The sequence below is a fragment of the Pseudomonas sp. SIMBA_068 genome (genome assembly GCF_046534705.1).
Classification (GTDB): Bacteria; Pseudomonadota; Gammaproteobacteria; order Pseudomonadales; family Pseudomonadaceae; genus Aquipseudomonas; species Aquipseudomonas putida.
Map to the genome: position 1 here is coordinate 1 of NZ_JAWRYI010000008.1, position 56,827 is coordinate 56,827.

The window sequence follows — 56,827 nt, forward strand, 5'->3', positions numbered from 1 at the left end:
GGCGCAGCGGACGGGACTCGAACCCGCGACCCCCGGCGTGACAGGCCGGTATTCTAACCGACTGAACTACCGCTGCGCAGTGCGTTCCTCTCTGGCTATCGGCTTCTTGCGAAACTTTTGCACCAGGAACTTCTCAGGAAGTGGTGGGTGATGACGGGATCGAACCGCCGACCCTCTGCTTGTAAGGCAGATGCTCTCCCGGCTGAGCTAATCACCCTCGCTGTGTTGCTTGTTGCGTTTGCTTCTCTGAGGCCGCGAAATTTACGCAGGTGGCGAAGCTAAGTCAATAGCCCCATTGAATTTTTTTCAAAAAAAGCAAAAACAGAAAAGGGACCTTTCGGTCCCCTTCCCTTACAGCGCCGAGCTCAGGTGTAGATCATCTTGCGGGTCATGCCGCCATCGACCACAAACTCCTGACCGGTGACAAACGCCGCCTGGCGCGACAACAGCCAGGCAACCATCGCCGCCACATCTTCTACGGTGCCTACCCTGCCCGTCGGGTGTTGGGCATGGTCGGCCTCGGTCAGCGGCTCGGCACGGCGCTGCGACGGGTCACGGGCATCGATCCAGCCCGGGCTCACTGCATTGACACGAATCTCCGGGCCCAGGCTCATGGCCAGGGCATGGGTCAAGGCCACCAGGCCGCCCTTGCTCGCTGCGTAGGCCTCGGTGTCGGGCTCGGACTGCTGCGCCCGGGTAGAAGTGAGGTTGACGATGGCCCCGTTGTGCGCACGCAGGTACGGCGCACAATGCTTGGCCAGCAGCATCGGGCCATTGAGGTTAACCGCCAACACCCGGTTCCACTGTGCCAGGCTCAGGCTTTCCAGCGTCTGGTTGTGCGGGTTGGCGATGGCCGCATTGCACACCAGCGCGTCCAGCCGACCGAACTGCCCAAGCACTTCGGACACCCCGGCAATGACCTGGGCCTCGTCGGCGACGTCCATGGTGATGAACCAGGCATTGTCGCCCAAGGCCTTGGCCACTTTGCCGCCACGCTGACGGTCCAGGTCGCTCAGCACCACCTGCCAGCCTTCACAGATCAGCCATGCGGCAATGCCCAGGCCGATGCCGCGCGCGGCACCGGTGACCAAGGCTACCCGGCCATTCTGGCCCGGGGTACTGCCGCGGATTTCGATCACAGTGCGGCCAGCCCGCGTGCAAGGTCAGCCTGCAGGTCGGCCACATCTTCCAGGCCTACGGCAACGCGGATCAGGCTGTCGCGGATACCGGCGGCTTCACGCTCCTGCGCCGACAGGCGGCCGTGGGAGGTGGTAGCCGGGTGGGCGATGGTGGTCTTGCTGTCACCCAGGTTGGTGGTGATGGAAATTACCCGGGTGGCGTCGATGAAGCGCCAGGCGCCCTCTTTACCGCCCTTGACCTCGAAGCTCACCACCGCACCAAAGCCACTCATCTGGCGCTTGGCCAGTTCGTGCTGCGGGTGGCTGGGCAGGCCGGCGTAATGCACCTTCTCCACGCCGTCCTGCTGCTCCAGCCATTCGGCCAGGGCCTGGGCGCTTTCGCAGTGCGCACGCATGCGCAGGCGCAAGGTTTCCAGGCCCTTGGTGAAGATCCAGGCATTGAACGGGCTGAGCGTCGGGCCTGCGGTACGCAGGAAGCCCACCACTTCTTTCATCTGCTCGGCACGGCCGGCAACCACGCCCCCCATGCAACGGCCCTGGCCGTCGATGAACTTGGTGGCCGAGTGGAACACGATGTCGGCACCCAGCTTCAGTGGCTGCTGCAGCGCCGGGGTGCTGAAGCAGTTGTCCACCACCAGCATGGCACCGCGCGCATGGGCGATTTCACTGAGCGCGGTGATATCGACCAGCTCGGCCAGCGGGTTGGACGGCGACTCGACGATCAGCAGCTTGGTATTGGCCTTGATGGCCTTTTCCCAGCCGCCGAGGTCGACCAGTGGCACGTAGTCCACCTGCACGCCAAAACGCTTGAAGTACTTCTCGAACAGGCTGATGGTCGAGCCGAACACGCTCTGCGACACCAGCACGTGGTCACCGGCACTGCACAGCGACATCACCACGGCCAGGATCGCCGCCATGCCGGTAGATGTACCCACGGCCTGCTCGGCGCCCTCCATGGCCGCCAGGCGCTCCTCGAAGGCACGCACCGACGGGTTGGTGTAACGGGAATAGACGTTGCCCGGCGTTTCACCGGCAAAGCGCGCGGCCGCGTCGGCGGCCGTGCGGAACACGTAGCTGGAGGTCAGGAACAGCGCTTCGCTGTGCTCGCCCTCGGGTGTACGGTGTTGACCGGCGCGCACCGCCAGGGTGTCGAAACCGACACCCTCGAGGTCGCTGTCCAGTCGCCCGGCATCCCATTGATCTGTCATGCCGTCGCTCCCTGAATCAGTTGTTGTAGAGGTCGATGATCGCGCTGACGGCCTGGTTCTTGACCTTGGCCAGGTCATTACGGGCCTGCTCGATACGCTCGAGGTAGGCATCGTCGATATCGCCGGTGACGTACTCACCGTTGAACACCGCGCAATCGAAGTGGTCGATCTTGATCTTGCCGCCACCGACCGAGTCGATCAGGTCTGGCAGGTCCTGATAGATCAGCCAGTCGGCGCCAATCAACTCGGCCACTTGTTCGGTGGTACGGTTGTGGGCGATCAGTTCGTGAACACTCGGCATGTCGATGCCGTAGACGTTGGGGTAGCGTACTGCTGGGGCCGCGGAGCAGAAGTAGACATTCTTGGCACCGGCTTCGCGGGCCATCTGGATGATCTGCTTGCAGGTGGTGCCGCGTACGATCGAGTCGTCCACCAGCATCACGTTCTTGCCGCGGAATTCCAGTTCGATGGCGTTGAGCTTCTGGCGTACCGATTTCTTGCGCGCGGCCTGGCCGGGCATGATGAAGGTACGGCCGATGTAGCGGTTCTTGACGAAGCCTTCGCGGAACTTGACGCCCAGGCGGTTGGCCAGCTCCAGCGCGGCAGTGCGGCTGGTGTCCGGGATCGGGATGACCACGTCGATGTCATGCTCCGGGCGTTCGCGCATGATCTTGTCGGCCAGTTTCTCACCCATGCGCAGACGGGCCTTGTACACCGAAATACCGTCGATGATCGAGTCCGGGCGCGCCAGGTAGACGTGCTCGAAAATGCACGGCTGCAGTTTTGGCGATTCGGCGCACTGCTTGGTGAACAGCTGGCCTTCTTCGGTGATGTACACCGCTTCGCCCGGCGCCAGGTCGCGGATCAGGGTGAAGCCGAGCACGTCCAGGGCCACGCTTTCCGAGGCGATCATGTATTCCACGCCTTCGTCGGTGTGGCGCTGGCCGAACACCACCGGGCGGATGCCGTGGGGGTCGCGGAAACCGACGATGCCGTAACCGGTGACCATCGCCACCACGGCGTAACCGCCTACGCAGCGGCTGTGCACGTGGGAAACAGCAGCGAACACGTCTTCTTCGGTCGGCTGCAGCTTGCCGCGCACCGCCAGCTCATGGGCGAACACGTTCAGCAGCACTTCCGAGTCGGAGTTGGTGTTGACGTGGCGCAGGTCGGACTCGTAGATCTCCTTGGCCAACTGCTCGACGTTGGTCAGGTTGCCGTTGTGGGCCAGGGTGATGCCATATGGCGAGTTGACGTAGAACGGCTGGGCCTCGGCCGAGGTCGAGCTGCCCGCAGTCGGGTAGCGCACGTGGCCAATGCCCATGCTGCCTACCAGGCGCTGCATGTGGCGCTGCTGGAAGACGTCGCGCACCAGGCCATTATCCTTGCGCAGGAACAACCGGCCGTCATGGCTGGTCACGATACCGGCAGCGTCCTGGCCGCGGTGCTGGAGGACCGTAAGCGCGTCATACAGCGCCTGATTGACGTTCGACTTACCGACGATACCGACGATGCCACACATGCGACGCAACCCCTACTTTGACGAAACTTGAGTGAATAGCGCTCAGGGCCGGGACGGACCGAGCAACTGTTCCTTGAACGGAAGATCAGCCGGAGCGCTGATCAACCCACTGGGCGACCACTGGCCGGTGAAACCCAAAATCAGGTTTTTCGACCAGTCGGCGACCAAGAGAAATTGTGGTATCAGGCGTGATTCCTGCCACCAGGTGTCTTGTTGAACAGGCCCCAGGCTGATCAGGCCGATGGCCACCACTACCAGCAAGGCCCCGCGCGCGGCGCCGAAGGCCATGCCCAGGAAACGATCAGTACCGGACAGCCCGGTCACACGGATCAGCTCACCGACGAGGAAGTTGACCATGGCCCCCACCAGCAAGGTGGCGACGAAAAGAATGGCGCAGCCGGCGATGACGCGCATCGATGGCGTCTGGATGTAGCTCTCAAGATACACCGAGAGCGAACCGCCGAACATCCAGGCAACCGCACCGGCAATGATCCAGATGAGCAAGGACAAGGCTTCCTTGACGAAGCCGCGCTTGAGACTGATCAGTGTGGAGACGGCGATGATCGCGATGATCGCCCAATCAACCAAGGTAAATGCCACGGTGCTGCCTGCAGACGTTTGAGGCGGCGCATTTTACCAGAGCGATGCGCTGGGAGTAAGCGGAATGTCAGGCGGAATGGTGTTGGCTTCATCGCGGCAAGCCAGCCCCCACAGGGAGAGCTCAGCCCTTGAGGTCCGTGCGATCGGGGTGGGAACTGGCTGGCCGGCGATGGGCGGCAAAGCCGCCCTGGTGATTTTCAGCTGCGCTCTGGCTGGAAACGCACCACAAAGCCCTTGAGGCTGTTCTGGCGGTTGATGGCGTCGCGCGTGCGCTCGGCTTCGGCCCGCTCGATCAGCGGCCCGACATACACCCGGTTCATCCCGCCCGCCGAGCGGATATAGGCGTTGTAGCCCTGACTGCGCAGCGTTTGCTGCAGCTTCTCGGCACCGGCTCGGTTGGACAGGCTGGCCAACTGGATGGACCAGCTGACAGGCAAGCCATTGACGTCGATCTTCGAGGGGGCAGCTGGCTTGGCCACTGCCGTGGCAGGTGCCGGGGTGGCCGCCGGCCTGGGCTCGACCTTGGGTGCCGGGACCTGCGGTTTGGCCGGCTGAACCTGCGCCTGGGTCTGCGGCGATGGCGTGATTGGCTGGCTGGGCGTAGCGGCCGGCGCAGTGGACTCGTCGACCACCACCGGTGGCTGCTGCGGCTCTTCAGGAATGACCTGCGGCTCCGGCACGGCGACCGGATCCACTTTCACTTCCGGCAGGCTTGGCATGGCCGGTGCCTGCGGGGCTTCGACGTGCACCTGGCGCATCTCGTCCTCGCGGGTGAACAGCATCGGCAGGAAAATAACCGCCAGCGCCACCAGCACCAGCGCACCCACCATGCGCTGTTTCATCCCTTTATCCAGCACTGCCATCTACTCCACCCTCCTGGGCGTGCCGCTCCAGCCACTCCAGCGCCTGGGCAACACAGAAAAACGAACCGAACAGCAAGATCTGATCATCCGCCGTCGCCTGCGCGCATTGCCCTTCAAGGGCGGCATCGACGCTGACATAAGACTTCACCGCAGCACCGAGGTTCGTCAAGGCCGTAGCCAGTTCCGCAGCCGGGCGGCTGCGGGGGGTATCCAGGGGCGCCACGGCCCAGTCGTCGACCAGGCCCTGCAGCGGCGCGACAACGCCGTCCAGGTCCTTGTCTCCGAGCAGGCCGAACACCGCCAGGCGACGCCCTTTGAGCGGCCGGGCCGCCAGGCGCCGGGCCAGGTACTCCGCTGCATGGGGGTTGTGCCCCACATCCAGCAGCAGCTCCACCGGCTTGCCCTGCCAGTTCAGCAGGCGGCGGTCGAGGCGGCCGGTGATGCGGGTATCCAGCAGTGCCTGGCGCACCTGCGCGGCATCCCACGGCAGCCCCATCAGCAGGTAAGCCTGCAGGGCCAGCGTGGCGTTTTCCATGGGCAGGTCAAGCAAAGGCAGGTCACGCAGCTCTACCTGCGCACCATCAGCCGCCGTACCGCGCCAGCTCCAGTTGCCATCGGCACTGGCCAGATCGAAGTCACGACCGCGCAGGAACAGCGGCGCTGCCAGTTCGGCGGCCTTGTCCAGCAACGGCTTCGGCGGGTCCAGGTCACCGCACAGGGCCGGCTTGCCCGCGCGGAAAATGCCGGCCTTCTCGAAGGCCACAAGCTCGCGAGTATCGCCCAGGTAATCAACATGGTCGACGCCGATACTGGTCACCAGAGCCAGGTCGGCATCCACCACGTTCACGGTGTCCAGGCGGCCACCAAGGCCAACTTCCAGCACCACGGCATCCAGCTGCGACTGGTAGAACAACCAGAACGCGGCCAGCGTGCCCATCTCGAAGTAGGTCAGGGAAATTTCGCCCCGCGCCGCCTCGACGGCGGCAAAGGCTTCGCACAGGCGCTCATCACTGGCCTCTAGGCCATCGATCACCACCCGCTCGTTGTAACGCAACAGGTGCGGCGAGCTGTAAACGCCGACCTTGAGCCCCTGGGCGCGCAGCAGCGAGGCCACGAAGGCGCAGGTCGAGCCCTTGCCGTTGGTGCCGGTCACCGTCACCACGCGGGGCGCCAGCTTGCCCAGCCCCAGCCGGGCAAGCACCTTCTGCGACCGCTCCAGGCCCATGTCGATGGCCGAAGGGTGCAACTGCTCGAGGTAGGCGAGCCATTCGCCCAGGGATCGTTGTTTCATCACGCGACGGCAGCCGCCTCACGCGCTTGCTCCGGGGTTTCCTGGCCGGTCATCTGCGCCAGCAGGCGGGCCAGGCGCGGGCGCAGTTCGCCACGGGAGATGATCAGGTCGATAGCACCGTGCTCCAGCAGGAACTCGCTGCGCTGGAAGCCTTCTGGCAGCTTCTCGCGTACGGTCTGCTCGATCACACGTGGGCCAGCGAAGCCGATCAGGGCCTTTGGCTCACCGACGATGACGTCGCCGAGCATCGCCAGGCTGGCGGAAACGCCGCCGTACACCGGGTCGGTCAGCACCGAGATGAACGGGATGCCTTCTTCGCGCAGGCGCGCCAGCACGGCCGAGGTCTTGGCCATCTGCATCAGCGAGATCAGCGCTTCCTGCATGCGCGCACCGCCCGAAGCGGAGAAGCAGACCATTGGGCAGCGGTGTTCCAGGGCGTAGTTGGCCGCACGCACGAAGCGCTCGCCGACGATGGCCCCCATGGAGCCGCCCATGAACGAGAATTCGAAGGCGCTGACCACGATCGGCATGCCCATCAGGGTGCCACTCATGGAGATCAGCGCGTCTTTTTCGCCGGTCTGCTTCTGGGCGCCGGTCAGGCGGTCCTTGTACTTCTTGCCGTCACGGAACTTCAGGCGGTCGACCGGCTCCAGGTCGGCACCCAGTTCGGCACGGCCTTCCGCGTCGAGGAAGATATCGATGCGCGCACGTGCGCCGATGCGCATGTGGTGGTTGCACTTGGGGCAGACATCCAGGGTCTTTTCCAGCTCCGGACGATACAGCACGGCCTCGCAGGACGGGCACTTGTGCCACAGGCCCTCAGGCACCGAGCTCTTCTTCACCTCGGAACGCATGATCGAAGGGATCAGTTTGTCGACTAACCAGTTGCTCATGCTTTCTTTCTCCAGTATTGGCAAGCGGGGGTCGGCTTCACCGGCCCTGCCCTGCCCTTGAGCTCAAAATCTTTTATGAAACGATGATGGACCGGCCGCCGGGGCTTCCAGCGTGCCACTCCACCGCTAATGTGTTGTTGTGCCGCCACCGGCGGCTGCCCCGCGGGGCTGCGAAAGCTATGGACGATGGCGCGCAGCCAGCCGTCACATCTGCCATCACGCCTGTTTCACCGCCTGCATGAAGGCCTCGATTTTCGCCGCGTCCTTGATGCCCTTGGCCTGCTCCACACCACCGCTGACATCCACCGCATAAGGCCGCACCTGGGCGATGGCCTGGCCGACGTTATCGGCCGACAACCCGCCCGCCAGGATGATGGGCTTGCTCAGGTGTGCCGGCACCAGTGACCAGTCGAACGCTTCACCGGTTCCCCCGGGTACGCCTGCGACGTAGGTGTCCAGCAATATGCCGCGGCCCCCTGCGTAAAGCTGGCAGGCCGCTTCCAGGTCATCGCCCGGGCGCACACGCAGGGCCTTTATCCAGGGGCGGTGGTAGCCTTCGCAGTCTTGCGGGGTTTCATCGCCGTGGAACTGTAGCAGGTCCAGCGGAACCACTTCGAGGATCTCGTTCAGCTCGCAACGCGAAGCGTTGACGAACAGCCCGACCGTGGTCACGAACGGTGGCAACTCGGCAATGATCGCCCGTGCCTGGCGCACGTCAACGGCTCGCGGGCTCTTGGCATAGAAGACAAAGCCGATGGCATCGGCACCCGCTTCGGCAGCGGCCAGTGCGTCTTCGATACGGGTAATCCCGCAGATCTTGCTGCGAACATTGCTCATGGACAGCGAACCCTGATTGTTACGGTGAAAGGCCGGATGTTAGCAAATGGCTTTTCGTCCGTCAGTCTGCCAACGCTTCGTAGCCGGTCAAAAAGTGTGGGCCGATGTAACGCTGGGGCAGCACATATTCCTCGGGGTACTCCACCTTGACCAGGTAAAGCCCGTACGGATGGGCGGTGACCCCGGCTTCACGGCGGTCGCGCCCTTCCAGCACTTCACGCGCCCAGGTGACCGGGCGCTCGCCGGCGCCGATGGCTGTCAGCACACCGACAATGTTACGCACCATGTGGTGCAGGAAGGCGGTGGCGCGCACGTCCAGCACGATCATCTGGCCATGGCGGGTAACGCGCAGGTGGTAGATGTGCTTGATCGGCGACTTGGCTTGGCACTGGCTGGCGCGGAAGGCGCTGAAATCGTGGGTGCCAAGCAGGAACTGCGCCGCTTCGGCCATGCGCTCGACATCCAGCGGGCGGTGGTTCCAAGTCACTTCCTCGGCCAGGTGCGCCGGGCGGATCGGGTCGTTGTAGATGACGTAGCGGTAGCGCCGCGCACACGCCTTGAAGCGGGCATGGAAGTCGGCCGGCATCGGCCGCGACCAGACCACGCTGATGTCGTGCGGCAGGTTGAAATTGGTGCCCAAGGTCCAGGCGCGCTCGTCGCGTACGGCGCGGGTATCGAAATGCACGATCTGGCCGCAGCCATGCACGCCGGCATCGGTACGCCCGGCGCAGATCACCGAAATCGGTTCGTTGGCGACCTTGGACAACGCTTGTTCAAGCGCTTGCTGGACACTGGGCACTCCACTGGCCTGACGCTGCCAGCCGCGATAGCGGGCGCCCTTGTATTCCACGCCCAGGGCGATTCGGGAGTAGCCTTCGGCCGCGGATTCGGCGGCAGCGGTGTCGATGATGTCCAAGCGCATGAAACCTGTGGGGTGTACGGAATGGCGGGGATTATAACGACAACGGCAGCCTTGTAGGGCTGCCATTGGAGGTGTGTAGCGCTTGCGGGCGTCTTCGCGGGCGCGCCCGCTCCCACAGGTTACTCACAAGGACGAAGACTTGTGGAGACCCTATGGGAGCGGGCAAGCCCGCGAAGAGGCCTGCCCTGCTTGCATCAGACCAGGCGAGAGAGCATGTCCTCGGCTTCCTGGCGCTGGGTGTCGTCGCCGTCCTTGACCACTTCATCAAGGATATCGCGCGCGCCCTGGTTGTCGCCCATGTCGATGTAGGCGCGGGCCAAGTCGAGCTTGGTGGCTACTTCGTCACTGCCGGAGAAGAAGTCGAAGTCCAGGTCGTCCAAGGGCTCGGGCTCAGGCTGCGCAACCGCGTCCTCGCTGGTGAAGTGCGGCTCCAGCGATGGCGATTCGAGGCTCTGCGACAGCTTGTCCAGCTCGGCGTTGACGTCGTCCAGCTCCGAGGCAAAGCTTTTGGCGGCCGGCGAATCGTCGTCCAGCGACAGCGACAGGTCGAAGTCCGACGGCATGTCGAACTCGGAAACCGGGTCAAACTCCGGCACGCTGTCGAAGGCAGCCAGTTCAGCGGCGATGTCCACGGGGACCTCTTCCACCGCTTGCGGGGCGGCCGGGGCAACCGGCTCAGTGACATCGAGGTCGAAATCGGACAGGTCCACGGCAGGCTGTGGCTCTGCCTGGGCCAGCATGGCCTCGAAATCAGCGTCGGCGTCGGCTTGCAGTTCGGCATCCACGGCAAACGGCTGCTCTTCTGGCTGAGCCTCTTCCAGCGCTGGCTCATCCAGCACAGGCTCGGCAATTACCAGCTCGTCGGGTACAGGTTCCTGTGCCGCCGGCTCGTCCAGCAACGGCGCTGCCAGCGGATCTTCCTCCGGCAGGTCTTCACCCAGGCTCAGGTCAAAGTCGCTGTCCAGGTCCGGTTCACCCAGACCCGGTGCATCAAGGGTTGGCACTTCTTCGAAGGCGTCCAGCTCGGCTTCAGGCTCTGCTTGCGCCAAAACCTCCGGCTCAGCGTCTGCCTCTGGCGCGAACTCAGGCACCTCGTCAGGCACCACATCGGCAACCACCGGCGCCTCAGGCTCGTCGTGCAGCAGCTCCTGCACGTACTGCTCATCCATTTCGGCAGCCAGTGCCGCCGCACCCAGGCCGGCCGCGGCCAGGCCAAGCATGGCCGGGTAGCGCTCTTTCAGGTCGGCAACCTGGGCAGTGTTCTGCTCGCTGGCCGGCAGCTTGCGCTCCTGTTCGGCGAACGCGCTCTGGTCACCCTGGCGGGCGTACACATCCATCAGTTTCAGGCGCAGGTCGTCACGCTCTGGCGCGGCGGCCACAGCGGGCTCCAGCAGTTCGGTGGCGCGATTCAGGCGGCCTTCGGCCAGGCATTCATGGACTTCCGCCAGCAGCGCGGCGTGCGGGTCGGCGTGCGGCTCAGGCTCAAGGTCTGCCTCGGCGACTGGCGCTGCCACTTTTTCCGCAGCAACGGCAGCGGCAGCCGAAGCTGCGACCACAGCGGGGGACAAGGTCACGCTCGGCTCCGAGACTTCGACGCCGTCGAGGCTCTCGGTATCAGTGTCAAAACCTGGGGCTTGCTCTTCTTCCAGCGCCCGCGCCATGCGCAGGTGCTTTTCAGCTTCTTGCTGGGCCTTGCGCTTGCGCGCCAGCAACCACAGCAGCAACGCCAGCACCAGAATGCTGGAGCCGGCAATCAACCCAAGCAGCCACGGGTTACCCAGGACCTGGTCGAGCGCACTGTTCGGCTGGTTGGCTGGCGCAGGCTTGGCGGCCGGCACCGGCTTGGGCGCGGTATCCACAGCAGCTGGTGCCGGCTTGACCACCGGCTGGGCTGCCGCTGCCGGGGCGGCTGCACCCTGGGCTTCAAGGCGCGCCAGCTGGTCGTTCTTCAGCTCGATCAGACGCTGCAGCTTGTCCAGCTGGCTCTGCAGGTCGGTCATGCGGCTTTTCAGTTCGTCGTTGTCGCGGCGGCTGGTGTCCAGGCTTTCCTGGGCCACGGCCAGCTTGTCGTTGAGTGCCTTGGCCTGGCCGGCACCGGTCTGGTTACCCGGGCTTACCAGGCGCAGGTTGTCACCCTGGGCGATGCGCGCCGGGGCAGCTTCGGCGGCGCCACGGCGGGTAGCGTCGAGCTGGCGGGCACGCGGGCCCAGGCGGCGGCCTTCACGCCAGGCGGCATACTGTTCGGCCACCTCGCTGTTTGCCTCGCCCTGGGCAATGCTCTGGATCTGCTGCTGGTCGGGCAGGCGCAGTACCTGGCCAACTTTCAGCTGGTTGATGTTGTTGCCGATGAAGGCGTCGGGGTTCAGCGCCTGGATCGCGATCATGGTCTGCTGGATCGAGCCACCCTGGGTGTTGCGCGCAGCAATTTGCCACAGGGTGTCGCGGCGCTGGGTGGTGTAGCTGCTGGCACCGGTTGTGGCCGGTGTGACATTACCTGCTGCTGGCTTGTCGCCTTGGGCCTTGGCCTGGTCGAGCAGCACGCTGTAGTCGCGCAGCAGGCGGCCCTGCGGCCACATCACCTGGACCAGGAACTTGACCACTGGCCCCGGCAGCGGCTGGCTGGAGGTAACACGCAGCACGCTCTTGCCGTTGGGGTTGATCACCGGTGTAAAGGTCAGGTCTTCGAGGTAGGTCGGAAACGCCACCCCGGCCTTGCTGAACTCTTCCGGTGGCGCCAGGCTTGGCGCCACTTCGGCGGCCTTGAGGTCGCGCACGTCGAGCAATTCGATCTCGGCGTCCAGCGGCTGATTCTGTGCCGACTTCAGGGTCAGCTCCCCCAGGCCCAGCGCATTCGCCATGCCAGACGACAGCGCGGATGCTGCAGCCATGGCCAGAACCAGTTTGCGAATTCGAAGCATGACCTCTTCCCTTGTATGAATCGTCCCGAAACCTGCAAGCAGAGCAGGACAAAAGTGCTCGCCAGTATCTTTTACGGCATCTGTTTAATCAACAATTGTGCCACTTGCACGGCATTGAGCGCGGCGCCTTTGCGCACGTTGTCGGTGGTCAGCCAGAGGTTGAGCTGCTGGTCTTCATCAACACCGTGACGTACACGACCAACATAGACCACGTCTTGGCCCACTGCGTCACCGACCGGGGTCGGATAATCATCACGTTCCACCAGCTCGACACTATCAGCTGCCTCCAGTGCCTGGTTGACCGCTGCCAGGTCGACCGGGCGACGGCTCTGCACGGCCACACTGAAGCTATCGCCGAAAAACACCGGGACTTGAACGCAGCTCACGGAAATCTTCAATTCAGGCATGCCCAGCAGCACGCGCAACTCGCTGACCAGGCGGCGCTCCGGCGCTGTATGGCCTTGCTCATCGGCGGCCCCCACCTGGGCCAGCAGGTTGAATGCCACCTGGCGGTCGAAGAAACGCGGCTCCAGTGGCCGGGCATTGAGCAGTTCGGCCGTTTGCCGGGCCAGTTCGCTGACCGCTTCGCGGCCTTGCGCGGACACCGCCAGCGACGCCATCACCTGCACCCGCTCAATGTCCAGCAGGCCCTTGAGCGGTGCCAGCGCAACCGCCACGGCAACCGCGGCCGAGCATGGGCTGACGATGCGCGCCGGCAGCGTCAGGCCAGCCAGGCGCTCTGCGTTGGCCTCAGGCACCAGGGCCAGGGCGTCGTCCAGGCCACCAGACAGGTCGATCACCGTGCAGCCCGCCTGCAGCGCCTTGCTGGCAAAGCTGCGGCTGACTGCGGCGCCAGTGGCGAAGAAGGCCAGCTTGACCTGGGCAAAGTCGAAGCTGTCCACTTCACGCACCTTGAGCTTCTTGCCGGCGAACATCACGCTGCTGCCTGCCGACTCCATGCTGGCCAGCAGGTGCAGGGTGGCGACCGGGAACGCCAGCTCTTCGAGGATCTGCACCAAGGCTTCACCGACGCTGCCGGTGGCGCCGACGACGGCGATGTCCAAAGGGTGTGTCATGGTAGGGATCCTCTTGCAGAAAACGGCGGGGGCGGCACTTTACTCGGATTGTAGGGTTTTGTCTGTGCTGGCCGTATCTTCGTCGCTGTGGGTTGCGTGAGGGCTAGCGGGGATGGCTTGGGATTTGCGGTGTTTGTGATATCGAGCGCCGCGCGGGCGGCGCTCGATATCACCGGCACTAAAAATGCTGTGGCGAACACTCAAAAAAAACCCGCGCTGTCGCCAGCGCGGGTTTTTAGTCAAAGCAGAACGATCAACGCTCCAGCAGGATCCGCAGCATGCGGCGCAGCGGTTCGGCAGCACCCCACAGCAGCTGGTCACCCACGGTGAAAGCGCCCAGGTACTGCGAGCCCATGTTCAGCTTGCGCAGGCGGCCAACCGGGATGTTCAGGGTGCCGGTGACCTTGGTTGGGGTCAGTTCCTGCATGCTGATTTCACGCTGGTTCGGCACCAGTTTCACCCAAGGGTTGTGCTGGCTGATCATGCCTTCGATGTCGGCGATCGGCACATCCTTGTTCAGCTTGATGGTCAGCGCCTGGCTGTGGCAACGCATGGCGCCGATGCGCACGCAGATGCCGTCGACCGGGATCGGGCTCTTGAAGCGGCCGAGGATCTTGTTGGTCTCGGCCTGGGCCTTCCACTCTTCACGGCTCTGGCCGTTCGGCAGTTCCTTGTCGATCCACGGGATCAGGCTACCCGCCAGTGGCACGCCAAAGTTCTCGGTCGGGAAGGCTTCGCTGCGCATGGCCTCGGCAACCTTGCGGTCGATGTCGAGGATGGCGCTGGCCGGGTTGGCCAGGTCGTCGGCAACGGCGGCGTGGGTGGCACCCATCTGCTTGATCAGCTCGCGCATGTTCTGCGCGCCGGCACCCGAGGCTGCCTGGTAGGTCATGGCGCTCATCCACTCGACCAGGCCGGCTTCGAACAGGCCACCCAGGCCCATCAGCATCAGGCTGACGGTGCAGTTGCCGCCGATGTAGTTCTTGGTACCGGCGTCCAGCTGCTGGTCGATGACCTTGCGGTTGACCGGGTCGAGGACGATCACGGCGTCATCCTGCATACGCAGGGACGAGGCAGCATCGATCCAGTAACCCTGCCAGCCGGCTTCACGCAGCTTGGGGAAGACCTCGTTGGTATAGTCGCCGCCCTGGCAGGTCAGGATAACGTCGAGGGTCTTGAGTTCTTCAATCGAATACGCGTCCTTGAGCGGCGCTGTATCCTTGCCCACGTTCGGGCCTTGGCCACCCACGTTGGAAGTAGTGAAGAACACCGGCTCGATAAGGTCGAAATCCTGCTCCTCCAGCATCCGCTGCATGAGCACGGAACCGACCATACCGCGCCAACCGATCAGACCTACACGTTTCATCGCAACTACACCTTTGCTAAAAGTGGGCCGCCACCGGGAATTTGGGGTGGCGGGCCAGAGAGATTACAGATTCCGCAGCGCTGCGACTACTGCGTCGCCCATTTCCTGCGTACCAACTTTGCGGCAGCCTTCCGAGTAGATGTCGCCGGTGCGCAAACCCTGGTCCAGAACCAGGCTAACGGCCTTCTCGATCGCGTCGGCGGCGGCCAACTGATTGAAGCTGTAACGCAGCATCATCGACACCGAAAGGATGGTCGCCAGCGGGTTGGCGATGCCAAGGCCGGCGATGTCCGGCGCCGAGCCGTGGCACGGCTCGTACATGCCCTTGTTGTCGGCATCCAGCGATGCAGAAGGCAGCATGCCGATGGAACCGGTCAGCATGGAAGCTTCATCCGACAGAATGTCACCGAACATGTTGTCGGTCACCATCACGTCGAACTGCTTGGGTGCACGTACCAGCTGCATGGCAGCGTTGTCGACGTACATGTGGCTCAGTTCGACATCCGGGTAGTCCTTGGCCACGTCTTCGACCACTTCACGCCACAGCTGGCTGGACGCCAGGACGTTGGCCTTGTCCACCGAGCACAGCTTCTTGCCGCGCACGCGGGCCATGTCGAAGCCGACACGGGCAATGCGGCGCACTTCGCTTTCGCTGTACGGCAGGGTGTCGTAGGCCTGGCGCTCGCCGCCTTCCAGCTCGCGCTGGCCACGCGGGGCACCGAAGTAGATGCCACCGGTCAGCTCACGGACGATGAGGATGTCCAGGCCCGAAACGATTTCCGGCTTCAGCGACGAGGCATCGGCCAGTTGCGGGTAGAGGATGGCCGGGCGCAGGTTGGCGAACAGGCCCAGTTGCGAACGGATTTTCAGCAGGCCGCGCTCCGGGCGGATGTCACGCTCGATCTTGTCCCACTTCGGGCCACCCACGGCGCCCAGCAGCACGGCATCGGCCTTGCGCGCACGCTCCAGGGTTTCGTCGGCCAGCGGCACACCGTGCTTGTCGATGGCCGCGCCACCGATCACGTCGTGCTCCAGGCTGAAGCCGAGCTGGAACTTGTCGTTGGCCAGTTCCAGCACCTTGACCGCTTCGGCCATGATTTCCGGGCCGATACCGTCACCTGGGAGAATCAGAATCTGCTTGCTCATGCTTTCCTCTATTCATTCACGCGGTGCGGCCAGACGGGCCCCACCGAAAAGTGCTTAACGCTCGGCCCACAACACCAGCACATCGGTGCTGAACGAGCCATCGGCCTCGATCTGGTAATACTGCCGTACTTCTTCACCCATGGCTTGCTGCAATTGGCGGATGGCCACGCGCATCGGCTCGGGGGTACGCATGCGCTCGACCCAGCTGGTGAACTCCAGGCGCAGCGGCTGGCGCGTGTGGCTGCGCACATGCAGGCCGGCTTCGCTGACCTGGCGCTGCCATTCGGCAGCGGAGTAGTCGCGCACATGGCTGGTGTCGCGCAGCACTTCGACCGTTTGCAGGTAGGTGTCGAGCAGCGGGCTGCCGGGCGACATCACGTCGATGAACGCCGCCACGCCACCTGGCTTGAGCACCCGGCGCACTTCGCGCAGGGCCAGGCCCAGGTCGCTCCAGTGGTGGGCCGAGTAGCGGCTGAAGACGAAGTCGAACGAGGCATCGGCGAACGGCAAGCGTTCGGCAGCACCACGCTCGGTGGTGATATTGGCCAGGCCGCGCTCGGCGGCGGCGCTGGCGACCACGTCGAGCATGGATTGCGAGAGGTCATAGGCGACCACCTCGGCAACCAGCGGGGCGACGTGGAAACTGACATGACCGGCACCGCAGCCCAGGTCCAGCACGCGGGCATTCGCCTGCCCCGCCAGCTCGGCCTGCAACAGGGCGAATTCACTGCCCTGGGCGTGCACGGCGCTGCTGAGGTAGGCGCTGGCCTGTTCGCCGAACTGGCGCTGGACCACGTCGGTGTGTTGGGTGCTGGTCATGTCTAAATCCTTTTGGTCTTGGGTTGTTTTTACTGGCCCTATCGCCGGCAAGCCAGCCCCACAGGAAACCAACAGCATTCAGGCCTGTGGTGATCCTGTGGGAGCTGGCTTGCCGGCGATGAGGCCAGCAAACTCACCTACATCACTCAGGCATCACGGAACAGCCAAGGCTGGCTGGCGCGGTGCTTGCCTTCGAAGGCCTTGATCGCATCGCTGTCCTGCAGGGTCAGGCCGATATCGTCCAGGCCGTTGAGCAGGCAGTGTTTGCGGAACGCATCGATCTCGAAGTGCAGCACCTTGCCATCCGGGCGGGTCACCGCCTGCGCTTGCAGGTCGACGGTCAGCTGGTAGCCCGGGTTGGCTTCGACCTGCTTGAACAGCTCGTCCACTTCTTCATCGCTGAGGATGATCGGCAACAGGCCGTTCTTGAAGCTGTTGTTGAAGAAGATGTCGGCAAAGCTCGGCGCAATGATGCTGCGGAAGCCGTACTCATCCAGTGCCCACGGGGCGTGCTCACGGCTGGAGCCGCAACCGAAGTTCTCCCGCGCCAGCAACACGCTGGCACCCTGGTAGCGTTCGTGGTTGAGCACGAAATCCTGGTTGAGCGGGCGCTTGCTGTTGTCCTGGTAGGGCTGGCCCACGTCCAGGTAACGCCATTCGTCGAACAGGTTAGGGCCAAAGCCGGTGCGTTTGATCGACTTCAGAAACTGCTTGGGGATGATCTGGTCGGTGTCGACGTTGGCACGGTCCAACGGCGCGACGAGGCCAGTGTGCTGGGTAAAGGCTTTCATGCTGCGCTCCCTTGGATCAACTCGCGGACATCGATGAAGTGGCCGGTCACTGCGGCAGCGGCCGCCATGGCCGGGCTGACCAGGTGGGTACGGCCACCGGCGCCCTGACGGCCTTCGAAGTTGCGGTTGGAGGTGGACGCGCAATGCTCGCCGCTCTCCAGACGGTCCGGGTTCATCGCCAGGCACATCGAACAGCCTGGCTCACGCCATTCGAAACCGGCTTCGACGAAGATCTTGTCCAGGCCTTCGCGCTCGGCCTGGGCCTTGACCAGGCCCGAGCCCGGCACGACGATGGCTTGCTTGACGGTAGCGGCGACCTTGCGGCCCTTGGCGATTTCGGCCGCGGCGCGCAGGTCTTCGATACGCGAGTTGGTGCACGAGCCGATGAACACGCGGTCCAGCTGGATGTCGGTGATCGCCTGGTTGGCGGTCAGGCCCATGTACTTCAAGGCACGCTCGATCGAACCACGCTTGACCAGGTCGGCTTCGGCAGCCGGGTCCGGCACGCGCTGGTCGACGGCCAACACCATCTCGGGCGAGGTGCCCCAGCTGACCTGTGGCTTGATCTGGCTGGCATCCAGCTCGACCACGGTGTCGAACACGGCATCGTCATCCGACACCAGGTCTTTCCACGACTCGACCGCTTGCTTCCACTGCTCGCCCTTCGGCGCATACGGGCGGCCTTCGACATAGGCAACGGTGGTGGCGTCAGTGGCCACCAGGCCCACACGGGCACCGGCCTCGATGGACATGTTGCAGATGGTCATCCGGCCTTCCATCGACAATTCGCGGATGGCGCTGCCGGCGAACTCCATGGCGTGGCCGTTGCCACCGGCGGTGCCGATCTTGCCGATCACGGCCAGGACGATGTCCTTGGCGGTAACGCCGGCAGGCAACTGGCCTTCAACGCGCACCAGCATGTTCTTCATCTTCTTGGCGACCAGGCACTGGGTGGCGAGCACGTGCTCAACCTCGGAAGTACCAATGCCGTGGGCCAAGGCGCCGAAGGCGCCATGGGTGGAGGTGTGCGAGTCGCCGCAGACCACGGTCATGCCAGGCAAGGTGGCCCCCTGCTCCGGGCTGATGACGTGGACGATGCCCTGGCGTTCGTCATTCATCTTGAATTCGACGATGCCGTATTCGTCACAGTTTTCGTCAAGGGTCTGCACCTGCAGGCGCGACACCTGGTCGACGATGGCCTCGATACCGCCCTTGCGCTCTGGCGTGGTCGGCACGTTGTGGTCGGGGGTGGCGATGTTGGTGTCGATGCGCCACGGTTTGCGGTTGGCCAGGCGCAGGCCTTCGAAGGCCTGGGGCGACGTCACTTCGTGGATGATGTGGCGGTCGATGTAGATCAAGGACGAGCCGTCATCACGGCGCTTGACCTCATGGGCTTCCCAGAGTTTGTCGTAGAGCGTTTTGCCAGCCATCAGACTGTTCCTCATCAGCGTCTTTCTATGCCAAAGACCCCTTGGCTTGTACGGACGATGCTATGGGGTTAGATTGAATAACTCAAATTCATAATTTTTATGCTTTGGATAACCCAAAGGAATACAACTACATGGACCTGGCCAACCTCAGTGCCTTTATCGCCATTGCCGAAACCGGCAGCTTTTCCGGGGCTGCCGAACGGCTGTTCCTGACCCAGCCGGCCATCAGCAAACGCATCGCCGGGCTGGAGCAGCAACTGGGTGTACGGCTGTTCGACCGCCTGGGCCGCGAGGTGACTTTGACCGAGGCTGGGCGCGCCCTGCTGCCACGGGCCTACCAGATCCTCAATGTCCTTGATGATACCCGACGCGCGCTGACCAATCTGACCGGGGCCGTGAGCGGTCGTCTGACCCTGGCCACCAGCCACCACATCGGCCTGCACCGCCTGCCACCACTGCTGCGGACGTTCACCCGCCAGTACCCGGCCGTGGCGCTGGATATTCAGTTTCTGGATTCCGAACAGGCCTACGACGAAATTCTGCATGGCCGCGCCGAAATTGCCGTGATCACCCTGGCGCCCGACCCGCATCACCTGGTCAAAGCCGTGCCGGTGTGGGACGACGCCCTGGACTTCGTCGCCGCCCCCGAGCACCCGCTGGCCAACAACCATGAGGTCAGCCTGGCGGATGTCGCCCGCCACCCGGCGGTATTCCCTGGCGGCAACACCTTCACCCACCATATTGTCCAGCGCCTGTTCGAAAGCCAGGGCCTGACGCCGAACATCGCCATGAGCACCAACTACCTGGAAACCATCAAGATGATGGTATCGATCGGCCTGGCCTGGAGCGTATTGCCACGCACCATGCTCGACGAACAGGTTGCACCCATCGCCTTGCCGGGCATACAGCTGTCGCGCCAGCTAGGCTACATCTTGCACACGGAGCGAACGCTATCGAACGCGGCCAGGGCATTCATGGCCCTGCTCGACAGCCACGCAGGGCCCGCCTGACCGGCCGTCAGCCCGGTACTTCCAATTCAAGGACGCGTCATACGCCAAAGGTCTGGTACCGATGCCCAAATCAGCAAACCGCTTTTTGCGCCTGCCGCGTATCCCAGCGGCCGATCCCCAAGAGTCGGAACAGGCCTGGCAAAACGCCCCACAACTGCTGGCCGCCCTCAACGGTGCGCGCCTGGGGGCTTGGCTATGGGATATCGAAAGCGGCCGGGTCAGCTGGTCACGGGGCACCCAGGCCCTGTTCGGCTTCGACCCGCAGCGGCCGTTGCCCGCCGATGTCGACTACCTCGACCTGCTGCCCGAGGAAGACCGCGCGCGCACGCGCCAGGTATTCCAGGCGGTATTCAACGGCGAGCCGGTGGAACAGGCCATGCGTCACCGTATTCGCTGGCCGGACGGTAGCCTGCACTGGCTGGAGATCAACGGTAGCCTGACCCACGACCAGCATGGCCGGCCACAAATGATCGGGGTGATCCGCGAAATCACTCGCCAGCGCGAACGGGAAACAGCGCTGATCAATTCGGAAAAGCGCTTCGCCACCCTGTTCCACCTCAGCCCCAACGCCATTCTTCTCACCCGCCGCCACGACGGCATGATCTTCGAGGTCAACCAGCACTTCGAAGACATGTTTGGCTGGCCGGGCAGCCAGGTAATAGGCAAGACCAGCCTGGAGCTGGGCCTGTGGGTCAACCCCGAACAGCGCCACCAGGTGATGGAGTCGACCCGCGCCAGCGGCGGCCCGCTGATCATGGAGGTGCAGTTCCGCGCCACCAGCGGCAAGGTGCACGACGGCATACTCTGCACCCAGGGCATCGAACTGGAGGGCGTCACCTTCCTGATCAGCACCTTTGTCGACACCACCGAACGCAAGCGCGCCGAGCAGGCCCTGAAGGACAGCCAGGAGCGCCTGGACCTGGCCCTGGACTCGGCGCAGCTGGGCACCTGGGACTGGCACATCCCCAGCGGCATGCTCTACGGCTCGGCCCGCGCCGCGCAGCTGCACGGCCTGCCGCCCACCCCTTTTCACGAATCGTTCGATGCGTTTTTCGAGGGGGTGCCAGAGCAGGAACGCAACTCGATGCGCCAGGCCTACCGCAGCCTGCGCGAAGGGCCCGCCGGGAACTACCAGATCACCTACCGGGTGCAGCTGGAAAGCGGCATTTCGCGTTACATCGAAAGCCGTGCACGGCTGTACCGCGACGAGCAGGGCAACCCGCTGCGCATGGCCGGCACCCTGCTCGACATCACCGACCAGGTGGAGCGCGAGCAGCGCCTGAGCGCCTCGGAAGAGAAGTTCGCGAGCCTGTTCCAGGTCAGCCCCGACCCGATCTGCGTGACCCGCCAGGATACCGGCCAGTTCATCGAGATCAACCCGGCGTTCAGCCAGACCTTTGGCTGGGACAGCGGCCAGGTGATCGGCCGCACCGCCGAGGAAATCGGCCTGTGGGCCGAGTCCATCGAGCGTGCGCAACGTATCGAGCGGGTGATCCGCGAACAGGCCTTGAGCAACGTCGCCGTGGTGGTCAACCACCGCAACGGCACCCCGTTGACCTGCGTGATCTCCAGCCGCCTGATCACCGTTGACGACCAGCCCTGCAGCGTTACCACCCTGCGCGACATCACCCAGCAGCAACGCGCCGAGGCGGCGCTCAAATCCAGCGAAGAGAAGTTTGCCAAGGCCTTCCACTCCAGCCCCGACGCCATCACCATCACCGAACGCCACAGCGGCCGTTACCTGGAAATCAACGACGGCTTCTGCCGCCTGACCGGCTACAGCGCCGCCGATGTGGTCGGCCACACGGTGTACGAAATCGGTATCTGGGCCGACGACAAGCAGCGCAGCGCGTTGCTGGCCGAATTGCGCGACCGCGGCCGGGTGCATCACCGGGAAATGCTCGGCCGTAACAAGCGCGGCGATATCCTCACCGTTGAAGTCTCTGTCGAGCCGATCACCCTCAACGAAGTCGACTGCCTGCTATTGACTGCCCGCGACGTCAGCCAGTTGAAGAACGCCCAGGCGCAGATCCGCCACCTGGCCTATCACGACCCGTTGACCAACCTGCCCAACCGCGCCCTGCTGATGGACCGCCTGAGCCAGCAGATCGCCCTGCTCAAGCGCCATAACCTGCGCGGCGCCCTGCTGTTCCTCGACCTCGACCACTTCAAGCACATCAACGACTCACTGGGCCACCCGGTGGGCGACACGGTGCTGAAGATCATCACCGCCCGCCTGGAAGCCAGTGTGCGCCTGGAGGACACCGTGGCCCGCCTGGGTGGCGACGAGTTCGTGGTACTGCTCAGCGGCCTGGAGGGCAGCCGTGAGGTGGTGGAGGAAAAAGTGCGCGAACTGGCCGACACGCTGCGTGAGCTGCTGGCCGAACCGATGTCACTGGATGGCCAGCGCCTGCAGGTAACACCCAGCATCGGCGTGGCGCTGATCCCCGACCACGGCACCACCCCGGCCGATCTGCTCAAGCGTGCCGATATCGCCCTTTACCGGGCAAAGGACTCCGGGCGCAACACCACCCAGCTGTTCCATACCACCATGCAGAAGGCCGCCAGCGAACGCCTGCGCATGGAAAACGACCTGCGCCTGGCCTTGGCCCGGGGCGAATTGGCGCTGCACTTCCAGCCGCAGGTGGATGCCCGCGACAACCGTATCGTCGGCGCCGAGGTGCTGCTGCGCTGGCACCACCCGCAACTGGGCCAGCAACCGCCCGCGCAGTTCATTCAGGTACTGGAAGAAAGCGGTCTGATCCTGGAAGTTGGCAGCTGGATCCTTGACGAAGCCTGCGATGCCTGCGCACGCATGCTGGCCGACGGGCTGATCGACGCCGATGATTTCAGCCTGTGCGTGAACATCAGCCCGCGGCAGTTCCGCCAGAACAACTTTGTCGAGCGCGTGCTGCGCAGCCTGGACGATTACCGGCTGCCTCGGCACATGCTCAAGCTGGAGATCACCGAAGGCATCGTCATCCAGAACCTGGAAGACACCATCAGCAAGATGCGCGAACTGAAGCGTTACGGGGTGAGTTTTGCCATGGATGACTTTGGCACTGGATATTCGTCGCTGACTTACCTCAAGCGCCTGCCGGTCGATGCGCTGAAGATCGACCAGACCTTCGTGCGCGACGCACCGTTCGACCCCAACGACGCTGAAATCGTCCGAGCCATTGTCGCCATGGCCCGCAGCCTCGACCTGGCAGTGATTGCCGAGGGGGTGGAGCTGACCGAGCAACTTGAGTTTCTCGAACAGCTGGGCTGTCACCTGTACCAGGGCTACCTGCACAGCCGGCCGCTGCCGTTGCCGGAATTTCGCAAGTTGTTGCTGGAGGCGCCGGCAGACTACTGAAGCAGATGCAGGCGACTACAAAAAAGGGCACCCGAGGGTGCCCTTCATCATTGCAGCGTGATCAGTTCAGCGCTGGTTTTTCGCCATTGATCGGGATGCGCTTGGCCTTGGCTTCTTCAGGCACGATGCGCAGCAGGTCGATGCTGAGCAGGCCGTTGGCCAGGCCGGCGGCTTTCACTTCGATATGGTCGGCCAGGCGGAACGACAGCTTGAAGGCGCGTTGCGCGATACCCTGATGCAGGTAGGTCACTTCAGTGGCGCTATTGTCGCGCTTGCCACCGGTTACGGTCAGGACACCTTTCTCGACCTGCAGGTCGAGGTCCTGCTCCTGGAAACCGGCTGCGGCAACCACGATGCGGTAGTGGTCCTCGCCATGCTTTTCCACGTTGTAGGGCGGGTAGCTGCTACCGGCCTCATTGCGTGCCGCGGATTCGAACAGGTCGTTGAAACGGTCGAAACCAACGGAATGGCGGAACAGTGGAGCAAGAGAGAAAGCGGTAGTCATGGTCATAAACTCCTGAGATTCAGCAAGTAAGTCACTACGCGACCCGACTTCGGCATCGCGTACTCAAGAGATATGGCCGAGGGAAAGGCTTTCAAGGGGCAAGGAGAAAAAATTTGAAATCGGTGCAGCCCTTTTCGCGGGCCTGCCCGCTCCCACGAAGAGGCCAGCTCAGGCAACACAGGCCTCCAAAGCCTGCACCTCCACCCCCAGCAGCCGGCTGATCCGCGCGCAGTCATCCTCCCGGCGCAACTCGGCAAACAACACCACCGCTTCGGGGTAACTGCGGGTCAGCATCGCCAACCACTGCTTCATCCGCCCCGGCGCATAGCGCGGTGACAGTTTGGCCTGGGCCTGACGCCAGAACTCGCGCAACAACGGCAGCAGGTCATCCCAGCTCATCGGCTGATAGTCACGCCCGTCACGCGCCGCGGCAATCTGCAGGCCCAGGTCAGGGCGCGATACCAGCCCTCGGCCCAGCATGATGTCTTCGGCCCCACTGACCTCACGGCAGCGGCGCCAGTCATCGACGGTCCAGATCTCGCCATTGGCGAACACCGGCACCTTGACCACATCCTGCACCCGCGCCACCCACTCCCAATGCGCCGGCGGCTTGTAGCCTTCGACCTTGGTCCGCGCATGCACCACCAGATGCGCCGAGCCCCCCTCTGCCAGGGCCGTGGCACACTCCAGCGCGCCGTCGGGGCTGTCGAAGCCCAGGCGCATCTTCGAAGTGACCGGGATATGCGCTGGTACCGCGCGGCGCACCTCACGCACGATGGCGTGCAGCAACTCCGGCTCTTTGAGCAGCACGGCACCACCCCGTGACTTGTTCACGGTCTTGGCCGGGCAGCCGAAGTTCAGGTCGATCACGGGCGCACCCAGCTCACAGGCCAGCGCCGCGTTTTCCGCCAGGCATACCGGGTCCGAACCCAGCAACTGCACGCGCATGGGCACCCCGGCGGCCGTGCGCGCACCCTGGCGCAACTCGGGCGCCAGCTTGTCGAACGAGGACGCCGGCAGCAGGCGGTCGCACACGCGAATGAACTCGGTGACGCACCAGTCGATACCGCCCACGCGGGTCAATACGTCGCGCAGGATGTTGTCAACCAGCCCCTCCATGGGGGCCAGGGCAATTTGCATGTCGGGGTCTCGGCGGAAAAGCCGGCAGTCTAACAAAAATTGCCGGCGATTCAGGCGCCGATCAGCGCCGGACCGTAACCTTCGACGAATTCCGCCGGCATGCGCTTGGGCTTGCCACTGGACAGCTCGATGCAGGCAAAGGTGGTTTGCGCGCGCAACAGGGTTACCCCGTCACGCGGGCGCTTGAGCTGGAAGCGCCGGGTCATGCGCAGGCGCTGGTCCCAGTCGATGATCCAGGTGGCCAGTTGCAGTTCGTCGTCCTCATAGGCGGCGGCCAGGTAGTCGATTTCGTGGCGCACCACAGCCATCGCCCGGTCCAGGCGCCGATACTCGGCCAGGTCCAGGCCTAACCGCTGGGAGTGACGCCAGGCGCACCGCTCCAGCCAGGTGACGTACACCGCGTTGTTTGCGTGGCCTAGGCCGTCGATATCCTCGCTACCGACGCGCAGGTCGATGACGAAGGGTGTTGCCAGGTCCCAGCTCATGCACACTCCTGAGAATCGAAAATGTAACCCTCCCCTGTAGGAGCAGCCTTGTGCTGCGAAGAGGCCATTACGGCCACAACAGATGCGCTGCTCCTAAGGGCCTCTTCGCAGCACAAGGCTGCTCCTACAGGATTCGCACAGAGTGTAACGGATGCTCAAGCGCTTTGGCGCGCCGGCGAAGCTGCCCTGGCCAGCAGTTCGAGCACACCTTCACTCACGCGCGGATCGGACAGCACCCGCTGGTGGCCACCCTCCTCCAGCAGCATCAGGCGGCTGTCGAACCAGGCCCTGTGGATTACCTGGGCTTCATCGGCGGCCACCAGGGCATCATCGGCGGCATGCACCACCAACCCCGGAAGCTCCAGCTGGTAACCGGTAACATCCAGCCGCGCGATCTGCATGCCCACATCCCGCTCAACCTGGCGAATGAACGCCGCCCGCGCGCGCGCCGGCATCCCCAGGCGATGGGCAAAACCGCGCAGCACGCCCAGCAGCCGCGCCGGCGCGGCAATGCTGACCGCGGCCTGCGCGCGCAGCCCCATCTGCAAGGCCAGCAGCACACTGGCACCGCCCATGGAGTGGCCAATGACCGCACGCAACGGCGGCAGCTCGGCAGCGGCCTCCAGCAGCGCCCGGGCAAACAACACCACATTTGCCTGCTCGCCAGGCGAACGGCCATGGCCCGGCCCTTCCAGCGACACCACCGTGTGCCCGGCCTGGACCAAGGTCTCGATCAAGGCGGCAAACTGGGTCGGGCGCCCTTCCCAGCCGTGCATCAGCAGCACGGTCGGGCCTTTGCCCCAGCGCAAGGCAGACAACCCGAAGCGCAGGGTGATGCGCTCGGCGCTGGCCAGCACGGGCAGCTCCCAATCCCGAGGCGGCAGATTGCGCGGGGTCATGAAGGCACGGCGCATCTTGCCCGCGACATGCTCGGGGGCCAGGCGGCCCAGGGTGCCATTGACACCACGAATCCAGCTCAGGGTAGTCATCGCCATGCTCCAGGGTTAAAGCACCGCCGATTTGGCGGCGCGCAGAATACGGTCAGACAGCTCGCTGGTGCCCAAGGCGCGGGCCAGGGCAAGGCCACCGACCATGAGCGCCAGGTCGGCCAGGGCCTTGTCGGCATCTTCAGGGCGGTCGACCATGGCTGCAGTCATCAGCTCGATGTGCTCGGCCAATACCTCGCGGAAGACCTCCGGAAGGCGCTGCATCTCGCCCAGCGAGTTGGGCAGCGGGCAGGCATGCACCTCGGCATCCCGGTGTTTGCGCGACAGGTAGAAGGCACTGGCCAGCGCTCGGCGGCCCGCACCATCGAGGTTGGGGTCGATCTGGGCGAGCAAGGCGCGGCGCTCACCCAACAGCTGGCGGAACGCTTCGAGCATCAGCTCGTCCTTGCTGTCGAAGTGGGCATAGAAACCGCCGACGGTCAGCCCTGCTGCGCCCATCACCTGGCTGACGCTGGGCTCGGCCGGGCCGTGCTGGATCAGCGCGCTGCGTGCCGCTTCCAGAATGCGCTCGCGGGTTCTGCTCTTCTTGTCGCTCATCAGGCACTCGCCATTCAAAATATGATGCTCGAAATATTATCAATATCATATTTTTTGGCAAGCGTAATTTCACGCCACTTGTCAGCTGCGAAATGTTCGGAAGGGAGAAAAAACAAAAGGCTCATTCAATAAGCGAATGAGCCTTTAAAGTCCCGCAAAACGCGGGTAAAGATGGCGTCCCCTAGGGGACTCGAACCCCTGTTACCGCCGTGAAAGGGCGGTGTCCTAGGCCACTAGACGAAGGGGACGTAACCTTCGCGAAGATTCACTTGCGTGAACCCTGGCAGAAATGGTGGAGCTAAGCGGGATCGAACCGCTGACCTCCTGCATGCCATGCAGGCGCTCTCCCAGCTGAGCTATAGCCCCGAAACAAAAGGCTCATCAATAATCGACGAGCCTTTTTAAGCCCTGCAAAACGCAGGAAAAGTGGCGTCCCCTAGGGGACTCGAACCCCTGTTACCGCCGTGAAAGGGCGGTGTCCTAGGCCACTAGACGAAGGGGACGTAACCTTCGTGCCGGCCCGCTTACGCGAACCGCGGCAAAATTGGTGGAGCTAAGCGGGATCGAACCGCTGACCTCCTGCATGCCATGCAGGCGCTCTCCCAGCTGAGCTATAGCCCCGGATTTCTAGCCTCGCGGCCCAGCGACATCATGAAACATCGCTTGTGTAAAACTGGCGTCCCCTAGGGGACTCGAACCCCTGTTACCGCCGTGAAAGGGCGGTGTCCTAGGCCACTAGACGAAGGGGACGAACCTTCTTACCTTCAAGACCCGGTTGCTGGACCCGGTCTTGCTCGCCAGCCGTGACTGACAAGCGGAATTTGGTGGAGCTAAGCGGGATCGAACCGCTGACCTCCTGCATGCCATGCAGGCGCTCTCCCAGCTGAGCTATAGCCCCACAATGTCGCTTTGAACTGAATCGCTGGCTGGGTGGCTGGCGTTTCGTTTTCGTTCATCGCTGTGGACGGGGCGCATATTAAGATCGGATTGCAGGGCTGTCAAACGAAATTTTGAAAATATTCAAAAGTTTTTTCACAGATAACAATCACTTACCGCCCTGCCCCGGTTTTTCGGGCTTCAGCTGGACCTTGTGGGAGCGGGCGTGCCCGCGAATGCGATGGTAGATCAAACACCGCATTCGCGGGCACGCCCGCCCCCACAGGTTAGGTGTAACGCTGAATCAGGCGATCGAAGCCAGCAGCTTTTCCCACTCTTTGTTTTCTTTCTTCGACACACCACCCAGCAGGTCCAGGGCCTGGCGCAGACGGTAGCGGGTCAGGTCGGGGCCGAGGATTTCCATGGCGTCCAGCACCGACACCGAGCTGGCCTGGCCAGTAATGGCGGCGAACATCAGCGGCATGGCATCACGCAACTTCAGTTCCAGCGCCTCGACCACGGCCTGGATGCAGCCGGTGATGCGCTCTTTTTCCCACTGGCGCAGGCTTTCGAGCTTCCACAGGATCAGCTGGATCACCTGGCGCACCTGGTCGGCCGACAGTTTCTTGCTTTCGAACAGCTTGGCATCCAGCTTCAGCGCACCTTCGAAGAAGAACCCGCCCAGCGGGGCTACCTGGCTGAAAGTCTCGACCCGGCCCTGCACGTGCGGGGCAATCTTCATCATGTAGTCGCTGTTGAATGCCCACTTCTGCAGGCGTGTGGCGAATTCCTCGACCGGCAGTTCGCGCAGCCACTGGCCGTTGAGCCAGGACAGCTTCTCGATGTCGAAGATCGGGCCACCCAGCGAAATACGCGACAGGTCGAAGTGCTCGACCATCTCGTCCAGCGAGAACTTCTCGCGCTCGTCCGGCATCGACCAGCCCATGCGGCCCAGGTAGTTGAGCATCGCCTCCGGCATGAAGCCCATGCGCTCGTAGAAGGTCACCGAGGTTGGATTCTTGCGCTTGGACAGCTTGGACTTGTCCGGGTTACGCAGCAGCGGCATGTAGCACAGCTTGGGCTGGTCCCAGCCGAAGTATTCGTACAGCTTGATCAGCTTGGGCGCCGACGGCAGCCACTCTTCGCCACGCAGGACGTGGGTGATGCCCATCAGGTGGTCGTCGACCACGTTGGCCAGGAAGTACGTCGGCAGGCCGTCGTTCTTCATCAGCACCTGCATGTCCATGCGGTCCCACGGGATTTCGACATCGCCACGCAGCATGTCCGGCACCACGCAGATACCTTCGCTCGGCACCTTCATACGGATCACGTGTGGCTCGCCAGCATCCAGGCGGCGCTGCACTTCCTCGGCGCTCAGCAGCAGTGCGCGGCCGTCGTAGCGCGGGGTTTCACCGCGGGCCTGTTGCTCGGCACGCATCTGCTCCAGCTCTTCGGCGGTGCAGAAGCAATAGAAGGCGTGGCCGGCGTCAACCAGCTCCTTGGCATACTTCGCGTAGATCTCGCCACGCTCGCTCTGGCGGTAAGGGCCGTGCGGGCCGCCCACATCCGGGCCTTCGTTCCATTCGATGCCGAGCCAGCGCAGGGCGTCGAAGATTTGCTGTTCCGACTCGCGCGTGGAGCGCAGCTGGTCGGTGTCTTCGATGCGCAGGATGAACTCACCGCCGTGCTGCTTGGCAAAGCAGTAGTTGAACAGGGCGATGTAGGCAGTGCCGACATGGGGGTCGCCGGTAGGCGATGGCGCGATACGCGTGCGTACGGTGGTCATGGAAGGTCTCGAACTGAAGATGAAACAAAGGCGGGATGTTAGCAGGAGGCAGGCACCGGGCTCCAGCAATGGCGCGAACGTCACTTGTGGACAGGCCCTGCGGCACTGTTAAATTTGCTTACATTTCTGGAACGATAGTCCCCATGCCTGCCCAACTCAAACGCCGCCTGGCGATCTTCTTCACCCTGGTGGCCATCATCGCCCTCGCCTTCCTGGCCCACTGGTACTTCAAGGGCCGCTTCTACGAGAGCACCGACAACGCCTACGTACAGGGCGAGATCACCCGTATCTCCAGCCAGCTGGGCGCACGTATCGACGCGGTGCCGGTCGAGGATAACCAGCACGTTAACAGAGGTGACCTGCTGGTACGCCTGGAAGCGGCAGACTTTGACCTGGCGGTTGACCGCGCCCGCGCCACCCTGGCCACCCGTGAAGCGGAATACGCACAGGCACAAAGTCGCCTGACCCAGCAAGGTAGCCTGATCGCCGCGGGGCAGGCTCAGGTGGCAGCCAACCAGGCCACGTTCGACCGTTCCCGAGTGGACCTGAGCCGTGCCGAAAAGCTGCGCAAGCCAGGATTCATCTCCGAGGAGCGGGTCACCACCCTATCGGCAGACAGCCATGTTGCCGGCTCTCAGGTCGACAAGGCCCGCGCCGACCTGCAAAGCCAGCGCCAGCAGGTCAACGCCCTGAACGCCGACCTCAAACGCCTCGATGCACAAATCGCCAATGCCCGCGCCGACCTGGCCCAGGCCGAGCTTAACCTGACCCGTTGCGAAATCCGCGCGCCGATCAGCGGCACTATCGGCCAGCGCAATGCGCGCAATGGCCAGGTGGTGCAGGCCGGTGCCTACCTGCTGTCGATCGTGCCCGACGAAGACATCTGGGTGCAGGCCAACTTCAAGGAAACCCAGATCGGCCACATGCAGCCTGGCCAGCGCGCCGAGCTGCTGTTCGACAGCTACCCGGACACCCCCATCGAAGGCCGGGTAAACAGTGTGTTCGCGGCCTCGGGGGCGCAGTTCAGCCTGCTGCCACCCGATAACGCCACCGGGAACTTCACCAAGGTGGTGCAGCGCATCCCGGTCAAGCTCACCTTCAGCGCCGACAACCCCCTGCATGGGCGCATCCGCCCCGGCATGTCGGTGACCGCCACCATCGACCTGCGCAGCGAGAGCGAAGGCCACGATGGCCGGTGACCAACTGCTCAGGCCCAGCGACGAGCCTACCCGGCGCGACTGGATCGCGGTGATGAGTGTGATGCTCGGCGCGTTCATGGCGGTGCTGGACATCCAGATCACCAACTCGTCGCTGAAGGACATCCAGGGTGCCCTGTCGGCAACCCTGGAAGAAGGCTCGTGGATTTCCACCTCGTACCTGGTGGCGGAAATCATCATGATTCCGCTGACCGCCTGGCTGGTGCAGCTGCTGTCTGCCCGGCGCCTGGCCGTGTGGGTTTCCGGGGGCTTTCTGTTGTCGTCACTGCTGTGCTCGATGGCCTGGAACCTGGAGAGCATGATCCTGTTCCGCGCCCTGCAAGGCTTTACCGGCGGCGCGCTGATCCCACTGGCGTTTACCCTCACGCTGATCAAGCTGCCCGAACACCACCGCGCCAAAGGCATGGCGATGTTCGCCATGACCGCCACGTTTGCCCCCTCCATCGGCCCCACCCTGGGCGGCTGGCTGACAGAGAACTGGGGCTGGGAGTACATTTTCTACATCAACATCCCGCCGGGCCTGGTCATGATTGCCGGCCTGCTGTACGGGCTGGAGAAGAAAGAGGCGCACTGGGAGCTGCTGAAAAGCACCGATTATGCAGGCATCGTCACCCTGGGCCTGGGGTTGGGCTGCCTGCAGGTGTTTCTTGAAGAGGGGCACCGCAAGGACTGGCTGGAGTCGCACCTGATCGTCGGCCTGGGCAGCGTCGCCCTGGTCAGCCTGATCACCTTCGTCATCCTGCAGTTCTCCAAGCCACACCCGCTGATCAACCTGCGCATCCTCGGTAACCGCAATTTCGGCCTGTCGAGCATCGCCAGCCTGGGCATGGGCGTAGGCCTGTACGGGTCGATCTACCTGCTGCCACTGTACCTGGCCCAGGTGCAGGGCTACAACGCCTTGCAGATCGGCGAGGTGATCATGTGGATGGGGGTGCCGCAGCTGTTTCTGATCCCGCTGGTACCACAGCTGATGAAAGTGGTGTCGCCCAAGCTGCTGTGCGCCCTGGGGTTCTGTCTGTTCGGCGCCGCCAGTTTCGGCTCGGGGGTGCTCAACCCGGACTTTGCCGGGCCGCAGTTCAACCATATCCAGATCATCCGCGCCCTTGGCCAGCCGATGATCATGGTGACCATTTCGCTGATCGCCACGGCTTACATCCAGCCGCAGGATGCGGGGTCGGCATCGAGCCTGTTCAATATCCTGCGTAACCTGGGGGGTGCGATTGGCATCGCCTTGCTGGCCACGCTGCTGGATGCGCGCACCAAGGTGTATTTCGACTACCTGCGCGAAGCGGTAGTGCCGAGCAACCCGCAGGTAGCGGAACGGCTGGCGCAACTGGCCGAGCGGCTGGGCAATGACAATGCGGCGCTGGGCAAGTTAAGCGAAATCACCCACCAGCAGGCCATGATCATGGCCTACAACGACGCCTTCCACTTTGTCGGGATCGGGTTGGCGGTGAGCATGGTGGCAGTGTTGCTCACCCGCAAGCTGCCGGCGGGGTTGAAGGCTGGGGAAGCCCACTAGCTTGTGCTGGGCCTATCGCCGGCAAGCCAGCTACCACAGGTACCGGGCAAATTTTGAATGCAGCGGCACACCTGTGGGAGCTGGCTTGCCGGCGATAGGGCCAGTTCAGCCACCCAAAGGGATCAGCTGGTAATCAACCGCTCGCGCAGCTGGGTAATCTCGTCGCGCAGCTGCGCCGCAGCTTCGAACTCCAGGTCGCGGGCGAACTGCATCATCTTCTCTTCAAGCTGCTTGATACGCTTGGTGATCTCGCCCGGCGTACGCAGCTCGGCCTCGTAACGGGCGCTCTCTTCTGCCGCCTTGGCCATGCCCTTGCGCTTTTTGCTGCGCGCGCCAGGCACAGTGGCGCCTTCCATGATGTCGGTGATGTCCTTGACCACGCCCTTGGGCACGATGCCGTTGGCTTCGTTGAAGGCGACCTGCTTTTCACGGCGTCGCTCGGTTTCGTCAATCGCCCGCTGCATCGAGCCGGTGATGTTGTCGGCGTACAGGATGGCCCGGCCATTGAGGTTACGCGCAGCGCGGCCGATGGTCTGGATCAGCGAGCGCTCCGAACGCAGGAAGCCTTCCTTGTCGGCATCGAGGATCGCCACCAGCGAAACCTCCGGCATGTCCAGGCCTTCGCGCAGCAGGTTGATGCCCACCAGCACGTCGAAGGTGCCCAGGCGCAGGTCGCGGATGATCTCTACCCGCTCCACCGTGTCGATGTCCGAGTGCAGGTAGCGCACCCGCACATCGTGGTCGGCCAGGTAATCAGAGAGGTCCTCGGCCATGCGCTTGGTCAGCGTAGTGGCCAGCACCCGCTCGCCCAGCGCCACGCGCTTGCGGATTTCCGACAGCAAGTCGTCCACCTGGGTCAGTGCCGGCCGTATCTCGACCTGCGGGTCTACCAGGCCGGTCGGACGCACCACCTGCTCCACCACGCGCCCGGAATGCTCGGCTTCGTAGGGGCCCGGGGTAGCGGACACGAAGATGGTCTGCGGGCTTACATCTTCCCACTCATCGAAGCGCATTGGCCGGTTGTCCAGTGCCGAGGGCATGCGGAAGCCGTACTCGACCAGGGTTTCCTTGCGCGAACGGTCGCCCTTGTACATGGCACCGACCTGCGGAACGCTGACGTGTGATTCGTCGATCACCAGCAGTGCATCGGCTGGCAGGTAGTCGTACAGGGTGGGCGGCGGCGCACCGGCCGGGCGCCCGGACAGGTAGCGCGAGTAGTTCTCGATGCCGTTGCAGTAACCCAGCTCCATGATCATTTCCAGATCGAAACGGGTGCGCTGCTCCAGGCGCTGCGCTTCCACCAGCTTGTTGGCCTTGTGCAGGTACTCCAGGCGCTCCTTCAACTCTTCCTTGATGCCCTCCACGGCCTCCAGCAGGGTTTCCCGCGGGGTAACGTAGTGGCTCTTGGGGTAGAAGGTGAAACGTGGCAACTTGCGGAAAACCTCGCCGGTGAGCGGGTCGAAGGCGGCGATGTTCTCCACCTCGTCATCGAACAGTTCGATGCGGATGGCTTCAAGGTCCGACTCGGCCGGGAAGATGTCGATCACATCACCGCGCACGCGGAAGGTGGCACGGGCAAAGTCCATTTCGTTGCGGGTGTACTGCAGGTCGGCCAGCCGGCGCAGCAGTGCGCGCTGATCGAGCTTGTCGCCGCGGTCCACATGCAGGACCATTTTCAGGTAGGACTCGGGGCTGCCCAGGCCATAGATGCACGACACGGTGGTCACGATGATTGCATCGCGCCGCTCCAGCAGCGCCTTGGTCGCCGACAGGCGCATCTGCTCGATATGGTCGTTGATCGAGGCGTCCTTCTCGATGAAGGTGTCCGACGACGGCACGTAGGCCTCGGGCTGGTAGTAGTCGTAGTAGGAAACGAAATACTCCACCGCGTTATTGGGGAAGAACGCCTTGAATTCGCCGTACAACTGCGCGGCCAGGGTCTTGTTCGGCGCCAGTACGAGGGTCGGGCGCTGTACCTGCGCGATGACGTTGGCGATGCTGAAGGTCTTGCCCGAGCCCGTTACGCCGAGCAGCGTCTGGTGCGACAGCCCCGCCTCGATGCCTTCGACCATCTGGCGGATGGCCTCGGGCTGGTCGCCGGCCGGCTGGAAACGGGTGACGAGCTGGAACTCGGACATGTCGGACCTCGCGGTATTGCAGCAACTGTAAATTTAGCCAGTAGTCTATACCCAAATGCGGCTATCCGGGCGCGCTTTCAAGGCCGGGCTGTGAGCGCTTGTTACAGTGGACACGGCAATTAGACCAATGGTCGAAAAATATTTGCGCAAATAGCCGGAAAAGCTGTGCCAGAGTGTCGCAGTGACCGGGCGGTATCACTATACTGACTCCCCGTTTGTGCACCGCTTCAGTGCATTCGGCTGGAGCGTGTACGTCCTATCACTCTCCAATCAGAGCCAAGGTAACAATGAGCCTGTTTTCCGCTGTCGAGCTGGCACCCCGCGACCCTATCCTGGGCCTCAACGAAGCATTCAACGCCGACCCACGGACCGACAAGGTCAACCTGGGCGTTGGCGTGTACTGCAATGAGGAAGGCCGCATTCCGCTGCTGCGCGCCGTGATCGAAGCCGAAACCCAGCGTGCCGCCCAGCACGCCTCGCGCGGCTACCTGCCGATCGACGGCATCGCCACTTACGACCAGGCCGTGCAAAAACTGATCTTCGGCGCCGAGTCGCCACTGCTGGCCGCCGGCCGCGTGGTCACCGTGCAGGCCGTTGGCGGCACCGGCGCGCTGAAGATCGGCGCCGACTTCCTCAAGCGCCTGTCGCCCAATGCCGTGGTTGCCATCAGCGACCCGAGCTGGGAAAACCACCGCGCACTGTTCGAGACCGCCGGTTTCCCGGTACAGAACTACCGCTACTACGACGCGCCGAGCAACGACGTCAACCGTGCCGGCATGCTCGAAGACCTGAACAACCTGCCGTCCGGCTCGATCGTCGTGCTGCATGCCTGCTGCCACAACCCGACTGGCGTCGACCTGGGCCTGGACGACTGGAAAAACGTCCTGGAAGTGGTCAAGGCCAAGGGCCATGTGCCGTTCCTCGACATGGCCTACCAGGGCTTTGGTGACGGCATCGCCGAAGACGCCTTCGCCGTGCGCCTGTTCGCCGAGTCGGGCCTGGACTTCTTCGTTTCCAGTTCGTTCTCCAAGTCGTTCTCGCTGTATGGCGAGCGCGTTGGCGCACTGTCGATCGTCACCGGCAACAAAGACGAAAGCACTCGCGTGCTGTCGCAGGTCAAGCGCGTAATCCGCACCACCTACTCCAACCCGCCGACCCACGGCGCGACCATCGTCGCTACCGTGCTGAACAGCGGCGAACTGCGCCAGATGTGGGAAGCCGAGCTGAGCGAGATGCGCCAGCGCATCCACGGCATGCGCCAGCAAATGGTCAGCCTGCTGGCTGAATATGGCGCCAAGCGCGATTTCAGCTTCGTTGGCCGCCAGGCGGGCATGTTCTCCTACTCGGGCCTGACCGTTGAACAAGTGGCGCGCCTGAAGAACGAGTTTGGCATCTACGCGCTGGACACCGGCCGGATCGCGGTTGCCGCGCTGAACCAGGGCAACATCCACGTGGTGACCAAGGCCATCGTCGAAGTGCTGTAACCTATTGATTTGCCTGGGAGAGGCTTGACATCTCCCGGGCAATCAGTAACATATGGCGCAGATTCCGCGATAGCTCAGTCGGTAGAGCAAATGACTGTTAATCATTGGGTCCCTGGTTCGAGTCCAGGTCGCGGAGCCAAACATTGAAAAGCCCCCGGGTGCGCAAGCAACCGGGGGCTTTTTCGTTGTTCACCGGAAGTATGTCAGCGCCTGGTAAATCGAGCGCCGCCCGCGCGGCGCTCGATTTACCAGGCAGCACAAGACTCAAGACATGCGCCTTCCAGCCCCAGAGCCCTCAACTACTGCGCCCAATCGGGTAAAACTCCCCCCGGCTCCATACGCCCAACCATTCCTCCCCCTCGATTACATGCGGCACCGCCAGTTCCACCAGCTGGTAAAACACATTGCGATGTATCAGCGCTTCCAGGTTGCTGCGCATCAACACATACGGCGATGGCTCCTGCGTCACCGGGTCGATCACTACCCGCAGGGGATTATCCGGCCCGGCGTCAACCTGGTCCTCGACATTGCTGGTGAAGCGCAGCACCTGCTGCTCCCCTTCCCCCAGCACCTCCAGCGCCACGGCCACGAATGGGGCATCGTCGACGCGGATGCCAACCTTTTCTACCGGGGTAATCAGGAAGTAGTCATCGCCATCGCGGCGAATGATCGTGGAAAACAACCGCACCATCGGCTTGCGCCCGATCGGCGTGCCCAGGTAATACCAGGTGCCATCGCGGGCAATGCGCATGTCGATGTCACCGCAAAAATCCGGGTTCCACAGATGCACCGGCGGCAGGCCCTTGGCCTTGGGGATCTGTGCCAGAAGATCATTGGCCTTGCCGGAATCACTCATCACGCCTGCCTCATTCGCTCATACCCAGAAGGCTACGAGCGTACTCGCGCATCGGCGCACCAAGCAAATCCTCCGGGGTGTTGTCATGGAACGTCAACAAACCGCCACGGCTCTTGATGCGTGCGGTGTCGATCAGGTAGCGGGTATTGGTTTCGATCAACATCATCTGCACCACGCCAGTGTCCCACCCCAGCCGGTCGACGGCCTGTTCGTCATACCACTCATCGCCATTGCCGATGCGGTCATCGGTACGGGCGAAGCGGGTGTACAAGACGTAGTCGGCACCCACCGAACGTGCCTGGGCAATGGCGTCTTCCAGGCCCAATGGGCCTTGGGCGCGGCGCACCAACGGGAAATACTCGACAAAGCTCTTGAACGCCTCGTCAGCCACCGCGTTCTGCCGTGGCACCGGCCCCTTGCCCGGCGGCACGAATGCACCCTGGCCGATGAAGATGAACGAGTCGGGCTGCAGGCGGATCGACAGGGTACGCCGGGTATCACTGTGGTCCAGCAGACCGGCATCGCTCATGTGATAGCGGACGCCTTCGCCCATATCGCTGACATTCATGCAGCCGCCCAGCGCCATCAGCGCCAGCAGCAAGACCAGGCTACGCATCTTTCCTCCAGTGGCCGGCGACGAAAAACCGGCGAATAGCCGGCGGATGCAGCTTTTGCGCCAGCTTCAGCCGCCAATCACCTTCATCACCATCACATCACCGGAAAACGCCAAGTCCTGCTTGTCTGCCAGCGCCTTGACCAACAGGCGCTGCAGGGCCGGCAGGGCCTGATGACGCGGCTTTTCCAGCAGGTCACCGACGAAGTGGCGATTGCTCGAAGACAGGCAGCCATGCAACCAGCCCGTGGAGGACAGGCGCAAGCGCGAGCAGGTACGGCAAAACGGTACGCTCTCGTTGGCGATGATGCCGAAGTGGCCAATGCCCGGGATTTCATAGCGCAGGGCTGTGGCGTCCAGCGGCGCATCGACCTGGACATAGGCATGCTTGCCGCCGATCAGCGCCAGCAACTGGTCGAGCCCGACGAACTGCTGCACAAAGGCATTGTGCTCACGGGCCAGGTGGCCCATGCGCATGAGTTCGATGAAGCGCAACTCGAAGCCGCGCTCCAGGCAGTAATCCAGCAGCGGCAATACCTGCTCGAGGTTGTGCCCGCGCATTGGCACCATGTTCACCTTGATTCGCATGCCCAGTGCACTGGCCTGCTCCATACCCGCCAGCACACTGGTCAGGTCGCCGCCCCGGGCAATGCGGCTGAAGGCCTGAGGGTCGAGAGTGTCGAGGGAAACATTCAGGCGTCGGATACCCGCCGCTTGCAGCTGGGGCAACTTACGCGCCAACAGCTGGCCATTGGTGGTCAGCGAAATATCGTCGAGGTCGAGCTTGGCCACGGCGGCCAGAAAGGCATCCAGGCGCGGGCTGACCAGCGGCTCACCCCCTGTGATGCGCAGGCGTTCGATACCAGCCGCTTCGATCAGGTAGGCCACGCCGCGGGCCAGGGCATCTGCCGAGAGTTCGTCTTGCGCCGCCACCAGGCGTTTGCCGTCTGGCACGCAGTAGGTGCAGGCATAATTGCAAGCAGCCGTCAGGCTGACACGCAGGTTGCGAAAGCGCCTGCCTTGACGATCGACAATCATGAATGACTCCGGCATGGATGATAAGGGGCAGGCGAAACCTGACTCATAAATCAGGTTTTTGCAAGCCCCCGCACCCTGCCGGTTTCAGCGTCAAGTGACGGAACGCTTCAGTTCGTCGGTTCCGGATCGCGTTTGCGTTTGTTGCCCATGCGCACACCGATGTCCATCAGGAACTGGAAGAAACCTTCCTGATCCTCAAGCACATTGCTCCAGAACGGCGAGTGGTACAGCGCCACGGCGCCGTGCACCAGCGCCCAGGCCGCGCAGTAATGGAAATACGGCGGTACGTCTTCGAGCTTGCCTTCGCTGATGCGGCCCTTGATCAGCTGAGTCAGGCGATCGAAGTTGGAAGCACGGATACTGTGCAGTTGCTCGACCATTTCCGGCACCTGGTTGCCCTTGACCACCTTCTCTTCCAGGCGATCGAACAGCCGGTAACGTTGCGGGTCGCGCATGCGGAACTCGAAGTAGGCGCGTGACAGGGCTTCCTTGTCACGGTCGACGTCGGCCGAGTGCAACAGTTCGTTCAGGTCGCGCTCATAGTCGAGCATCAGGCGCAGGTAGATTTCCGCCTTTGACTTGAAATGCTTGTAGATCGTGCCTTTGCCGATACCCACGGCGTCGGCGATCATTTCGACGGTGACGCTGTCCTCACCCTGTTCGAGAAACAGCTTGAGCGCGGTGTCGAGGATTTCCTGTTCGCGACGGCGAAACTCACGGACCTTACGAGGTTCTTTCTGCATGGGAAGGACTGGATGACAATCGAAGCGGTTTATTATGCCTAACTTGCAAGAAATTGCACGGATCATCCACGCATGTCTGTGTTTCACCATGCTTACTGCCATGCGCTGCGGAAGGATTGAAACCTCGGCGTATTCCAAATTTGTTTAAAAAACGACCAATATACGCTGGCACTGCGCCAAACCTGACCAATACTTGAAGTGTTGGCGCGGCGCATCCCCCCCAAGTGGCGCGCCGATAAAGGTGCTCAGGGACCGCGTACCTTTGTTTTACTCCTAATGGTCTTAACCCGGATTCCCCCCCCAGAACCCGGGTTTTTTTTGCTTGCGCGACGGGTCGCACAGCGACCCGCACTCCCCGCTCGATGTTTGTGCTGTACCGTGCCTGTGATCTTGATCTTGATCTTGATCTTGATCTTGATCTTGCTTTTGATCTTCGCGACTTCAGGAGGCCGAACGCAGGCCTTGCGGAGGGAGGTGACGGGCATGGATGCCCGTCAAGCGCTGGGCCCCAGGATGGGGCCTGCAGCGCGGTCCTCCCGGGAGCGAGGCCGGAGTGAGGGAACCCCGGAGCGCAGCGCAGGGGCCGGATGATCGGAGCGCAGCGTTTTTTGGTTACTTTTTGCCGCGTTTGGCAAAAAGTGACTCGCCGTAAGGGCGAAAAGGTGAGTCAGCGTCGCCATCGCAAATGGACTGTTCGCTGAGCCAATACAGCAAGATCCACTTTTCGCTTCTTGCGATGTGTCCGGTCTCTACATCTTGGCCAAAGTAACCAAAGCCGTTCGCTCCCATCATCCGGCCCCTGCGCTTCGCTCCGGGGTCCCCTCGCTCCGGGCTTGCTCCCGGGAGGACCGCGCTGCAGGCCCCATCCTGGGGCCCAGCGCTTGACGGGCATCCATGCCCGTCACCTCCCTTCGCAAGCCCTGCGCTCGGCCTCCTGAAGTCGCAATCTGTGTTGCCTGAGCTACCGCGCGCTTAGAAGCCAAAGCAAGAGCAAGTGCAAGTGCAAGTGCAAGTGCAAGTGCACTCAGGCTCATGCGCCATCAAGCCACCCGCGCCAACGGGAACAACCGCTTGAAGTTGGCAGTAGTCTGCTCAGCCAGTTGCTCATAACTGGCGCCCCGCAACGAAGCCACATACTCCGCCACTTCCCGCACATACTGCGGAAGGTTCGGCTTGCCACGGTACGGAATGGGTGCCAGATACGGCGAATCGGTCTCGACCAGCAAACGATCGACCGGCACCTGCCGCGCCACTTCGCGCAGGGCATCGGCATTGCGGAAGGTAACGATGCCAGACAGCGAGATGTAATACCCCAGGTCCAGCGCGGCCTTGGCCATTTCCCAGTCTTCGGTGAAGCAATGCAGCACCCCAGCCTGCGGCAGGTTGGCCTCGCGCAATAGTGCCAAGGTATCGGCGCGTGCCGCACGGGTGTGCACGATGACCGGCTTGCCGGTCTGCCGCGAGGCCTCCAGGTGCAGGCGGAACGAAGCCTGCTGCAGCTCGGCAGCTTCCGGCTCATAGTGATAGTCCAGCCCGGTTTCGCCAATCGCCACCACATGGGGGTGGGCCAGCTCGCGCAGCAGCCATTCCAGCGCAGGGGTTTCACCCGGCGCCAGGTCCAGCGGGTGCACACCCACCGAGCAATCGACGTCAGCATACTGCTCGCTCAACGCCTTCACCGCACCGGCGTTTTCGGCACTGACGCCGATACACAGAAAATGCCCGACCCCGCGCTCACGGGCCGCCTGCAAGGCAGCATCGAGGGAGCCCTGGTGGGCGCTCAGGTCAAGACGGTCGAGGTGGCAATGGGAATCTACGAGCATGGGATAACGGCACACATGAAAAAATGAAAATCAGCGGGCACCCGGCAGTTGCAGCCAGTGAGCCAGCAGCGATTCGAGCAGCAGGGCGCGGTTGAGGTTGGCCTTGCCCAGCACCTTCTGGCGCTGCTCCAGAATCCAGGCCTGCACCTCCAGCACCTTGGACTGGCGGCTCTTCTGCGCCAGGTATTGCACCACCTTGCGCATATCGGCCAAGCCTAACCCCTCCTCGTCCTGGGTCAACTGGTAGCGCAGGATCAGATGCGACCAATCGCAGAACCAGTCGAACAGCAACAGCAGTGGCACGCCGTTCCAGGCATCGGCCAGCTGGCTGGGCGATTGCTGCTGCTTGATCAGCTTCTTCACCCCGTCAGTAACCAGCGCACGTTGCTCGCGCACACCCTGTGCCTGCAGGCTGACCGCCATCAATGGCGAACCAGCGGCCAGCGTCAGTAGCTCGTCACGCTCGGCCTCGTCACTGTCAGGCAACGCACCGGCCAGCCAGGCCTGGCTCTGGGCCAGGCTTGGCTGCGGGCACGCCACCTGCTGGCAGCGGCTCTTGATGGTCGGCAACAAGCGGCTGGGCTGGTGCGTGACCAGCAGCAGCACCGTATTGCCAGATGGCTCTTCGAGGCTTTTGAGCAGCGCGTTGGAGGCGTTGACGTTCATCGCCTCGACAGGCTCGATCAGCACCACCTTGCGACCGCCCAATTGCGCCGTTTGCACCACGAATGCCACCAGCTCGCGCACCTGGTCGACCTTGATCGGCTTGTCGGCCTCTTCAGGCTCGAGCACAAAGTTGTCCGGGTGGCTACCGGCCTTGAGCAACAGGCAGGACTTGCACCCGCCGCAGGCATCCAGCCCTTGGGGCTGCTGACACAGCAGGCGGGCCATCAGGCGCTCGGCCATGGCCCGCTTGCCGATACCCTGCGGCCCGTGCAGCAGGTAGGCGTGCGCGTGCTGGCTGCGGCCGGCCAGTTGCTGCCAGAGGGCCTGCTGCCAGGGGTAGGCGTCAGCCACGGCAACGCTCCACAATCGCCGGCAGCAGCGCATCGATGGCGCGCTGCACGGCTTCCAGCGTTTGCGCGGCATCGAGCATGCTGTAGCGCTGCGGCTCGCGCTGGGCGCGCTGCAGGTATGCCTGGCGCACCGCTTCGAAAAACGCCTGGCCTTCTTGCTCGAACCGGTCCAGGCGGCCGCGGGCGGCGGCACGGGCCAAGCCCACTTCCACTGGCAGGTCGAAGACCAAGGTCAGGTCCGGGCGCAGGTCACCCTGGACGAATTGCTCCAGGGTAGCGATGCGCTCGACCGACAAACCGCGCCCACCGCCCTGATAGGCATAGGTGGCGTCGGTGAAGCGGTCACACAGCACCACGGCGCCGCGGGCCAGTGCCGGGCGGATTACCTGCGCGAGGTGTTGGGCGCGCGCCGCGAACACCAGCAACAGCTCGGTGTCGGCCGCCATGGTTTCATCGGTGGGGGCAAGCAGCAGCTCGCGCACTTTTTCGGCCAGCGGCGTACCACCGGGCTCACGGGTCAGCACTACATCCAGGCCCTGCTCGCGCAAGCGCGCAGCAAGGTAATCGCGGTTGGTGCTCTTGCCCGCGCCTTCGGGGCCTTCCAGCGTAATAAACAAGCCGCTCACAGGCAGTCCTTAATGTTGTTCGTCAGGCGTCGGCCGTTCGGCCGCTTGCGCACCACCAGCAGGGGCATCCTGCGCAGGCAGCGCTTCGGGTGCTGGCTGTGCAGCCGGCTCGTCAGTTGCGGGCACCTGGGGCTGGGCGTCGTCAGTACCCGGCTGTGCCTCTTGCTGCGGCGCAGGGCTGGAGCGGTAGTCTGTACGACGCTTGAGCTGGAACTCGCGCACCGCCGAATTATGGTCGTCGAGGTCGTCGGAGAACACATGGCTGCCATCGCCGCGGGCGACGAAGTACAGGCTGGTGCCATCGGACGGGTTGAGCGCCGCGTGAATCGCTTCGCGGCCGACCATGGCAATAGGGGTGGGCGGTAGCCCTGTCATGGTATAGGTGTTGTAGGGCGTCGGATCGCGCAGGTCGGCGCGGGTAATCCTGCCGTTGTAACGCTCACCCATGCCGTAGATCACCGTCGGGTCGGTCTGCAGCATCATGCCCAGGCGCAGGCGCCGTACAAATACGCCGGCAATCTGCCCACGCTCCTGGGGGATACCGGTTTCCTTTTCCACCAGCGAGGCCATGATCAGCGCCTGGTACGGGTCGCGATACGGCAGGTCGGTGGTGCGCTCGGCCCACTCCTTTGCCAGCACTTCGTCCAGGCGCATGTAGGCCTGCTGCAGCAACTCGACATCGCTCATGCCACGCACGAAGCGGTAGGTGTCCGGGAAGAAGCGCCCTTCGGGGAACACGCCGGTGTGGCCGAGCTTGTCCATCACTTCGGAATCCGACAGGCCGTCCAGGGTGTGCTTGATCTTTTCATGCTTGGCCACAGCCGAGCGCACCTGACGGAAGGTCCAGCCCTCGACCAGAGTGAGGTTGTATTGCACCACATCGGCCCGGCGCCAAGCGTCGAACAACTGTTCGACCGTCATGCCTGGGGTGAGGCGGTATTCGCCGGTGTGCAGGGCGGTGCCAGCCATGTTGAAGCGCCAGTACAAGCGCAACCAGACAGCATCGTCGAGCAACCCTTCTTGTTGCATGCGGTAGAACATGCGGTTGGGGTTGGTGCCATTTGGCACGTCGAGCAGGCGCTCCTGCGTCACGTGCAGGGGCTGCTCCAGGACCGAGTTGACCTTCCAGGCCGACCAGCCAAGCGCCAGCCCGGCAAGTATCAAGCCCATTTCCAGCAGTAGCAGGAATTTACGTCTCACGAATTCAGGTTTCCAGTAACGTACGGGCAACGGCCTGCAGTTTACGGGTGAGCGGGCCAGGCGACCAGTTTAGCGCGGCTACGCCCCGCACGGGCCAGATGCCGTAAACGCTATTGCAAACAAATACTTCATCTGCCTGCTCCAGCGCGTCAAACGGCAGGTCAGCGACCTGCGCCGGGATGCCCAGCAGCGCGGCCTGTTCCAGCAATGCAGCACGCATCACCCCGGCCACACCACAACGGCTGAGGTCGGCAGTGAACAGCACGCCATCGCGCACCAGGAACAGATTGCTGTACACCCCTTCGATCACCCTGCCCTGCCCGTCACGCATCAGGCCTTCGGCATGCTCGCTGTCCTGCCATTCGGCACGGGCCAGCACCTGCTCCAGGCGGTTGAGGTGTTTGAGGCCGGCCAGCAGCGGTTGTTCCCCAAGCCGGGTCTGGCACGGAAACAAGCGCACGCCGTGCTCGGCATGCTCCACAGGATAGCTGGGTAACGGGCTGCCCTGCAGGATTCGCCGCGGCGCGGCACCGGCAACCGGCGCATAGCCACGCTGGCTGTCACCACGGGTAAGGATGAGTTTGGCTACACCTTCACCGAGCTGGCTTGTATAGCGCAGGAGCTCGTCGCGCACCAGCGCCATGTCGGCACTGATCGCCAGGCGCTGACAACCCAGCGCCAGGCGTGCGAGGTGGCCGTCCAGCAAGCTGGGCTGGCCGCCGCGCACGGCAATGGTCTCGAACAGGCCATCGCCGTAGGCCAGGCCGCGGTTCTGCAGGTTGACTGCAACCGCGGGCTGGCCATCGACCCAGCTGTGCATCAACCGGCGAACCGGCGGAACACCAGCGAGCCGTTGGTGCCGCCAAAGCCGAACGAGTTGGACAACACCACGTCGATCGGCATGCTGCGCGCCTGGTGCGGAACGAAGTCGAGGTCGCAACCTTCGTCCGGTTCGTCCAGGTTGATGGTGGGCGGGGCCATCTGACTGTTGATCGCCAGCACACTGAAGATCGCTTCCACCGCGCCTGCGGCGCCCAGCAGGTGGCCGGTCATCGACTTGGTCGAACTGACAGCCAGCTTGTAGGCATGCTCACCGAACACGCGCTTGATCGCGGCCACCTCGGCCACGTCGCCCGCAGGGGTCGAGGTACCGTGGGCGTTGATGTAGCTGACCTCTTCCGGCTGGATACCGGCATCGCGCAAGGCGTTGGCCATGCAGCGGGCAGCACCCTCGCCGGTGTCGGGTGGCGAAGTCATGTGGTAGGCGTCGCCGCTCATGCCAAAGCCAACCAGCTCGGCATAGATGGTCGCACCACGGGCCTTGGCGTGCTCCAGTTCTTCGAGCACCAGGGCACCGGCACCGTCGGACAATACAAAGCCGTCACGGCCCTTGTCCCACGGGCGGCTGGCCCGGCTTGGCTCGTCGTTGCGGGTGGACAGCGCACGCGAGGCACCGAAGCCGCCCATGCCCAGGCCACAGGCAGCCATCTCCGCGCCACCTGCAATCATCACGTCAGCTTCACCGTAGGCGATATTGCGCGCGGCCATGCCGATGCAATGGGTGCCGGTGGTGCAGGCGGTGGCAATGGCGTAGTTCGGCCCCTGCAGGCCCAGGTGGATCGACAGGAACCCGGAGATCATGTTGATGATCGAGCCCGGCACAAAGAACGGGGAAATGCGACGCGGCCCCGAATCGTGCAGCGTACGGCTGGTTTCCTCGATGTTGGTAAGGCCGCCGATCCCCGAGCCCATGGCCACGCCAATGCGTTCACGGTTGGCGTCGGTGACATCCAGGCCGGCATTACGCACCGCCTGGAAACCGGCCGCCAGGCCGTACTGGATGAACAGGTCAAGCTTGCGGGCCTCTTTGGCCGACAGGTATTGCTCGACCTCGAAGCCTTTCACCGAGCCGCCAAAACGGGTGGAGTAGGCAGACAGGTCCGTGTGTTCGATCGGACCAATGCCACTGCGGCCAGCCAGAATGCCCTGCCAGGTGCTCGGTACATCGGTACCCAGTGGCGACAGCATACCCATACCGGTGACCACGACGCGTCTACGCGACACAGTACTCTCCTTTTCTAATAACAGAGTCTCTTGCGATTACATTCAAGCGCAGGAATGGAATGGCAACAGGCTCTTGGTGCGCGGTCAGCGAAGCCGGCTCGCCCGAAAGCAGCACGTTCGCAAAGAAAAAACCGCACGCCGGCAAAGGCAGTGCGGTTTTTCTCGTCAAATAGCGACGACTACAGCGTCTTAGGCCTTGTGGCTGTTGACGTAGTCGATAGCGGCTTGAACGGTAGTGATTTTCTCGGCTTCTTCGTCAGGGATTTCGGTCTCGAATTCCTCTTCCAGAGCCATCACCAGCTCAACGGTGTCAAGCGAATCGGCACCCAGGTCATCGACGAAGGACTTCTCGTTAGTCACTTCCTCTTCCTTCACGCCCAGTTGCTCGGCGACGATTTTCTTGACGCGTTCTTCGATGGTGCTCATACCTAGTTTTCACTCCTAATGGATATATGTCAGGCAGCTGGCCGGTGGCTAATTTTATAGAAAGACGTTCGCTTTTCAAGCTAAACGCACCTTCAAACCAGTCACCGCACCCGCCGCCTGGAATCTGGTTGCAGCTTTATAACGGATTTTAGGCTCGCAGTATGACTCTTTTTTTACGAAATCCGTCACATTGAGTTGCAGTGTTACATGTACATCCCGCCGTTGACCGGCACGGTAGCACCGGTCACGTAGGCCGCGCCGTCGGACGCCAGGAACGAAACCACCTTGGCGATTTCATCAGCCTGGCCCAAGCGGCCCAGCGGAATCTGGGTTTGCAGGGCTTCACGCTGCGCTTCTGGCAGTTCGCGGGTCATGTCGGTGTCGATGAAGCCCGGAGTCACCGAGTTTACGGTGATGCCACGCGAGCCCACTTCACGCGCGAGGGCGCGGCTGAAGCCTTCCAGGCCAGCCTTGGCGGCGGCGTAGTTGGCCTGGCCAGCGTTACCCATTGCACCGACGACCGAGCCGATGCTGATGATACGACCCCAACGTGCCTTGGTCATGCCACGCAGCACGCCCTTGGACAGACGGTAGAGGCTGTTCAGGTTGGTGTCGATCACGTCGAACCACTCGTCGTCCTTCATGCGCAGCATGAGGTTGTCGCGAGTGATACCGGCGTTGTTGACCAGGATGGCCGGCGCGCCAAACTGTTCGGCGATGGCACCCAGAACAGCTTCAACGGATTCGGCGCTGGTCACGTTCAGCTCCATGCCGGTACCGGTGATGCCGTGCTCTTTCAGGGTGGCAGCGATGCGCTCGGCGCCGGAGGCCGAAGTGGCGGTACCGATCACGGTCGCGCCCTGGCGGCCCAGCTCGAGGGCGATGGCCTGGCCAATGCCACGGCTGGCGCCGGTGACCAGTGCAACTTTACCTTGCAGGCTCATGCAAGCTTCTCCAAATCAGGCCAGTGCCGCGCGGGTGGCGGCAACGGCGTCAGGGGTATTGAGGTTGTAGGTGGTCACGCCGTCGGCGCAACGCTTGTTCAGGCCAGCCAGGACCTTGCCCGGGCCGCACTCGACCAGGTTGACCGCGCCGTTTGCGGCGAGCGTCTGCACGCACTCGACCCAGCGTACCGGCTGGTACAGCTGCGCCAGCAAGTCATGCTTGAGCGCATCGAGGTCGGCGGCGATGGCGGCGGTGACGTTCTGCACCACCGGAATCTGTGGGGCCTTCCATTCGATGGCGTTGACCGATTCGGCAAAACGCTCGGCAGCCGGCTTCATCAGTGCGCAGTGCGACGGCACGCTGACCGGCAGCGGCAGAGTGCGCTTGGCACCGGCCTCTTTGCACAGCGCCATGGCGCGGTCTACCGCCGCCTTGTTACCGGCGATCACGACCTGGCCTGGCGAGTTGAAATTCACTGCGCTGACCACTTCGTCTTCGGCAGCCTTGGCACAGATCTCGACAACGACAGCGTCGTCCAGCCCGAGAATCGCGGCCATGGCACCGTGACCGGCAGGCACGGCTTCCTGCATCAGTTCGCCGCGGCGCTTGACCAGCTTCACTGCATCTTTGAGCGACAGGCTGCCCGCCGCGACCAACGCACTGTACTCACCCAGGCTGTGACCGGAAACGAAGGCCGGCTTCGCGCCGCCCTCTTCCAGCCATAGGCGCCACAGCGCGATGGAGGCAGCGAGGATCGCCGGCTGAGTCTTGTCGGTTTGGTTGAGTTGCTCTTCCGGCCCTTCCTGGACCAGCTTCCACAGGTCGTAGCCCAGAGCTTCGGACGCTTCCTTGAAGGTCTCGACGATTACCGGCTTCTCGGCGCCGAGTTCATTGAGCATGCCCAGCGACTGGGAACCTTGACCGGGAAAGACAAATGCGAGGGATGCAGACATTGAACAAGCCCTTATGATCTTGTCGTCGGATAGGGTGCGCCGAGCCCGGGGCTAGACGCAGAATCTGAAAACTTGGATGGAAACACAGACCAAGCGGTCACATTTAAGCACTTCATCGGCGAAATGCCTAAGGCAACAGGTCTTCGAGGCGCCCATGCAGGCGCTGCGGCAGGTTTTCCTGGATCTCGATCAGCGCGCGCTGAATGGCGCTCTGAAAACCCTGCACGCCTGCCGAGCCATGGCTCTTGATGACGATACCCTGCAACCCCAGAAAGCTCGCACCGTTGTGACGCGCCGGCGCCAGGTCGGCCTGCAGGCGCTTGAGCAGCGGCATGGCCACGGCCCCGGCAACCCGGGCAAATGCACCGCCCTTGAACAGCTTTTCGATGCGCGCACCGATCATCGTTGCCAGGCCCTCGCTGGATTTAAGCAGGATGTTGCCGACAAAACCGTCGCACACCACCACGTCCGCCTCCCCTCTGTACAGGCCATCCCCTTCGACGAAACCGACGTAGTTAAGGCCGCGAGCGTTCTGCAACAGCGTGGCCGCCAGCTTGACCTGCTGGTTGCCCTTGATGTCCTCGGTACCGATATTCAGCAATGCCACACGCGGCCGATGCACACCCAGGGCCTGGGCGGCCACCGAGCCCATCACCGCGAACTGATAGAGGTTCTCGGCGCTGCAATCGACATTGGCACCCAGGTCCAGCAGCTGGCAGTAACCCGCCTGGGTCGGGATCGCCGCCACCATGGCTGGCCGATCGATACCCGGCAAGGTTTTGAGCACGAAGCGTGACAGCGCCATCAGCGCCCCGGTGTTGCCGGCACTGACGCAGGCCTGGGCCTTGCCGTCACGCACCAGTTCGAGGGCGATGCGCATCGACGAGTCCGGCTTGCCGCGTAGCGCCTGGGAGGGCCGCTCGTCCATACCGATCACCTCACTGGCGGCGACAATCTGCAGGCGCGCGCGATCCGCAGCTGCAAGGCCGCTGACAAGATCTTCTAGGAGGGAGGGTTGACCGACGAGGGTCAGGTGCAGCGAGGGGGTAGCCGAAAGGCAGGCAATGCTAGCCTGGACAATGCTGCGGGGACCGAAGTCCCCGCCCATTGCGTCGATCGCGATGATCTGAGCGGACAAGGATTACTCGTCAGCGCCCTTATCGATCACTTTACGACCACGGTATACGCCTTCTGGCGAAACGTGGTGGCGCAGGTGAATTTCACCGGTGGTTTTCTCTACCGACAGCGCGTTTTCCGACAGGGCGTCGTGCGAACGGCGCATGTCACGGGCAGAGCGGGATTTTTTGTTCTGCTGAACAGCCATAATTGATTAACTCCTAAACGTTTGGGTCACGCTTTAACTGCGCCAAAACACTGAACGGGTTGGACCGCGATACCTCGTCCTTGCTCGATTCGGGCTCGTCTGCGCCCGCCGGCTGCTGGCATTCTTCCGGATGGTGAGCAGGCACGATTGGCAAGGCGAGCAGAAGCTCCTCCTCGACCAATGCCTGCAGATCCAAAGGATCTTCGCCCAGTTCCAGCACGTCATAGCCTTTCGGCAACGACTGGGTATTCGCACCCTCCTTCACCACAGCGTATGTACATTCGCTGTAGATCGGCAGGGTGACCAGCTCAAGACAACGCTGGCAAACCATCTTGACCTCGACGTTCAGCTCGGTGTGGATAACCACCACGTGCTGTTCATCTCGTTCAAAATCGAACTTCGCCTGCACCGTACCGACATTGTCGGAAAGCGGGTCGCAGAGTCTTTCCAAATCAGCGAGTTGCAGCGAACCGTTGAGGGTTACGCCACGATCGGCTAATTTGCGCGGGTCAACGTGAGGTGGAATCGGGTCATTCAACATAGGCGCAGCATTCTAGGGATGCCCCCCGTCCCTGTCAAAGGAAATTCGGCGGCATCGTGCGTGATAGGATTGGTTCAACCGAAACGGAGTCTACCATGCTTCCTTTGTTACTGGCTTCCAGCTCTGCCTATCGCCGCGAACTGCTGACACGCCTGCGCCTGCCCTTCACTTGGGCAAGCCCCGATATAGACGAACAGCGACGGGATGACGAGCCCGCCGTGGAACTGGTGCGCCGGCTGGCCAGGCAAAAGGCCGAGGCCTTGGCGGGTAGCCACCCCGCGCACCTGATTATCGGTTCGGACCAGGTTGCAGTACTGGGCGAACAGGTGCTGGGCAAACCACACACATTCGAGCGGGCTTGCGAGCAACTGCTGGAGTGCAGCGGGCAGCAGGTGAGCTTTCTGACCGGATTGGCATTGCTCAATAGCGCGACCGGGCACTGCCAGGTGGACTGCGTGCCGTTTACGGTGACGCTGCGCGAATTAAGCCGGGAGCGGGTGGAGCGCTATGTGACGGCGGAACAGCCACTGGATTGCGCAGGGAGCTTCAAGGCAGAGGGCTTGGGGGTGAGTTTGTTTCAGAGCACCCACGGGTGCGATGCGACCAGCCTGATCGGCCTGCCGCTGATTCGGTTGGTGGATATGCTGACCAAGGAAGGGGTTGTCATCCCTTGATATTTGGGGGCCGCAAAGCGCCCCCAGCAGCTTCAGCGTAGCTGAGGCCCTTGGAACCCCATCCACATCGCCAGGTGCTCAGCCACGCTGGCACCTACGCGCTTGGAGAAACGGTCGAAAGGCGACTCCTGGACGGTGAAGTCCACCAGCTCTTTCTCGCCGACAATCTCACGCGCCACATAGCTGGCACTGCCCAGCCCATCTACCAGCCCCAACGCCTTGGCCTGCTCGCCCGACCAGATCAGGCCGCTGAACAACTCAGGATGCTCCTTGTCCTTCAGCCGCTCGCCCCGCCCCTGCTTGACCATGGCAATGAACTGCTGGTGAGTGGTATCCAGCACACCCTGCCAGAATCGGGTTTCTTCGGGCTTTTCAGGCGAGAACGGATCGAGGAAGGCCTTGTGCTCGCCCGAGGTATAGGAACGCCGTTCCACCCCTAGCTTCTCCATGGTGCCGACAAAGCCATAACCGGCCGCCGTCACACCAATGGAACCCACCAGGCTGGCTTTATCGGCGTAGATCTCATCCGCTGCACTGGCAATGTAATAGGCACCAGAAGCGCCGAGATCCGCGATGACTGCATACAGCTTGATAGCCGGGTATTCAGCACGCAGGCGGCGGATTTCGTCATACACGTAACCCGCCTGCACCGGGCTGCCGCCCGGGCTGTTGATGCGCATGACCACGGCCTTGGTCTTGCTGTCCTTGAACGCGTCGCGCAGGCTCTTGACGATGTTGTCGGCGCTGGCGCCCTCCTGGTCGGCAATCACCCCGCGCACCTCGACCAGCGCGGTATGGCTGGCACTGCGCGATGCCGCCTTGTCCATGTCCATCAGCGGCGTGAACAATGCCAGGAAGCCGAAGAGGTAGATGAAAGTCAGCAGCTTGAAGAAGATCCCCCAGCGCCGCGCCCGGCGCTGCTCCTGCACACTGGCCAGCAAGGTCTTTTCCAGCAGCTGCCAGCTCTTGCGCTCTTCGCGCCCTTCGCGCTCCTCGGGTTCGGCCTCGGGGGCTTTCCATTCGTCTGCCATGCTTACCTACCTTGGAAGTGGAATTGCGGAACCGCCCAGCCACTCACGCAGCTGGGAAAAGTGATCGATGCACACCTGCGGACCAAACTCGGCCAGCGCCTGCAGCGACATGGCACCATAGCCCACCGCCACCGAATGCATGCCGGCATTGCTGGCCATCTGCAGGTCGAATGCCGAATCTCCGACCATCAGCGCCCGCCCCGGTTCGACGCCGCAATGGCCGAGAATTTCCTCAAGCATCAGCGGATGCGGCTTGCCGCGGGTTTCGTCAGCAGCGCGAGTGATGTCAAAGAACGCCTCCCAGCCATTGGCCTTGAGCACCCGATCCAGCCCACGACGCGCCTTGCCTGTGGCCACCGCCAGGCGGTAACCCTCGGCACGGAAGGCATCCAGCGACTCGACCACGCCCTCGAACAGCGGCGAAGGCTGCTGGTCCAGCGCCATGTAGATATCGGCATAGTGCTGACGGAAGCGCTCGACCTGCACAGGCGCCAGGTGCGGGTACAGGGTATGGATCGCCTCACCCAGGGCCAGACCGATGATGCCCTTGACCGCGTCGTCTTGGCTGGGCGCCTCGCCGGCACGCTCGGCGGCGGCATTCATGGCCTCGACAATACGCCCGATGGAATCGGCCAGGGTACCGTCCCAGTCGAAGATCAGTAGCTCATAGCCTTTATTCATGGATCAGGACGCACTCAGACGTTCAATGGTTTTCGCCCAGACTTCATCCACAGGCGCTTCAAGCTTCAGCTCACCACCGTCCGGCAGCGGCACGGTCAGCGCATAGGCATGCAGGAACAGGCGCTTGCCCCCCAACTCGCGAATTTCGCGACTGAAGTCTTCGTCACCGTACTTGCTGTCACCGGCAATCATGTGCCCGGCATGCAGTGTGTGCACGCGGATCTGGTGGGTACGCCCAGTGATCGGACGGGCCTCGACAATGGTGGCGAACTCGCCAAAGCGGCGCAGCACGCGGAACAGGGTCAACGCCTCCTTGCCCTCTTCGTTCACTTCGACCATGCGCTCGCCGGAGCGCAGGTTGCTCTTGAGCAACGGGGCGTTTACCTGCTTCTTCGAGGTCGGCCAGTGGCCGCGCACCAGCGCCATGTAGCGCTTGTCGACGCCATCGCCACGCAGGGCGGCATGCAGGTGGCGCAGCATGCTGCGCTTCTTGGCGATCATCAGCAGGCCGGAGGTGTCACGGTCCAGGCGGTGTACCAGCTCCAGCTCCTTGGCGTCCGGGCGCAGCTGGCGCAGCGCTTCGATCACGCCAAAGCTCAGGCCGCTGCCGCCATGCACGGCAATGCCGGATGGCTTGTTCATCACGATCAACGCCTTGTCTTCGTAGACAATGGCCGCCTCAAGGCGTTGCAGCAAGCCCTGAGCCACCGGCGCCGGCTCGTCACGCTCCGGCAGGCGGACGGGCGGTACCCGCACGATATCGCCGGCCTGGATCTTGTACTCAGGCTTTACCCGACCTTTGTTCACCCGTACTTCACCCTTGCGCAGGATGCGGTAGACCAAGGTCTTGGGCACGCCCTTGAGGGCCGTGATGAGGAAATTATCGATGCGTTGGCCGGCAAGCTCCGGCGCGACTTCGATCAGCTGTACGCCGGAAGTCGGAGGGGTATTGGTCGTCATTGCGGGATCATAACAATTTTTTATGGAATTGAAGCACTTAATCATTGCTGCTATAGTCGCGAACGCCGCCAAAAGCGGCAGGCCAGCGGCACCAGGCTTTCAGCCGGCCCTGACCAACGCAATTCTCCAGGACGCGAGGCCGTCCTACGGGGTTTTCGCCAGTTTACCGAATTGCCTGGAATCGCCACCAGCGCTGTGTAGAGAAGAGCGAAAAAAAACGACAAGTGCGGTGTTTCACCTGCTTACCCGATTCTTTTCGCAGTACCTCTGCCCGCGAGTCGCTTCCACGCAACGCACGGCGAATGCTTCGGAAATACCTGCCTTGGACATGAATGGCGCCAGTGCAGTACCTGCAGTGGCGAAAAATGCAACCCGTTGCGGATTCAGCGCGCGGCAGCACCCGAATTATCAGGGATACGTGCAGGGTGGAGATGCACAGCCCTCGGACCGTGTAGCACCGCGTCCGGCCACCAGCCACTGACGGCTGGCGAGCGGATAAGGTCCTGAACAGATGCCCCCGGGCGTCCACGGCTGAAGGTTGATTCCTCCTCCTGACTGAGTGCACAAGGCCCGCTTGGTTGATTCGATATCCATTCGAAGCCACCGGGGCCTTGTTGGCACCGCAGCAAACAGGACGCGTCGTCGTGACAACGGCAGGCTGGGCAACCGGCTGGTGCCGAACGTCGCTCGACACGGGGGTGGCCCGGCCACCCTTTGCGCACCTTGGCACCGACCATGAGACGTCGTGTGTGCCGAACGCCGTTTCCGGCAGCCCGGAAACCGACGGTACAACATGAAAAGAATGCTGATTAACGCAACTCAACCCGAAGAGTTGCGTGTAGCCCTGGTGGACGGCCAACGCCTCTACGACCTGGACATCGAGTCCGGCGCACGTGAGCAGAAAAAGGCCAACATCTACAAAGGCAAGATCACCCGCATCGAACCCAGCCTCGAAGCCGCCTTCGTCGACTTCGGTTCCGAACGTCACGGCTTCCTGCCGCTGAAAGAAATCTCCCGCGAATACTTCAAGAAAGCCCCCGAGGGCCGGGTGAACATCAAGGAAGTGCTCAGCGAAGGCCAGGAAGTCATCGTCCAGGTCGAGAAGGAAGAGCGCGGCAACAAAGGCGCCGCCCTCACCACCTTCATCAGCCTGGCTGGCCGCTACCTGGTGCTGATGCCCAACAACCCGCGTGCTGGCGGCATCTCCCGCCGCATCGAAGGCGAAGAGCGCAACGAACTGCGCGAAGCCCTGAACGGTCTGACCGTGCCGGGCGACATGGGCCTGATCGTGCGCACTGCCGGCCTTGGCCGCAGCAGCGAAGAAATGCAGTGGGACCTCGACTACCTGCTGCAGCTGTGGACCGCCATCAAGGAAGCGTCCCTGGACCGCGCCGCGCCATTCCTGATCTACCAGGAAAGCAACGTCATCATCCGCGCCATCCGCGACTACCTGCGCCAGGACATCGGTGAAGTGCTGATCGACAGCATCGACGCCCAGGAAGAGGCCCTGACCTTCATCCGTCAGGTGATGCCGCAGTACGCCAGCAAGGTGAAACTGTACGAAGACAGCGTACCGCTGTTCAACCGCTTCCAGATCGAAAGCCAGATCGAAACCGCCTTCCAGCGCGTGGTCGACCTGCCGTCCGGTGGCTCGATCGTGATCGACCCGACCGAAGCCCTGGTGTCTATCGACATCAACTCGGCGCGCGCCACCAAAGGCAGCGATATCGAAGAAACCGCCCTGCAGACCAACCTGGAAGCGGCCGAGGAAATCGCCCGCCAGCTGCGCCTGCGTGACATCGGCGGCCTGATCGTGATCGACTTCATCGACATGACCCCGGCGAAGAACCAGCGCGCTGTTGAAGAACGCGTGCGCGAATGCCTGGAAGCGGACCGTGCCCGCGTGCAGGTTGGCCGCATCTCGCGCTTCGGCCTGCTGGAAATGTCCCGTCAGCGCCTGCGCCCATCGCTGGGCGAAAGCAGCGGCATCGTCTGCCCACGCTGCTCCGGCACCGGCATCATCCGTGACGTGGAGTCGCTGTCGCTGGCCATCCTGCGCCTGATCGAAGAAGAAGCCCTGAAGGACCGCACCGCCGAAGTCCGTGCACAAGTGCCGATCCCAGTGGCCGCGTTCCTGCTCAACGAGAAGCGCAACTCGATCACCAAGATCGAACTGCGCACCCGTGCCCGCATCATCATCCTGCCGAACGATCACCTGGAAACTCCGCACTTCGAAGTCCAGCGCCTGCGCGACGACAACCCGGAAGTGCTGAACAACCAGTCCAGCTACGAGATCGCCACCACCGAAGCCGAAGAGGCACCGCAGCAGACCGCCACCCGCACCCTGGTTCGCCAGGAAGCAGCGGTCAAGACCGCCCCGGCCCGCACCAACGCGCCGGTACCGGTTGCTGAAGAGCCTCAGGCTGTCGCCCCGGCCGCCCCGGCCCCGAGCGCCCCAGAGCCAAGCCTGTTCAAAGGCCTGGTGAAGTCGCTGGTCAGCCTGTTCGCCGGCAAGGACGAACCTGCCGCTGCTGCACCGGTCGTCGCCGAGAAACCGGCCGCCGAGCGCAGCCCGCGCAACGAGGAGCGCCGCAACGGCCGTCAACAGAGCCGCAACCGCAACGGCCGCCGCGACGAAGAGCGCAAGCCGCGTGAAGAACGTGCCGAGCGCGCCCCGCGCGAAGAGCGTGCACCTCGTGAAGAACGCGCGCCACGTGAAGAGCGTGCACCTCGTGAAGAGCGTGCACCTCGTGAAGAACGCGCCCCACGCGAAGAACGCGCCCCACGCCAGCCACGCGAAGACCGCCGCAGCAACCGCGGCGAAGAGCGCGTGCGCGAACTGCGTGAGCCGCTGGATGCCACCCCGCCAGCCGAACGCGAAGAGCGCCAGCCACGTGAAGAGCGTGTAGCCCGTGAAGAACGCGCCCCACGTGAAGAGCGTGCACCTCGCGAAGAACGTGCTCCGCGTGAAGAGCGCGCACCTCGCGAAGAACGTGCTCCGCGTGAAGAACGTGCTCCGCGTGAAGAGCGTGCTCCTCGCGAAGAACGCGCCCCACGCGAAGAACGTGCCCCGCGCCCACCACGCGAAGAGCGCCAGCCACGCGTAGCCGAAGAAGCGGCCGAGCAGGCTGCCGAACTGGCCGAAGAGCAACTGCCGAACGAAGAGCTGCTGCAAGACGAACAGGAAGGCACCGATGGCGAGCGTCCGCGCCGCCGCTCCCGTGGCCAGCGTCGTCGCAGCAACCGTCGTGAGCGCCAGCGCAACGCCAATGGCGAGCTGATCGACGGTGGCGAAGAGGAAGAAGGCAGCGAAGGGCAGCCACAACAGCACCAGGCCACCGAGCTGGGTGCCGAACTGGCCGCCGGCCTGGCCGTGACTGCCGCTGTTGCCAGCAGCAACATCAGCGCGGACGCCGAAGCCCAGGCC

General features: G+C 63.1%; 49 protein-coding genes and 9 tRNA genes (1 of these 58 cut by a window edge). 8 read left to right on the forward strand and 50 right to left on the reverse strand.

Features of this window, described 5'->3' with window-relative positions:
• Positions 1–2 precede the first annotated feature (2 nt).
• The 18 genes from SB756_RS18395 to leuC all read right to left on the reverse strand — a co-directional run bounded on the left by SB756_RS18395 (position 3) and on the right by leuC (position 18,821).
• Positions 3–76, reverse strand: a tRNA-Asp gene (locus SB756_RS18395).
• Positions 77–141: 65 nt separating this feature from the next.
• Positions 142–217 (reverse strand) — tRNA-Val (locus tag SB756_RS18400).
• 148 nt (positions 218–365) lie between these two features.
• Complete coding sequence (locus SB756_RS18405; RefSeq protein ID WP_341797973.1) at positions 366–1,139, reverse strand: SDR family oxidoreductase; 774 nt, start codon at positions 1,137–1,139, stop codon at positions 366–368.
• The gene (locus SB756_RS18410; RefSeq protein ID WP_016500858.1) at positions 1,136–2,347 is read right to left on the reverse strand and encodes an O-succinylhomoserine sulfhydrylase; all 1,212 of its coding nucleotides are present in this window, start codon (positions 2,345–2,347) and stop codon (positions 1,136–1,138) included. The genes SB756_RS18405 and SB756_RS18410 overlap by 4 nt, the downstream gene beginning before the upstream one ends.
• A gap of 16 nt (positions 2,348–2,363) precedes the next feature.
• Positions 2,364–3,869 (reverse strand): amidophosphoribosyltransferase, encoded by a 1,506-nt coding sequence (gene purF, locus SB756_RS18415; RefSeq protein ID WP_016485526.1) that lies wholly within the window; start codon positions 3,867–3,869, stop codon positions 2,364–2,366.
• Positions 3,870–3,911: 42 nt separating this feature from the next.
• Positions 3,912–4,469, reverse strand: coding sequence for a CvpA family protein (locus SB756_RS18420; RefSeq protein ID WP_016500859.1), 558 nt, complete (start codon positions 4,467–4,469; stop codon positions 3,912–3,914).
• 197 nt (positions 4,470–4,666) lie between these two features.
• Complete coding sequence (locus tag SB756_RS18425; RefSeq protein ID WP_016500860.1) at positions 4,667–5,332, reverse strand: SPOR domain-containing protein; 666 nt, start codon at positions 5,330–5,332, stop codon at positions 4,667–4,669.
• Positions 5,316–6,623 carry a bifunctional tetrahydrofolate synthase/dihydrofolate synthase gene (folC, locus tag SB756_RS18430; protein WP_410911335.1) on the reverse strand — a complete coding sequence of 436 codons (1,308 nt, stop codon included), beginning with the start codon at positions 6,621–6,623 and terminating at the stop codon, positions 5,316–5,318. Before folC ends, SB756_RS18425 begins: the two co-directional genes overlap by 17 nt.
• Positions 6,623–7,516 (reverse strand): acetyl-CoA carboxylase, carboxyltransferase subunit beta, encoded by an 894-nt coding sequence (gene accD / locus SB756_RS18435; protein ID WP_009686024.1) that lies wholly within the window; start codon positions 7,514–7,516, stop codon positions 6,623–6,625. Before accD ends, folC begins: the two co-directional genes overlap by 1 nt.
• Positions 7,517–7,732: 216 nt before the next feature.
• The gene (locus SB756_RS18440; protein WP_410911337.1) at positions 7,733–8,353 is read right to left on the reverse strand and encodes a phosphoribosylanthranilate isomerase; all 621 of its coding nucleotides are present in this window, start codon (positions 8,351–8,353) and stop codon (positions 7,733–7,735) included.
• 61 nt (positions 8,354–8,414) lie between these two features.
• Positions 8,415–9,275 (reverse strand): tRNA pseudouridine(38-40) synthase TruA, encoded by an 861-nt coding sequence (truA, locus tag SB756_RS18445; RefSeq protein ID WP_016500863.1) that lies wholly within the window; start codon positions 9,273–9,275, stop codon positions 8,415–8,417.
• Between the two features lie 194 nt (positions 9,276–9,469).
• Positions 9,470–12,193: a FimV/HubP family polar landmark protein gene (locus tag SB756_RS18450; protein WP_410911339.1), complete on the reverse strand. Its 2,724-nt coding sequence runs from the start codon at positions 12,191–12,193 to the stop codon at positions 9,470–9,472.
• Between the two features lie 71 nt (positions 12,194–12,264).
• The gene (locus SB756_RS18455; RefSeq protein ID WP_016500865.1) at positions 12,265–13,269 is read right to left on the reverse strand and encodes an aspartate-semialdehyde dehydrogenase; all 1,005 of its coding nucleotides are present in this window, start codon (positions 13,267–13,269) and stop codon (positions 12,265–12,267) included.
• A gap of 253 nt (positions 13,270–13,522) precedes the next feature.
• Positions 13,523–14,635: an aspartate-semialdehyde dehydrogenase gene (asd, locus tag SB756_RS18460; RefSeq protein ID WP_019473016.1), complete on the reverse strand. Its 1,113-nt coding sequence runs from the start codon at positions 14,633–14,635 to the stop codon at positions 13,523–13,525.
• Between the two features lie 63 nt (positions 14,636–14,698).
• Positions 14,699–15,781, reverse strand: coding sequence for a 3-isopropylmalate dehydrogenase (gene leuB, locus SB756_RS18465; protein ID WP_410911340.1), 1,083 nt, complete (start codon positions 15,779–15,781; stop codon positions 14,699–14,701).
• 54 nt (positions 15,782–15,835) lie between these two features.
• Positions 15,836–16,600 carry a class I SAM-dependent methyltransferase gene (locus SB756_RS18470; protein WP_341797968.1) on the reverse strand — a complete coding sequence of 255 codons (765 nt, stop codon included), beginning with the start codon at positions 16,598–16,600 and terminating at the stop codon, positions 15,836–15,838.
• A 146-nt stretch (positions 16,601–16,746) separates the two neighbouring features.
• Entirely contained in the window at positions 16,747–17,391 is a 645-nt protein-coding gene (leuD, locus tag SB756_RS18475) for a 3-isopropylmalate dehydratase small subunit (RefSeq protein ID WP_341797967.1), read from the reverse strand.
• Positions 17,388–18,821, reverse strand: a complete 1,434-nt coding sequence (gene leuC / locus SB756_RS18480; RefSeq protein WP_016500870.1) for a 3-isopropylmalate dehydratase large subunit — start codon at positions 18,819–18,821, stop codon at positions 17,388–17,390. The genes leuD and leuC overlap by 4 nt, the downstream gene beginning before the upstream one ends.
• Positions 18,822–18,952: 131 nt before the next feature.
• On the opposite strand from leuC, the gene SB756_RS18485 reads away from it, so the two are divergent.
• On the forward strand, positions 18,953–19,831 hold the full coding sequence (locus SB756_RS18485; RefSeq protein ID WP_341797966.1) for a LysR family transcriptional regulator: 879 nt from the start codon (positions 18,953–18,955) through the stop codon (positions 19,829–19,831).
• 61 nt (positions 19,832–19,892) lie between these two features.
• The gene (locus SB756_RS18490; RefSeq protein WP_341797965.1) at positions 19,893–23,189 is read left to right on the forward strand and encodes a PAS domain S-box protein; all 3,297 of its coding nucleotides are present in this window, start codon (positions 19,893–19,895) and stop codon (positions 23,187–23,189) included.
• 61 nt (positions 23,190–23,250) lie between these two features.
• Here SB756_RS18490 and SB756_RS18495 read toward each other — a convergent pair whose 3' ends face one another.
• The 12 genes from SB756_RS18495 to gltX form a co-directional block, all read right to left on the reverse strand.
• Positions 23,251–23,694, reverse strand: coding sequence for an Hsp20 family protein (locus SB756_RS18495; protein ID WP_041168109.1), 444 nt, complete (start codon positions 23,692–23,694; stop codon positions 23,251–23,253).
• A gap of 168 nt (positions 23,695–23,862) precedes the next feature.
• Positions 23,863–24,834, reverse strand: a complete 972-nt coding sequence (locus tag SB756_RS18500) for a tRNA dihydrouridine synthase (protein WP_284399556.1) — start codon at positions 24,832–24,834, stop codon at positions 23,863–23,865.
• Between the two features lie 50 nt (positions 24,835–24,884).
• A complete protein-coding gene (locus SB756_RS18505; RefSeq protein WP_016500875.1) occupies positions 24,885–25,319 on the reverse strand; it encodes an acyl-CoA thioesterase in 435 nt (144 codons plus the stop codon).
• A 155-nt stretch (positions 25,320–25,474) separates the two neighbouring features.
• Positions 25,475–26,308 (reverse strand): alpha/beta fold hydrolase, encoded by an 834-nt coding sequence (locus SB756_RS18510; RefSeq protein ID WP_410911343.1) that lies wholly within the window; start codon positions 26,306–26,308, stop codon positions 25,475–25,477.
• A 15-nt stretch (positions 26,309–26,323) separates the two neighbouring features.
• A complete protein-coding gene (locus SB756_RS18515) occupies positions 26,324–26,863 on the reverse strand; it encodes a TetR/AcrR family transcriptional regulator (RefSeq protein WP_049274396.1) in 540 nt (179 codons plus the stop codon).
• A 172-nt stretch (positions 26,864–27,035) separates the two neighbouring features.
• Positions 27,036–27,111 (reverse strand) — tRNA-Glu (locus SB756_RS18520).
• Between the two features lie 42 nt (positions 27,112–27,153).
• Positions 27,154–27,229, reverse strand: a tRNA-Ala gene (locus tag SB756_RS18525).
• A gap of 61 nt (positions 27,230–27,290) precedes the next feature.
• A tRNA-Glu gene (locus tag SB756_RS18530) sits at positions 27,291–27,366 on the reverse strand.
• A gap of 42 nt (positions 27,367–27,408) precedes the next feature.
• Positions 27,409–27,484: transfer RNA gene (locus tag SB756_RS18535), tRNA-Ala, on the reverse strand.
• 53 nt (positions 27,485–27,537) lie between these two features.
• A tRNA-Glu gene (locus tag SB756_RS18540) sits at positions 27,538–27,613 on the reverse strand.
• A 72-nt stretch (positions 27,614–27,685) separates the two neighbouring features.
• Positions 27,686–27,761: transfer RNA gene (locus tag SB756_RS18545), tRNA-Ala, on the reverse strand.
• A 282-nt stretch (positions 27,762–28,043) separates the two neighbouring features.
• Entirely contained in the window at positions 28,044–29,525 is a 1,482-nt protein-coding gene (gltX, locus tag SB756_RS18550) for a glutamate--tRNA ligase (protein WP_410911345.1), read from the reverse strand.
• Between the two features lie 143 nt (positions 29,526–29,668).
• Between gltX and SB756_RS18555 the strand changes: the two genes are divergently transcribed.
• Entirely contained in the window at positions 29,669–30,724 is a 1,056-nt protein-coding gene (locus SB756_RS18555; protein WP_410911346.1) for an HlyD family secretion protein, read from the forward strand.
• Between the two features lie 49 nt (positions 30,725–30,773).
• On the forward strand, positions 30,774–32,264 hold the full coding sequence (locus SB756_RS18560) for an MDR family MFS transporter (RefSeq protein WP_341798862.1): 1,491 nt from the start codon (positions 30,774–30,776) through the stop codon (positions 32,262–32,264).
• Between the two features lie 122 nt (positions 32,265–32,386).
• Here SB756_RS18560 and uvrB read toward each other — a convergent pair whose 3' ends face one another.
• Positions 32,387–34,402 (reverse strand): excinuclease ABC subunit UvrB, encoded by a 2,016-nt coding sequence (gene uvrB, locus SB756_RS18565; protein ID WP_016500881.1) that lies wholly within the window; start codon positions 34,400–34,402, stop codon positions 32,387–32,389.
• Between the two features lie 287 nt (positions 34,403–34,689).
• Here uvrB and SB756_RS18570 point away from each other — a divergent pair, with 287 nt between their 5' ends.
• Together SB756_RS18570 and SB756_RS18575 are read left to right on the forward strand one after the other, a co-directional pair.
• Positions 34,690–35,886, forward strand: coding sequence for an amino acid aminotransferase (locus SB756_RS18570; protein WP_410911348.1), 1,197 nt, complete (start codon positions 34,690–34,692; stop codon positions 35,884–35,886).
• Between the two features lie 63 nt (positions 35,887–35,949).
• Positions 35,950–36,025, forward strand: a tRNA-Asn gene (locus SB756_RS18575).
• 156 nt (positions 36,026–36,181) lie between these two features.
• Here the strand turns inward: SB756_RS18575 and SB756_RS18580 are convergent.
• From SB756_RS18580 to SB756_RS18655, 16 genes are all read right to left on the reverse strand, one after another.
• The gene (locus tag SB756_RS18580) at positions 36,182–36,742 is read right to left on the reverse strand and encodes a DUF1285 domain-containing protein (RefSeq protein ID WP_341797960.1); all 561 of its coding nucleotides are present in this window, start codon (positions 36,740–36,742) and stop codon (positions 36,182–36,184) included.
• A gap of 10 nt (positions 36,743–36,752) precedes the next feature.
• Entirely contained in the window at positions 36,753–37,358 is a 606-nt protein-coding gene (locus SB756_RS18585; protein ID WP_016485497.1) for a DUF4823 domain-containing protein, read from the reverse strand.
• A gap of 66 nt (positions 37,359–37,424) precedes the next feature.
• On the reverse strand, positions 37,425–38,393 hold the full coding sequence (locus SB756_RS18590; RefSeq protein ID WP_410911350.1) for a GTP 3',8-cyclase MoaA: 969 nt from the start codon (positions 38,391–38,393) through the stop codon (positions 37,425–37,427).
• Between the two features lie 107 nt (positions 38,394–38,500).
• Complete coding sequence (locus tag SB756_RS18595) at positions 38,501–39,136, reverse strand: TetR/AcrR family transcriptional regulator (protein WP_016485495.1); 636 nt, start codon at positions 39,134–39,136, stop codon at positions 38,501–38,503.
• Between the two features lie 1,040 nt (positions 39,137–40,176).
• Positions 40,177–40,959, reverse strand: coding sequence for a TatD family hydrolase (locus tag SB756_RS18600; RefSeq protein ID WP_258655735.1), 783 nt, complete (start codon positions 40,957–40,959; stop codon positions 40,177–40,179).
• Positions 40,960–40,989: 30 nt separating this feature from the next.
• Positions 40,990–41,976 (reverse strand): DNA polymerase III subunit delta', encoded by a 987-nt coding sequence (locus SB756_RS18605; RefSeq protein ID WP_341797956.1) that lies wholly within the window; start codon positions 41,974–41,976, stop codon positions 40,990–40,992.
• Positions 41,969–42,601 carry a dTMP kinase gene (gene tmk, locus SB756_RS18610; RefSeq protein WP_341797955.1) on the reverse strand — a complete coding sequence of 211 codons (633 nt, stop codon included), beginning with the start codon at positions 42,599–42,601 and terminating at the stop codon, positions 41,969–41,971. Before tmk ends, SB756_RS18605 begins: the two co-directional genes overlap by 8 nt.
• 9 nt (positions 42,602–42,610) lie before the next feature.
• Entirely contained in the window at positions 42,611–43,801 is a 1,191-nt protein-coding gene (mltG, locus tag SB756_RS18615) for an endolytic transglycosylase MltG (protein ID WP_341797954.1), read from the reverse strand.
• Between the two features lie 4 nt (positions 43,802–43,805).
• Complete coding sequence (pabC, locus tag SB756_RS18620; protein WP_341797953.1) at positions 43,806–44,621, reverse strand: aminodeoxychorismate lyase; 816 nt, start codon at positions 44,619–44,621, stop codon at positions 43,806–43,808.
• Positions 44,621–45,865: a beta-ketoacyl-ACP synthase II gene (fabF, locus tag SB756_RS18625; protein ID WP_341797952.1), complete on the reverse strand. Its 1,245-nt coding sequence runs from the start codon at positions 45,863–45,865 to the stop codon at positions 44,621–44,623. The genes pabC and fabF overlap by 1 nt, the downstream gene beginning before the upstream one ends.
• A gap of 189 nt (positions 45,866–46,054) precedes the next feature.
• The gene (gene acpP / locus SB756_RS18630; protein WP_008096410.1) at positions 46,055–46,291 is read right to left on the reverse strand and encodes an acyl carrier protein; all 237 of its coding nucleotides are present in this window, start codon (positions 46,289–46,291) and stop codon (positions 46,055–46,057) included.
• Positions 46,292–46,494: 203 nt separating this feature from the next.
• Positions 46,495–47,235, reverse strand: a complete 741-nt coding sequence (fabG, locus tag SB756_RS18635) for a 3-oxoacyl-ACP reductase FabG (RefSeq protein ID WP_016500893.1) — start codon at positions 47,233–47,235, stop codon at positions 46,495–46,497.
• Between the two features lie 15 nt (positions 47,236–47,250).
• Complete coding sequence (fabD, locus tag SB756_RS18640) at positions 47,251–48,189, reverse strand: ACP S-malonyltransferase (RefSeq protein WP_341797951.1); 939 nt, start codon at positions 48,187–48,189, stop codon at positions 47,251–47,253.
• Between the two features lie 127 nt (positions 48,190–48,316).
• On the reverse strand, positions 48,317–49,327 hold the full coding sequence (gene plsX, locus SB756_RS18645) for a phosphate acyltransferase PlsX (protein WP_016500895.1): 1,011 nt from the start codon (positions 49,325–49,327) through the stop codon (positions 48,317–48,319).
• Between the two features lie 3 nt (positions 49,328–49,330).
• Positions 49,331–49,513: a 50S ribosomal protein L32 gene (gene rpmF / locus SB756_RS18650; RefSeq protein WP_016485486.1), complete on the reverse strand. Its 183-nt coding sequence runs from the start codon at positions 49,511–49,513 to the stop codon at positions 49,331–49,333.
• A gap of 13 nt (positions 49,514–49,526) precedes the next feature.
• Positions 49,527–50,054, reverse strand: a complete 528-nt coding sequence (locus SB756_RS18655; RefSeq protein WP_016500896.1) for a YceD family protein — start codon at positions 50,052–50,054, stop codon at positions 49,527–49,529.
• Positions 50,055–50,149: 95 nt separating this feature from the next.
• Between SB756_RS18655 and SB756_RS18660 the strand changes: the two genes are divergently transcribed.
• Entirely contained in the window at positions 50,150–50,728 is a 579-nt protein-coding gene (locus SB756_RS18660) for a Maf family protein (RefSeq protein WP_341797950.1), read from the forward strand.
• Positions 50,729–50,760: 32 nt separating this feature from the next.
• Here the strand turns inward: SB756_RS18660 and SB756_RS18665 are convergent, their stop codons facing one another.
• The 3 genes from SB756_RS18665 to rluC are packed head-to-tail and all read right to left on the reverse strand — an operon-like array spanning position 50,761 to position 53,400.
• Entirely contained in the window at positions 50,761–51,759 is a 999-nt protein-coding gene (locus SB756_RS18665) for a S49 family peptidase (protein ID WP_341797949.1), read from the reverse strand.
• A gap of 6 nt (positions 51,760–51,765) precedes the next feature.
• Positions 51,766–52,440: an HAD family hydrolase gene (locus SB756_RS18670; RefSeq protein WP_410911354.1), complete on the reverse strand. Its 675-nt coding sequence runs from the start codon at positions 52,438–52,440 to the stop codon at positions 51,766–51,768.
• Between the two features lie 3 nt (positions 52,441–52,443).
• Positions 52,444–53,400, reverse strand: a complete 957-nt coding sequence (rluC, locus tag SB756_RS18675; protein WP_043200393.1) for a 23S rRNA pseudouridine(955/2504/2580) synthase RluC — start codon at positions 53,398–53,400, stop codon at positions 52,444–52,446.
• 793 nt (positions 53,401–54,193) lie between these two features.
• Between rluC and rne the strand changes: the two genes are divergently transcribed.
• On the forward strand, positions 54,194–56,827 hold the 5' portion of the coding sequence (gene rne / locus SB756_RS18680; RefSeq protein WP_410911356.1) for a ribonuclease E. 618 nt of this gene lie beyond the right edge of the window; only the first 2,634 of its 3,252 coding nucleotides appear in the window; the start codon lies at positions 54,194–54,196; its stop codon lies beyond the right edge, outside the window.

What these genes read in the sequence shown, in the direction of transcription:
- SB756_RS18410 (WP_016500858.1), bottom strand. Translation starts at nt 2,347, where the DNA reads ATGACAGATCAATGGGATGCCGGGCGACTGGACAGCGACCTCGAGGGT.
- purF (WP_016485526.1), bottom strand. Translation starts at nt 3,869, where the DNA reads ATGTGTGGCATCGTCGGTATCGTCGGTAAGTCGAACGTCAATCAGGCG.
- SB756_RS18425 (WP_016500860.1), bottom strand. Translation starts at nt 5,332, where the DNA reads ATGGCAGTGCTGGATAAAGGGATGAAACAGCGCATGGTGGGTGCGCTG.
- folC (WP_410911335.1), bottom strand. Translation starts at nt 6,623, where the DNA reads ATGAAACAACGATCCCTGGGCGAATGGCTCGCCTACCTCGAGCAGTTG.
- accD (WP_009686024.1), bottom strand. Translation starts at nt 7,516, where the DNA reads ATGAGCAACTGGTTAGTCGACAAACTGATCCCTTCGATCATGCGTTCC.
- SB756_RS18440 (WP_410911337.1), bottom strand. Translation starts at nt 8,353, where the DNA reads ATGAGCAATGTTCGCAGCAAGATCTGCGGGATTACCCGTATCGAAGAC.
- truA (WP_016500863.1), bottom strand. Translation starts at nt 9,275, where the DNA reads ATGCGCTTGGACATCATCGACACCGCTGCCGCCGAATCCGCGGCCGAA.
- SB756_RS18450 (WP_410911339.1), bottom strand. Translation starts at nt 12,193, where the DNA reads ATGCTTCGAATTCGCAAACTGGTTCTGGCCATGGCTGCAGCATCCGCG.
- SB756_RS18455 (WP_016500865.1), bottom strand. Translation starts at nt 13,269, where the DNA reads ATGACACACCCTTTGGACATCGCCGTCGTCGGCGCCACCGGCAGCGTC.
- asd (WP_019473016.1), bottom strand. Translation starts at nt 14,635, where the DNA reads ATGAAACGTGTAGGTCTGATCGGTTGGCGCGGTATGGTCGGTTCCGTG.
- leuB (WP_410911340.1), bottom strand. Translation starts at nt 15,781, where the DNA reads ATGAGCAAGCAGATTCTGATTCTCCCAGGTGACGGTATCGGCCCGGAA.
- SB756_RS18470 (WP_341797968.1), bottom strand. Translation starts at nt 16,600, where the DNA reads ATGACCAGCACCCAACACACCGACGTGGTCCAGCGCCAGTTCGGCGAA.
- leuD (WP_341797967.1), bottom strand. Translation starts at nt 17,391, where the DNA reads ATGAAAGCCTTTACCCAGCACACTGGCCTCGTCGCGCCGTTGGACCGT.
- leuC (WP_016500870.1), bottom strand. Translation starts at nt 18,821, where the DNA reads ATGGCTGGCAAAACGCTCTACGACAAACTCTGGGAAGCCCATGAGGTC.
- SB756_RS18485 (WP_341797966.1), top strand. Translation starts at nt 18,953, where the DNA reads ATGGACCTGGCCAACCTCAGTGCCTTTATCGCCATTGCCGAAACCGGC.
- SB756_RS18490 (WP_341797965.1), top strand. Translation starts at nt 19,893, where the DNA reads ATGCCCAAATCAGCAAACCGCTTTTTGCGCCTGCCGCGTATCCCAGCG.
- SB756_RS18495 (WP_041168109.1), bottom strand. Translation starts at nt 23,694, where the DNA reads ATGACTACCGCTTTCTCTCTTGCTCCACTGTTCCGCCATTCCGTTGGT.
- SB756_RS18500 (WP_284399556.1), bottom strand. Translation starts at nt 24,834, where the DNA reads ATGCAAATTGCCCTGGCCCCCATGGAGGGGCTGGTTGACAACATCCTG.
- SB756_RS18505 (WP_016500875.1), bottom strand. Translation starts at nt 25,319, where the DNA reads ATGAGCTGGGACCTGGCAACACCCTTCGTCATCGACCTGCGCGTCGGT.
- SB756_RS18510 (WP_410911343.1), bottom strand. Translation starts at nt 26,308, where the DNA reads ATGACTACCCTGAGCTGGATTCGTGGTGTCAATGGCACCCTGGGCCGC.
- SB756_RS18515 (WP_049274396.1), bottom strand. Translation starts at nt 26,863, where the DNA reads ATGAGCGACAAGAAGAGCAGAACCCGCGAGCGCATTCTGGAAGCGGCA.
- gltX (WP_410911345.1), bottom strand. Translation starts at nt 29,525, where the DNA reads ATGACCACCGTACGCACGCGTATCGCGCCATCGCCTACCGGCGACCCC.
- SB756_RS18555 (WP_410911346.1), top strand. Translation starts at nt 29,669, where the DNA reads ATGCCTGCCCAACTCAAACGCCGCCTGGCGATCTTCTTCACCCTGGTG.
- uvrB (WP_016500881.1), bottom strand. Translation starts at nt 34,402, where the DNA reads ATGTCCGAGTTCCAGCTCGTCACCCGTTTCCAGCCGGCCGGCGACCAG.
- SB756_RS18570 (WP_410911348.1), top strand. Translation starts at nt 34,690, where the DNA reads ATGAGCCTGTTTTCCGCTGTCGAGCTGGCACCCCGCGACCCTATCCTG.
- SB756_RS18580 (WP_341797960.1), bottom strand. Translation starts at nt 36,742, where the DNA reads ATGAGTGATTCCGGCAAGGCCAATGATCTTCTGGCACAGATCCCCAAG.
- SB756_RS18585 (WP_016485497.1), bottom strand. Translation starts at nt 37,358, where the DNA reads ATGCGTAGCCTGGTCTTGCTGCTGGCGCTGATGGCGCTGGGCGGCTGC.
- SB756_RS18590 (WP_410911350.1), bottom strand. Translation starts at nt 38,393, where the DNA reads ATGATTGTCGATCGTCAAGGCAGGCGCTTTCGCAACCTGCGTGTCAGC.
- SB756_RS18595 (WP_016485495.1), bottom strand. Translation starts at nt 39,136, where the DNA reads ATGCAGAAAGAACCTCGTAAGGTCCGTGAGTTTCGCCGTCGCGAACAG.
- SB756_RS18600 (WP_258655735.1), bottom strand. Translation starts at nt 40,959, where the DNA reads ATGCTCGTAGATTCCCATTGCCACCTCGACCGTCTTGACCTGAGCGCC.
- pabC (WP_341797953.1), bottom strand. Translation starts at nt 44,621, where the DNA reads ATGCACAGCTGGGTCGATGGCCAGCCCGCGGTTGCAGTCAACCTGCAG.
- acpP (WP_008096410.1), bottom strand. Translation starts at nt 46,291, where the DNA reads ATGAGCACCATCGAAGAACGCGTCAAGAAAATCGTCGCCGAGCAACTG.
- fabG (WP_016500893.1), bottom strand. Translation starts at nt 47,235, where the DNA reads ATGAGCCTGCAAGGTAAAGTTGCACTGGTCACCGGCGCCAGCCGTGGC.
- fabD (WP_341797951.1), bottom strand. Translation starts at nt 48,189, where the DNA reads ATGTCTGCATCCCTCGCATTTGTCTTTCCCGGTCAAGGTTCCCAGTCG.
- rpmF (WP_016485486.1), bottom strand. Translation starts at nt 49,513, where the DNA reads ATGGCTGTTCAGCAGAACAAAAAATCCCGCTCTGCCCGTGACATGCGC.
- SB756_RS18655 (WP_016500896.1), bottom strand. Translation starts at nt 50,054, where the DNA reads ATGTTGAATGACCCGATTCCACCTCACGTTGACCCGCGCAAATTAGCC.
- SB756_RS18660 (WP_341797950.1), top strand. Translation starts at nt 50,150, where the DNA reads ATGCTTCCTTTGTTACTGGCTTCCAGCTCTGCCTATCGCCGCGAACTG.
- SB756_RS18665 (WP_341797949.1), bottom strand. Translation starts at nt 51,759, where the DNA reads ATGGCAGACGAATGGAAAGCCCCCGAGGCCGAACCCGAGGAGCGCGAA.
- SB756_RS18670 (WP_410911354.1), bottom strand. Translation starts at nt 52,440, where the DNA reads ATGAATAAAGGCTATGAGCTACTGATCTTCGACTGGGACGGTACCCTG.
- rluC (WP_043200393.1), bottom strand. Translation starts at nt 53,400, where the DNA reads ATGACGACCAATACCCCTCCGACTTCCGGCGTACAGCTGATCGAAGTC.